At 58.2% G+C, this 52,174-nt stretch carries 56 protein-coding genes (1 of these 56 only partly in view); 24 read left to right on the forward strand and 32 right to left on the reverse strand.

The window, feature by feature from the left end; all coding sequences use genetic code 11:
- Together ACP2AU_RS07180 and efpL are read left to right on the forward strand one after the other, a co-directional pair.
- Nucleotides 1–324 carry the 3' portion of an acyl-CoA thioesterase gene (locus ACP2AU_RS07180; protein WP_426375425.1) on the forward strand. Its footprint begins 174 nt before the window's first position, so only the last 324 of its 498 coding nucleotides appear in the window; its start codon lies beyond the left edge, outside the window; it ends in the stop codon at nucleotides 322–324.
- A gap of 95 nt (nucleotides 325–419) precedes the next feature.
- The gene (efpL, locus tag ACP2AU_RS07185; protein WP_426375426.1) at nucleotides 420–986 is read left to right on the forward strand and encodes an elongation factor P-like protein EfpL; all 567 of its coding nucleotides are present in this window, start codon (nucleotides 420–422) and stop codon (nucleotides 984–986) included.
- 15 nt (nucleotides 987–1,001) lie between these two features.
- Here the strand turns inward: efpL and ACP2AU_RS07190 are convergent, their stop codons facing one another.
- The 4 genes from ACP2AU_RS07190 to ACP2AU_RS07205 form a co-directional block, all read right to left on the reverse strand.
- A complete protein-coding gene (locus ACP2AU_RS07190; RefSeq protein ID WP_426375427.1) occupies nucleotides 1,002–1,697 on the reverse strand; it encodes a pseudouridine synthase in 696 nt (231 codons plus the stop codon).
- 59 nt (nucleotides 1,698–1,756) lie between these two features.
- On the reverse strand, nucleotides 1,757–3,667 hold the full coding sequence (locus ACP2AU_RS07195) for a hypothetical protein (RefSeq protein ID WP_426375428.1): 1,911 nt from the start codon (nucleotides 3,665–3,667) through the stop codon (nucleotides 1,757–1,759).
- Nucleotides 3,668–3,795: 128 nt separating this feature from the next.
- Nucleotides 3,796–4,575 (reverse strand): spermidine synthase, encoded by a 780-nt coding sequence (locus ACP2AU_RS07200; protein ID WP_426375429.1) that lies wholly within the window; start codon nucleotides 4,573–4,575, stop codon nucleotides 3,796–3,798.
- Complete coding sequence (locus ACP2AU_RS07205) at nucleotides 4,575–5,234, reverse strand: lytic transglycosylase domain-containing protein (protein ID WP_426375430.1); 660 nt, start codon at nucleotides 5,232–5,234, stop codon at nucleotides 4,575–4,577. The genes ACP2AU_RS07200 and ACP2AU_RS07205 overlap by 1 nt, the downstream gene beginning before the upstream one ends.
- A 250-nt stretch (nucleotides 5,235–5,484) precedes the next feature.
- Here ACP2AU_RS07205 and ACP2AU_RS07210 point away from each other — a divergent pair, with 250 nt between their 5' ends.
- Together ACP2AU_RS07210 and ACP2AU_RS07215 are read left to right on the forward strand one after the other, a co-directional pair.
- Nucleotides 5,485–5,724 carry a TIGR02647 family protein gene (locus ACP2AU_RS07210; RefSeq protein ID WP_426375431.1) on the forward strand — a complete coding sequence of 80 codons (240 nt, stop codon included), beginning with the start codon at nucleotides 5,485–5,487 and terminating at the stop codon, nucleotides 5,722–5,724.
- 92 nt (nucleotides 5,725–5,816) lie between these two features.
- Nucleotides 5,817–6,713, forward strand: a complete 897-nt coding sequence (locus ACP2AU_RS07215; protein WP_426375432.1) for a DMT family transporter — start codon at nucleotides 5,817–5,819, stop codon at nucleotides 6,711–6,713.
- 2 nt (nucleotides 6,714–6,715) lie between these two features.
- On the opposite strand, the gene ACP2AU_RS07220 is transcribed toward ACP2AU_RS07215, so the two are convergent.
- The 4 genes from ACP2AU_RS07220 to ACP2AU_RS07235 all read right to left on the reverse strand — a co-directional run bounded on the left by ACP2AU_RS07220 (nucleotide 6,716) and on the right by ACP2AU_RS07235 (nucleotide 9,847).
- Nucleotides 6,716–6,892 carry a DUF1328 domain-containing protein gene (locus ACP2AU_RS07220; RefSeq protein ID WP_426375433.1) on the reverse strand — a complete coding sequence of 59 codons (177 nt, stop codon included), beginning with the start codon at nucleotides 6,890–6,892 and terminating at the stop codon, nucleotides 6,716–6,718.
- Nucleotides 6,893–6,938: 46 nt separating this feature from the next.
- Nucleotides 6,939–7,604, reverse strand: coding sequence for a hypothetical protein (locus ACP2AU_RS07225; RefSeq protein ID WP_426375434.1), 666 nt, complete (start codon nucleotides 7,602–7,604; stop codon nucleotides 6,939–6,941).
- Between the two features lie 352 nt (nucleotides 7,605–7,956).
- Nucleotides 7,957–8,757: a DUF1338 domain-containing protein gene (locus tag ACP2AU_RS07230; protein WP_426375435.1), complete on the reverse strand. Its 801-nt coding sequence runs from the start codon at nucleotides 8,755–8,757 to the stop codon at nucleotides 7,957–7,959.
- On the reverse strand, nucleotides 8,747–9,847 hold the full coding sequence (locus ACP2AU_RS07235) for an arginine N-succinyltransferase (protein ID WP_426375436.1): 1,101 nt from the start codon (nucleotides 9,845–9,847) through the stop codon (nucleotides 8,747–8,749). Before ACP2AU_RS07235 ends, ACP2AU_RS07230 begins: the two co-directional genes overlap by 11 nt.
- A gap of 115 nt (nucleotides 9,848–9,962) precedes the next feature.
- Here ACP2AU_RS07235 and ACP2AU_RS07240 point away from each other — a divergent pair, with 115 nt between their 5' ends.
- Complete coding sequence (locus tag ACP2AU_RS07240) at nucleotides 9,963–10,391, forward strand: Lrp/AsnC family transcriptional regulator (protein ID WP_426375437.1); 429 nt, start codon at nucleotides 9,963–9,965, stop codon at nucleotides 10,389–10,391.
- Between the two features lie 347 nt (nucleotides 10,392–10,738).
- Entirely contained in the window at nucleotides 10,739–12,421 is a 1,683-nt protein-coding gene (locus tag ACP2AU_RS07245) for an AMP-binding protein (protein ID WP_426375438.1), read from the forward strand.
- An 86-nt stretch (nucleotides 12,422–12,507) separates the two neighbouring features.
- On the opposite strand, the gene ACP2AU_RS07250 is transcribed toward ACP2AU_RS07245, so the two are convergent.
- On the reverse strand, nucleotides 12,508–12,702 hold the full coding sequence (locus ACP2AU_RS07250) for a hypothetical protein (RefSeq protein WP_426375439.1): 195 nt from the start codon (nucleotides 12,700–12,702) through the stop codon (nucleotides 12,508–12,510).
- 128 nt (nucleotides 12,703–12,830) lie between these two features.
- Here ACP2AU_RS07250 and ACP2AU_RS07255 point away from each other — a divergent pair, with 128 nt between their 5' ends.
- The gene (locus ACP2AU_RS07255; RefSeq protein WP_426375440.1) at nucleotides 12,831–13,730 is read left to right on the forward strand and encodes a LysR family transcriptional regulator; all 900 of its coding nucleotides are present in this window, start codon (nucleotides 12,831–12,833) and stop codon (nucleotides 13,728–13,730) included.
- A gap of 213 nt (nucleotides 13,731–13,943) precedes the next feature.
- Nucleotides 13,944–14,771, forward strand: a complete 828-nt coding sequence (locus ACP2AU_RS07260; protein ID WP_426375441.1) for a DUF2059 domain-containing protein — start codon at nucleotides 13,944–13,946, stop codon at nucleotides 14,769–14,771.
- Between the two features lie 59 nt (nucleotides 14,772–14,830).
- Here the strand turns inward: ACP2AU_RS07260 and ACP2AU_RS07265 are convergent, their stop codons facing one another.
- The gene (locus tag ACP2AU_RS07265; RefSeq protein ID WP_426375442.1) at nucleotides 14,831–15,109 is read right to left on the reverse strand and encodes a peptidylprolyl isomerase; all 279 of its coding nucleotides are present in this window, start codon (nucleotides 15,107–15,109) and stop codon (nucleotides 14,831–14,833) included.
- A gap of 180 nt (nucleotides 15,110–15,289) precedes the next feature.
- Here ACP2AU_RS07265 and ACP2AU_RS07270 point away from each other — a divergent pair, with 180 nt between their 5' ends.
- From ACP2AU_RS07270 to ACP2AU_RS07285, 4 genes are all read left to right on the forward strand, one after another.
- Nucleotides 15,290–16,876, forward strand: coding sequence for an ABC-F family ATPase (locus ACP2AU_RS07270; RefSeq protein WP_426375443.1), 1,587 nt, complete (start codon nucleotides 15,290–15,292; stop codon nucleotides 16,874–16,876).
- A gap of 259 nt (nucleotides 16,877–17,135) precedes the next feature.
- Nucleotides 17,136–17,696, forward strand: a complete 561-nt coding sequence (locus ACP2AU_RS07275; protein WP_426375444.1) for a DUF1415 domain-containing protein — start codon at nucleotides 17,136–17,138, stop codon at nucleotides 17,694–17,696.
- 4 nt (nucleotides 17,697–17,700) lie between these two features.
- Nucleotides 17,701–18,432 (forward strand): spermidine synthase, encoded by a 732-nt coding sequence (locus ACP2AU_RS07280; protein ID WP_426375445.1) that lies wholly within the window; start codon nucleotides 17,701–17,703, stop codon nucleotides 18,430–18,432.
- Nucleotides 18,433–18,447: 15 nt separating this feature from the next.
- Entirely contained in the window at nucleotides 18,448–19,350 is a 903-nt protein-coding gene (locus ACP2AU_RS07285; RefSeq protein WP_426375446.1) for an NAD-dependent protein deacetylase, read from the forward strand.
- A gap of 7 nt (nucleotides 19,351–19,357) precedes the next feature.
- Here the strand turns inward: ACP2AU_RS07285 and ACP2AU_RS07290 are convergent, their stop codons facing one another.
- Together ACP2AU_RS07290 and ACP2AU_RS07295 are read right to left on the reverse strand one after the other, a co-directional pair.
- Nucleotides 19,358–20,770: a sodium-dependent transporter gene (locus tag ACP2AU_RS07290; protein WP_426375447.1), complete on the reverse strand. Its 1,413-nt coding sequence runs from the start codon at nucleotides 20,768–20,770 to the stop codon at nucleotides 19,358–19,360.
- Nucleotides 20,771–20,860: 90 nt separating this feature from the next.
- Nucleotides 20,861–21,958: a Leu/Phe/Val dehydrogenase gene (locus tag ACP2AU_RS07295; protein WP_426375448.1), complete on the reverse strand. Its 1,098-nt coding sequence runs from the start codon at nucleotides 21,956–21,958 to the stop codon at nucleotides 20,861–20,863.
- A 303-nt stretch (nucleotides 21,959–22,261) separates the two neighbouring features.
- On the opposite strand from ACP2AU_RS07295, the gene ACP2AU_RS07300 reads away from it, so the two are divergent.
- From ACP2AU_RS07300 to ACP2AU_RS07315, 4 genes are all read left to right on the forward strand, one after another.
- Complete coding sequence (locus ACP2AU_RS07300) at nucleotides 22,262–23,008, forward strand: AzlC family ABC transporter permease (protein WP_426375449.1); 747 nt, start codon at nucleotides 22,262–22,264, stop codon at nucleotides 23,006–23,008.
- Entirely contained in the window at nucleotides 22,998–23,309 is a 312-nt protein-coding gene (locus ACP2AU_RS07305; protein ID WP_426375450.1) for an AzlD family protein, read from the forward strand. Before ACP2AU_RS07300 ends, ACP2AU_RS07305 begins: the two co-directional genes overlap by 11 nt.
- An 85-nt stretch (nucleotides 23,310–23,394) precedes the next feature.
- The gene (locus ACP2AU_RS07310) at nucleotides 23,395–24,702 is read left to right on the forward strand and encodes a hypothetical protein (protein WP_426375451.1); all 1,308 of its coding nucleotides are present in this window, start codon (nucleotides 23,395–23,397) and stop codon (nucleotides 24,700–24,702) included.
- A gap of 194 nt (nucleotides 24,703–24,896) precedes the next feature.
- Complete coding sequence (locus ACP2AU_RS07315) at nucleotides 24,897–25,112, forward strand: dodecin (RefSeq protein ID WP_426375452.1); 216 nt, start codon at nucleotides 24,897–24,899, stop codon at nucleotides 25,110–25,112.
- 6 nt (nucleotides 25,113–25,118) lie between these two features.
- Here the strand turns inward: ACP2AU_RS07315 and ACP2AU_RS07320 are convergent, their stop codons facing one another.
- From ACP2AU_RS07320 to ACP2AU_RS07330, 3 genes are read right to left on the reverse strand one after another with little or no spacing between them, the layout of a single operon-like run.
- Nucleotides 25,119–25,781, reverse strand: a complete 663-nt coding sequence (locus ACP2AU_RS07320; protein ID WP_426375454.1) for a hypothetical protein — start codon at nucleotides 25,779–25,781, stop codon at nucleotides 25,119–25,121.
- A gap of 47 nt (nucleotides 25,782–25,828) precedes the next feature.
- Nucleotides 25,829–26,995, reverse strand: coding sequence for a GNAT family N-acetyltransferase (locus ACP2AU_RS07325; protein ID WP_426375455.1), 1,167 nt, complete (start codon nucleotides 26,993–26,995; stop codon nucleotides 25,829–25,831).
- A gap of 58 nt (nucleotides 26,996–27,053) precedes the next feature.
- Nucleotides 27,054–27,413 carry a hypothetical protein gene (locus ACP2AU_RS07330; protein WP_426375456.1) on the reverse strand — a complete coding sequence of 120 codons (360 nt, stop codon included), beginning with the start codon at nucleotides 27,411–27,413 and terminating at the stop codon, nucleotides 27,054–27,056.
- Between the two features lie 167 nt (nucleotides 27,414–27,580).
- On the opposite strand from ACP2AU_RS07330, the gene ACP2AU_RS07335 reads away from it, so the two are divergent.
- Nucleotides 27,581–28,267, forward strand: coding sequence for a response regulator transcription factor (locus tag ACP2AU_RS07335; protein WP_426375457.1), 687 nt, complete (start codon nucleotides 27,581–27,583; stop codon nucleotides 28,265–28,267).
- The gene (locus ACP2AU_RS07340) at nucleotides 28,264–29,583 is read left to right on the forward strand and encodes a sensor histidine kinase (protein WP_426375458.1); all 1,320 of its coding nucleotides are present in this window, start codon (nucleotides 28,264–28,266) and stop codon (nucleotides 29,581–29,583) included. The genes ACP2AU_RS07335 and ACP2AU_RS07340 overlap by 4 nt, the downstream gene beginning before the upstream one ends.
- Here ACP2AU_RS07340 and ACP2AU_RS07345 read toward each other — a convergent pair.
- Nucleotides 29,560–29,766, reverse strand: coding sequence for a hypothetical protein (locus ACP2AU_RS07345; protein ID WP_426375459.1), 207 nt, complete (start codon nucleotides 29,764–29,766; stop codon nucleotides 29,560–29,562). The genes ACP2AU_RS07340 and ACP2AU_RS07345 overlap by 24 nt on opposite strands.
- Nucleotides 29,767–29,776: 10 nt before the next feature.
- On the opposite strand from ACP2AU_RS07345, the gene ACP2AU_RS07350 reads away from it, so the two are divergent.
- The 4 genes from ACP2AU_RS07350 to ACP2AU_RS07365 all read left to right on the forward strand — a co-directional run bounded on the left by ACP2AU_RS07350 (nucleotide 29,777) and on the right by ACP2AU_RS07365 (nucleotide 32,681).
- The gene (locus ACP2AU_RS07350) at nucleotides 29,777–30,382 is read left to right on the forward strand and encodes a YigZ family protein (protein WP_426375460.1); all 606 of its coding nucleotides are present in this window, start codon (nucleotides 29,777–29,779) and stop codon (nucleotides 30,380–30,382) included.
- Between the two features lie 71 nt (nucleotides 30,383–30,453).
- Nucleotides 30,454–30,981 (forward strand): DUF4136 domain-containing protein, encoded by a 528-nt coding sequence (locus ACP2AU_RS07355; protein ID WP_426375461.1) that lies wholly within the window; start codon nucleotides 30,454–30,456, stop codon nucleotides 30,979–30,981.
- Nucleotides 30,982–31,001: 20 nt separating this feature from the next.
- Nucleotides 31,002–31,361, forward strand: coding sequence for a translation initiation factor Sui1 (locus ACP2AU_RS07360; RefSeq protein ID WP_426375462.1), 360 nt, complete (start codon nucleotides 31,002–31,004; stop codon nucleotides 31,359–31,361).
- 66 nt (nucleotides 31,362–31,427) lie between these two features.
- Nucleotides 31,428–32,681: a D-amino acid dehydrogenase gene (locus tag ACP2AU_RS07365; RefSeq protein ID WP_426375463.1), complete on the forward strand. Its 1,254-nt coding sequence runs from the start codon at nucleotides 31,428–31,430 to the stop codon at nucleotides 32,679–32,681.
- Between the two features lie 78 nt (nucleotides 32,682–32,759).
- Here the strand turns inward: ACP2AU_RS07365 and ACP2AU_RS07370 are convergent, their stop codons facing one another.
- From ACP2AU_RS07370 to ACP2AU_RS07435, 14 genes are all read right to left on the reverse strand, one after another.
- Nucleotides 32,760–34,406, reverse strand: coding sequence for a fatty acid--CoA ligase (locus ACP2AU_RS07370; protein WP_426375464.1), 1,647 nt, complete (start codon nucleotides 34,404–34,406; stop codon nucleotides 32,760–32,762).
- Nucleotides 34,407–34,502: 96 nt separating this feature from the next.
- Nucleotides 34,503–34,913 (reverse strand): monovalent cation/H(+) antiporter subunit G, encoded by a 411-nt coding sequence (mnhG, locus tag ACP2AU_RS07375; protein WP_426375465.1) that lies wholly within the window; start codon nucleotides 34,911–34,913, stop codon nucleotides 34,503–34,505.
- Complete coding sequence (locus ACP2AU_RS07380) at nucleotides 34,906–35,178, reverse strand: monovalent cation/H+ antiporter complex subunit F (protein WP_426375466.1); 273 nt, start codon at nucleotides 35,176–35,178, stop codon at nucleotides 34,906–34,908. The genes mnhG and ACP2AU_RS07380 overlap by 8 nt, the downstream gene beginning before the upstream one ends.
- A gap of 10 nt (nucleotides 35,179–35,188) precedes the next feature.
- Nucleotides 35,189–35,662, reverse strand: a complete 474-nt coding sequence (locus tag ACP2AU_RS07385) for a Na+/H+ antiporter subunit E (protein WP_426375467.1) — start codon at nucleotides 35,660–35,662, stop codon at nucleotides 35,189–35,191.
- Nucleotides 35,659–37,173, reverse strand: coding sequence for a Na+/H+ antiporter subunit D (locus tag ACP2AU_RS07390; RefSeq protein WP_426375468.1), 1,515 nt, complete (start codon nucleotides 37,171–37,173; stop codon nucleotides 35,659–35,661). The genes ACP2AU_RS07385 and ACP2AU_RS07390 overlap by 4 nt, the downstream gene beginning before the upstream one ends.
- A complete protein-coding gene (locus ACP2AU_RS07395; protein WP_426375469.1) occupies nucleotides 37,170–37,517 on the reverse strand; it encodes a Na+/H+ antiporter subunit C in 348 nt (115 codons plus the stop codon). Before ACP2AU_RS07395 ends, ACP2AU_RS07390 begins: the two co-directional genes overlap by 4 nt.
- A 34-nt stretch (nucleotides 37,518–37,551) precedes the next feature.
- The gene (locus ACP2AU_RS07400) at nucleotides 37,552–37,977 is read right to left on the reverse strand and encodes a Na+/H+ antiporter subunit B (RefSeq protein WP_426375470.1); all 426 of its coding nucleotides are present in this window, start codon (nucleotides 37,975–37,977) and stop codon (nucleotides 37,552–37,554) included.
- Nucleotides 37,974–40,283, reverse strand: coding sequence for a putative monovalent cation/H+ antiporter subunit A (locus ACP2AU_RS07405; protein ID WP_426375471.1), 2,310 nt, complete (start codon nucleotides 40,281–40,283; stop codon nucleotides 37,974–37,976). The genes ACP2AU_RS07400 and ACP2AU_RS07405 overlap by 4 nt, the downstream gene beginning before the upstream one ends.
- A 121-nt stretch (nucleotides 40,284–40,404) precedes the next feature.
- The gene (locus tag ACP2AU_RS07410) at nucleotides 40,405–40,737 is read right to left on the reverse strand and encodes a Na+/H+ antiporter subunit G (protein WP_426375472.1); all 333 of its coding nucleotides are present in this window, start codon (nucleotides 40,735–40,737) and stop codon (nucleotides 40,405–40,407) included.
- A gap of 15 nt (nucleotides 40,738–40,752) precedes the next feature.
- Entirely contained in the window at nucleotides 40,753–41,022 is a 270-nt protein-coding gene (locus tag ACP2AU_RS07415) for a K+/H+ antiporter subunit F (RefSeq protein ID WP_426375473.1), read from the reverse strand.
- Nucleotides 41,019–41,507 carry a Na+/H+ antiporter subunit E gene (locus ACP2AU_RS07420; RefSeq protein WP_426375474.1) on the reverse strand — a complete coding sequence of 163 codons (489 nt, stop codon included), beginning with the start codon at nucleotides 41,505–41,507 and terminating at the stop codon, nucleotides 41,019–41,021. The genes ACP2AU_RS07415 and ACP2AU_RS07420 overlap by 4 nt, the downstream gene beginning before the upstream one ends.
- Complete coding sequence (locus tag ACP2AU_RS07425) at nucleotides 41,507–43,024, reverse strand: monovalent cation/H+ antiporter subunit D (protein WP_426375475.1); 1,518 nt, start codon at nucleotides 43,022–43,024, stop codon at nucleotides 41,507–41,509. The genes ACP2AU_RS07420 and ACP2AU_RS07425 overlap by 1 nt, the downstream gene beginning before the upstream one ends.
- Entirely contained in the window at nucleotides 43,021–43,389 is a 369-nt protein-coding gene (locus ACP2AU_RS07430; protein ID WP_426375476.1) for a Na+/H+ antiporter subunit C, read from the reverse strand. The genes ACP2AU_RS07425 and ACP2AU_RS07430 overlap by 4 nt, the downstream gene beginning before the upstream one ends.
- Nucleotides 43,389–46,190, reverse strand: a complete 2,802-nt coding sequence (locus ACP2AU_RS07435; RefSeq protein WP_426375477.1) for a monovalent cation/H+ antiporter subunit A — start codon at nucleotides 46,188–46,190, stop codon at nucleotides 43,389–43,391. The genes ACP2AU_RS07430 and ACP2AU_RS07435 overlap by 1 nt, the downstream gene beginning before the upstream one ends.
- A gap of 351 nt (nucleotides 46,191–46,541) precedes the next feature.
- Between ACP2AU_RS07435 and ACP2AU_RS07440 the strand changes: the two genes are divergently transcribed.
- A complete protein-coding gene (locus ACP2AU_RS07440) occupies nucleotides 46,542–48,596 on the forward strand; it encodes an FAD-dependent oxidoreductase (RefSeq protein WP_426375478.1) in 2,055 nt (684 codons plus the stop codon).
- Between the two features lie 44 nt (nucleotides 48,597–48,640).
- On the opposite strand, the gene ACP2AU_RS07445 is transcribed toward ACP2AU_RS07440, so the two are convergent.
- Together ACP2AU_RS07445 and ACP2AU_RS07450 are read right to left on the reverse strand one after the other, a co-directional pair.
- Nucleotides 48,641–48,805 carry a hypothetical protein gene (locus ACP2AU_RS07445; protein ID WP_426375479.1) on the reverse strand — a complete coding sequence of 55 codons (165 nt, stop codon included), beginning with the start codon at nucleotides 48,803–48,805 and terminating at the stop codon, nucleotides 48,641–48,643.
- A 139-nt stretch (nucleotides 48,806–48,944) separates the two neighbouring features.
- Nucleotides 48,945–49,934 carry a GlxA family transcriptional regulator gene (locus tag ACP2AU_RS07450; RefSeq protein ID WP_426375480.1) on the reverse strand — a complete coding sequence of 330 codons (990 nt, stop codon included), beginning with the start codon at nucleotides 49,932–49,934 and terminating at the stop codon, nucleotides 48,945–48,947.
- Nucleotides 49,935–50,224: 290 nt separating this feature from the next.
- Here ACP2AU_RS07450 and ACP2AU_RS07455 point away from each other — a divergent pair, with 290 nt between their 5' ends.
- Complete coding sequence (locus ACP2AU_RS07455) at nucleotides 50,225–52,027, forward strand: acyl-CoA dehydrogenase (protein WP_426375481.1); 1,803 nt, start codon at nucleotides 50,225–50,227, stop codon at nucleotides 52,025–52,027.
- Nucleotides 52,028–52,174: the final 147 nt, after the last annotated feature.

The following is a 52,174-nucleotide window of genomic DNA, read 5'->3' on the forward strand; positions in this document are numbered from 1 at the left end:
ACCGCTGCCGTGGACTCAATTCATTTCCGGGCACCGGCGAAAGGGAACGATACGCTGTTGTTCAATCTGTCCCTGAACCGAAGCTGGGGCTCATCCATGGAAATTGGCGCCAAAGTGGAGGCGGAAAACAGCTACACCGGAGAAACCCGCCATATCCTCTCGGCGTTTTTCACGTTTGTTGCGCTGGATGAGCATGGAAAGCCTGTGGATGTGCCGCCTGTGAGCCCGGAAACGGAGGATCAGAAACGCCGTTACACCAAAGCTCAGATTCGCCGTGAAGGACGTTTGCGCACCCGGGATGAGTTGTCTCAAGCCGGTGGCTAAGAGCTATCGCATCTTGGCGTTCGTCATGGTATATCACCACCCTTGATACCGAGGCGCTCATCAGGGGCTCCCTAACTTTTCTGGAATTGGATGTCATGCCTAAAGCGAGTGAAATCAAAAAGAACCAGGCGGTTGAGTATGAGGGCCGCGCTTATTTTGTGAAAGACATTGAACGTTCCGTGCCCCAGGGGCGTGCAGGCGGTAGCCTGTACCGGATGCGGATGTACGATGTGGTCACTAACCAGAAGCTCGACGAGACTTTCAAAGACTCGGATATGCTCAATCTGGCGGACCTGATTCGCCGCCCGGCCATATTCTCTTACGCCGACGGCGAAGAGTACGTGTTCATGGATTCGGAAGACTTCACCCAGTACATGCTTAACCGCAGCACTATCGAAGACGAGTTGCTGTTTATTACCGAAGACACCGAGGGTGTGATGGTGATTCTGGTGAGTGACAGCCCGGTGGCCATCGACCTGCCGCCGACGGTGGAGCTCACCATCGAAGAGACCGATCCGTCCATTAAAGGCGGCTCGGCGACAGCGAGAACCAAACCCGCACGCCTTACCACGGGCCTGATAGTTCAGGTGCCGGAGCATATCTCCACAGGGGATCGCATCCGGGTCAACGTTGAAGAACGCAAATTCCTGAGTCGCGCCTGACCGGTCGTCAGGAGGTCAGCCGACTGAGCTGACCTCTTCCGGCCTGAGATGCCTATAGCATCCCGGTTCCAGGGTGGGGTCGAGCTTCAGGCACCCCATGCTCTCCCGGTGCAGTGAGGTCACACAATTGCCCACGGCATGAAACATCCGTTTAACCTGATGGTAGCGCCCTTCATAGATGGTGATTCTCGCCTCGTGTGTTCCCAGAATGTCCAGTTCAGCAGGGGATGTGCTCAATTGCTCGAAGGCAAACCAGATCCCTTCCTGAAATCGCTGCCGAACCTCCGGTGTAATCGGCAGCGCCGTGGTCACTTTGTAGGTTTTCGGAATTTTTGTGCCGGGTAATGTCAGCTGGCGCGACCACCGACCGTCACTGCTTAAAATCAGCAGGCCCGTGGTGGCACGATCCAGCCTGCCACCGATGTGCAGATGGGGGCGCAGGGAGGCAGGAAGCAGCTCCAGTACCGTGGGGTGCTGGTTGTCCACCGTTGCGCTCAGATAGCCGGCAGGCTTGTGCAGCATGAGGTAATAGGCGGGGGCTGCCTGCTGGACGATGGTGCTGCCGACACAGACCTGCTGGAAGCGTGAAACCTCCCGGCTGCCATCGTGGCAGGTTGTGCCATCCACCTGAACCTCGCCGGCTGCCAGCAGGTGTCTCGCGTGCCGGCGACTAACTCCGTTCTGATTACTGAGAATGCGTGAGAGTTTCATAACCTGCGCCACAAAAAAAGGAGCTCCGAAGAGCTCCCGTTATAACGTGTTCAGAGCGATCAGTCTGCGGTGTCGCCTTCCCAGCGGGCGATTTTCTCGCGGTCCTGGTCGTTAATGACATCCGCTTCCAGTGATGCCCGCTGTTCCGGTGCAACCAGCCCCTGGGCCGCCATGTCGCCGGTTCTCCGGGCTTCCTGTTCCTGGCGGATGTAATCCAGCCGCTGTTCACGGTCCGCCTGCTTCTCGCTCTTGATTTCGTCATCCCGGCGACGGAACTGGTCTTCCAGATCGCCGACAACACTGTTGATGAAACCATCGCACGGTGACAGAGAGAGCAGATAGCGAGGTTGTTCAAGGTTGTGCTGGCCGGATACGGCAAAGGTTGAGCTGACGGCTTCGGTGGCCAGTGCAAAATAGGTGGCGTCAAAGCTGAACACATCCTGCTCGCTGGATGCGCTGTGACGATCGGCACCACGGTAGTGAGTGGCCCGCATAACCGTGCCTTCGCAGTGCAGATCAAAGATATTGGATTTAAAGAATATCTCAGCCCAGAACAGGTGACAGATTCTCGCCAGGGTACGGCCGAAGCCCAGTAGCAGAAGGCTGCTGAGGATCAGTGCTGCCGTGGTTCCCGCCGGGATAAAGAGCAGGGTGAACGCTTGTTCCATGCCCATCTGTGAGGCGCGAATCTGGTCCATCATGGCGACATGGTCCATGATCCGGTCTGCGCCGAACCACAACATCAACGCGCCAGCCAGTAGCAATACCTGGGCGAGGACTGTGCCACCGGCGCGTGCCCAGCGCAGAGAGGCGGGCTCTGCTTTTTCTTCAACAACCGGCTGAATTTCGGCCAGCAGGTCGCCGTTGAACTGTTCGTTCTCCCGATTGGCGTCACCGGTGTCGTTTTTGTCGAGATACACCCGGTTAGGCAGCTCCTGCTGGCGCTTTTGCATCAACACCAGGTCGCGCAGGGTGGTGAAAATCTGCCGGGGATGCAGGTCGAACCGCCAGCTGTTGTTCATTTCCGAGCTGCTGGTCGCGATGGATACCAACCGGATACGGGCCTTGATCAGCACAACGGCGATGGCGGCAGTTGCCAGGGCGCAGATAAGGGTCAGAGTCAGCAAGGTGCCGGTCTGGAATACGGGTTCCAGCAGCGGCATCAGGTTGGCCAGGTCCTGGCGTGCGCCCGGGCGCATTTCACTCCAGAGCCCGATCCAGCCCTGCGCAATCAGAATGGGCAGGGCGATTGAACCGATGATGACCAGCGCGAGACCCTTGCTGGTGGTATTGCCGAGCACAGTCATGTTTTGTCGGGACAGGGGGTTGCCGAGCTTGACCCAGAGCAGGCCAAGATAAACCAGAAGCGTGGCCTGCAGGATCAGAGAGATGACGGTGCTGCCAACTTCCGCGCCCTCGGTGCCCGAGAACACCATGATGACCACCAGGCTGGCAACCAGGAACGCCGCAATGGCCACAAAGCTTTTGGTCAGTTTCATGGCCAGATTCTGGGCCATGTTCCGGATTGGCCAGGGCGTAACAATCAGGTTCGGGAAAACAGAGTGTACCGCCCGCGCAAACCAGCCTACCGGCTCTACAAACGTTGGGTTGCTTTTACTCATCAACATATTGTGGAGCGTTTTTGAATCGTACAGTGTCGGCTCGCGCTCATTGACGGCTTCGCGCGCCACGTTGCGGGCCAGGGAGGCCGGTGCCGCACGACCGACGAAAAACCGCATCACCTGGAACAGGCCACCGCCGAGGGCTTTGAGGCCTCCGATCACAAACAGACCGCCAATAAAGAGATTGAGCCAGGCCCGGGCTTTATCCGAGCCAAGTAGCGGTTGTATCTGAAGCAACAGATAGACCCCGATTGCCAGCACCAGAAGGCCCCGAATGGAGCGAATCAGGCCTTCGAACCGGAACGGGTTCCGGATGTTGAGTTTTTGAGCTCCGTACTCAAATGCCATGCCTTGTTCCTTTACATGAGTCAGCGGTGAGGTTGAAGGGGGGAGAGTTTAGCTTGAAAACTATGAATGTTTACCGGCGACGACATAAAAAAATGTAAAACGCGGTAAGATTTTCAGTCGGTGCCGGTTCAGGCGTCGGCGAGTGGTGACAGCGCCCGCACCCTTTTCATAATGGCTGGCCATCCCACAGGCAGTTGTTCTTCCAGTTTCCTGAAGGTGGCCGTAGGTATCTCCCAGGGATCAAACGCACGGTTACAGCCGTAGATCACCCAGTTGTTGGTCTTGCTCTTGAATGCCAGCAGGCACGGAAACTGGCGTCTCAGCTCGTGAAACAGCATTCCTTCCGGCTCCGGCATTCGGTGGTAATTCAGAACAAGCCAGCCGCCGGGGGCCAGGGCGCTGGCGCAGGCCTTGATGAACTGGCGCTGGGATTGGAGTGGAGACATACGGTCAGCACTGTATAGATCGGTCAGGATCATGGAGGTGCTGCCTTCGGGCACGGTCTCGATGGCGAGCCGGGCGTCAGCAATGGTGACGTTCAGGCGAGGATCGTCAGGAAAGGCAAACCATTCCCGGGCAATGTCGTGCACCTTGCTGCGCAGTTCCACAACGTGAATGTGCGCGCCCGGGAACAGCCGGTGCAACCCCTGAGCAACCACGCCGGAGCCAAGGCCGAGAACGGTAATATGATCTGGCCGGGAGAATGCCGCAGGCAGCAACATGGCCCGACTGTATTCATGGACGGGGATGTGCGGGGCGCGGCGAAGTATCTTGCTTTGCTCAAAGACCGAATCGAAACTCAGAACCCGGTGTTTGCGATCGTCTATGACCAGGATGTTGCCATAGCGATCATTGGCCACATGAACGATATCGCCCTTGATTTCAGGCCGTTTGATGATGGTGCCCATCAGTTGGCCGCGTAACGCTGGTGCAGGATGCCGACCCGTTGGACATAGGCTTTGGTTTCGGCGTAGGGCGGAATGCCTTTGTAGCGCCCGACAGCGCCCGGGCCTGCGTTATAGGCGGCCGTTGCCATTCTCACATCACCGTTGAAGCGTTTGATCATCCTGGCCAGATAGTCGACACCGCCACGGATATTCTGTGTTGCTTCCAGCGGGTTATCCACGCCGAGTTCCCGTGCGGTGCCGGGCATGAGTTGCATCAGTCCCTGGGCACCAACGGGCGAGACCGCTTTGGGGTTGAACGCAGATTCGGCATGGATGACGGCCCGCACCAGTGCCGGATCGACATCGAATTCCGCAGCGGCTGTCCGGATTTCTCTTTCGAAGGGGGTGAGGAACAACGGTGTGTTATACCAGTCGACACTGGATTCCGGGTCACAGGCGTAGCAATGGAACCGTATCACATCGAATGCGGCGTTCCCGGGGCGTTGGCTGCTGTAGGCCACGACACCGTGTTCGTCGGTGTAGCGATACACGGTCTCGTTTTTGCTCGATGCCCGGGGCTGGGCCTTACTTTTTACATTGGTGAACTCCACCCGGCCATCCGGATGCACGATGCGTTGAATGCTGTCCGCGTGAGCGCTGGTGGCTTGTGTCAGCGCCATCAACAAGCCCGCAAAGAAAATCCCTGGCCATTTGTCAAAACAGTGGTTACGCATTGCTCGCCTGATCGATAAACATTCCACCGCCAAATGTACCGGTATTGCGGTTTTGAATGTACCGGTATTTGTAGGAATTTGGTGGCGCGATGATACGGAATGTTGAGGCATTCACAAGTTGCCTTGACTTAACCCCTCGTGCAGTCACCAATCTGTGGGCTACACTAGCAGCAACATCACCATTCAGGAGTCTTTCATGCCGTTCTCTCCCGATCACCTTGCTGAACTGAATCTGTTGCTGCAATTCCCCTCGACTTCCACGCAGGAGGGCATCAAGGTTCACGCGCATTCTGCTGCACCAGAAACGGTGAAGGCCGCCGAAGCTCTGTTTGCCCGGGGGATGACCAGCCAGCCGGATGGCGGTTACCTGACGCCGATGGGATGCGAAGCCGTTGAGCTTACCCAGAAATTGCAGGCGATGCTCGCCGCCAACTGAACTGCCTGCCTGTAGCGCTATGGCTGTACCTGTCCCCGGCCGTTCTGGCCGGGTATAGTCTTGGCACGTTCGACCAGCCTTCGCCGGGATCTATGCCGCCTATCTACTATTCTTTTTTCGTACCTGCACTGTTTGTCTGGCTTTGGAGCACAGGGTTCATTGGTGCCAAATACGGGCTGCCGTATTCGGAGCCCTTTACGCTCCTGTTGCTGCGTATGTTACTGACTCTGGTTCCGCTGGCTGTGCTGGCCGTAGTTATGAAGTCCCGCTGGCCGGGTTGGCGCGGCGCGGGACACCTGGCGATTACCGGGTTGCTGGTGCAGGGAACCTATCTGGGCGGGGTGTTCTATGCCATCGATCAAGGCATGCCTTCGGGCCTGGTCTCACTGATTGTTGGTCTGCAACCGCTGGTAACGGCGCTTGCAGCCGTTCTGATTCTGCGGGAGTCGGTTACTGGCAGGCAGTGGCTGGGGCTGGTCATGGGGCTGGCCGGGGTGGCGTTGGTGCTGGCGGAAAAGCTGGGCAGCGGTGCCAATGGCGGTAGTTTTTCGCCGGTCACTATTCTCTGGGCAGGCTTGTCGTTGATCGGAATTTCCCTCGGTACGGTCTATCAGAAGCGCTTCGGAACCGGAGTGGACCTGATATCTGGCACCATGATTCAGTACACGGCGGCTGCGGCGCTCTTCGCGATTGGTGCCTTCACGCTGGAAACCCGGGACATCGAATGGACGCTGCAATTCAGTCTGGCCCTGGGTTGGCTGGTGTTCGGGCTGTCGGTGAGCGCCATTCTGATTCTGATGTGGCTTATTCGTCGTGGCGCAGCTTCCCAGGTGGCCAGCCTGTTTTATCTGGTGCCACCGGTAACGGCATTGGAAGCCTTTATTCTGTTCAATGAGCGATTGGGGCCCCTGGCCATTGCCGGGGGCGTGGTGGCGGTAGCCGGCGTGGCCCTCGTGGTTACCGGAGCGCCACGACCGTTAAATCGCTGATGCTACACCTTTGGCCCCTTACCGCGCAGGGCATTAAAGACCAGCGACACCACCAGAAGCACCAGGAAGATGAAAAACAGTATCTTCGCGAAGCTGGCTGCCGTTCCTGCGATCCCGCCAAAGCCCAGAATTCCTGCGATTACTGCAATAACGAGACAAACAATAGCCCAATAGAGCATTTCCTGTCCTCCATTCAAGGGTTGCCCCTTAACTGTAGTACAGGGCTTAGCCGGCGCGACCAAACATACGTTCAAGGAAACCCAGTTCCCTGACATCGGGCACGGGCAGCTCATCCACCTGCTCCATGGCCTGGCGCCAGAAAGCCTCCGGCGTGTCCAGGTGCTCCACGGTCTTGCGTTCTTCCGGGCTGTAATGATTGTGCTCCCCGGTCATGCCGGCCTCGGTCAGGGACTCTGTCCACAGGTAGATCGCCGAGCGGATGGTTCGCAGCAGGCGGCAGTAAACTTCACGGCTGAGATTGATCGCCAATTCCGCCTTCAAGTTGATTTTCTTTTGCACATGGGCCATGTCGTCTTCGTCCAGTAACGCCCGATGACCACTGCCCTTCTTGCAGTTCAGGCACACCTGCTCCAGGGACTTGATACCTTCCGAAAGGTCCAGATGGCCATATTCCGCGGTCTGGCGCTCATCCACCGGCGCTGGAATCCAGCCGTACTGGGGAGATTTCGCAACAATGTGACCGGGCAGGTCCCGTCGATAGGGCGGGGCCTTGTCCTTGTCGGTGTAGCCATCAAATTCTTCCCGCAACCAGGCCGCCATTTTCCGGTGGCGTAGCATGGTGGCGAGAGTAATGGCCGAGGGTACGATGTCCGTTAGCAGGTCGCTGGCGTCCTGGGTACGTTCCTGAAGATGATCCACGGATGTTGACATGGTCTGCGCTCCATTCGGGCCGGTTTATAGGCCCTGGTCTTTTTGTTGTTGTGTAGTTCTCCCATGCCGGTATCGGGAGTAACCTGTGGTTAAAAAGTAGTCAGTCCTGGGTGTTCGCACTGTTGTAAAAAAGTTATGCCTTTGTAACGACAGGTAAGCATGAGTATGGACGCCTTATGAACAAAGACGGACAGGATCTGAGTGACATGCGACGGGCTATGGTCCGGTGCCTCCGATGAACAGGTGCTGGAGGCCATGGAGCGGGCAATTCGTTTCTGAGCATCTGCGCTTTGATGCGTACGAATTGTCCCGCTGCAGAGTGAGGAAGGCTGGCCCTGAAGCCTTCCCTGGTTTAACTATGGGTGCTCTCGAAAATCCGATTGGCGGAGGCGGCAACAAAACCGCTATAGAGTTTGCCGTTGGCCATTGGGTAGCGCTTGGCAAATTCGTAAAAGCAGCTCGGAATGACTGCGTCCTGGTCGCTAAAGTGCGCGGTAACACGGTCGGCCATAGTGGACGACTGTTCCAGGCAGTCCTGCGGTGAACCTTTCACTTCTCCACCACTGGCATTCACGGGAAAACCCTGTTCTTTCAGCAGCGTGTTGATGTCTGGTACCGAGTGAATCGTGTTCAGGTGGTTTATGCTCACGGTAAAGTGGTTGGCGTGATAGCCCCAGGCCGCCAGCCAGCCTGCGTATTCACTTTCCTCAAGCAATTGTCGATAGGTTGAGTAATCCAGATTCCAATGTCGGCCTGAGTAGAGAAAGTCATCAGCCTGCACCACTTGCGGGTCGATCTGGTCTACCAGACCCTGCACCACCGCTTGTAGCTGGTCTGAGCATTTTTCGACCAGCAGTTCGGAGATAAACACTTTTGGCACCTCCGGGTCCGGATGCTGGTAATGCCGGGCGTAGAGCTTCTTGGCGTCAAAATGGTATTCGCCACCGGGTTGGTAACCTAAAGCCAGGAAATGCGCAGCCAGGGCGTCCAGACCCACCGGCGCCAGGTTGAAGGTTCTCAGGGCGATATGATCATTGACGATGGCGGTGTTCTCGCGCTCGGCCAGCAGGGTATGAATGCGGTCCGCCGAGGGTGTTACCGCCCGGTAGTCTTCCCAGAGCGCGCGAAACAGGGTGTCGACGTCAGAGTGCATAGTGAACCTCCGCAGAATCTGTGACATGGATTGAGGCCGCCGGAATGCCTTGCTGGCCCAGGGGCAGGGTTCGTACCGATGCGCCCACACTGAGGCCCAGCGCATCGGCTTGCCTGGTTGAAAGCTCGATCCGGCCGCTGGCCAGGGCGTGAGTGTCTGTATTCACAACCATCGCGCGAAAGTCCTCGAGCCCGGTATTCGTCACAAGGACCGGGTGGCCTGTGTCCGTAAGGGGTTGGTTTCCGGTTGTGCTGATCTCTGCCGACATCAGCGCAGCTTCCCGGACACTGCTGATGTTGTCCGTAAGGCATTCAACGGTGGGGCCGGCATCGAACAGATCCACCATTCCCCGATGGCGGAACCCCTCTGCCTTGAGCATGGCCAGCGCGGGCCTGGTGTCCGGATGCACCTGACCGATGACAGCCCGGGCCGGATTGCTCATCAAATGAGTGTAGAGCGGTAATGAAGGCATCAGATCCTCGACGAAGTCCGGTGAACCGGTGCCTGCCAGTTGTGTGACCTGGCTGAATTCCAGATCAATAAAGTGATCCCGCAGCCAGTCCCAGAAGGGCGACTGGCCGTGTTCATCGGCCACACCCCGCATCTGGGCAATGGCCAGGTTCGGAAAGCGGTCCAGATGTTGGGCGATAAAGGCGAAGCGGACTTTGGAGAGTAACTTGCCGGCATTGGCGCGGCGAAAAGCCGGGCGCAGATACAGTGAACAGAACTCCGTACAGTTCCGGTAGTGCGCGCAGCGGGTGAGCGTGCCCACGGAGCGCCGGAGCCCCAGCTCTCTGGAGTGGTGAGTGAGGGTGCTGTGGCGAAAATGGTAAAGCGGTTGCGACCGGCCGGTTCCAGAGGTAATGCCGGTTGTACCCATGATCTGCCCGGAAGTCTCCTCTTCAAGCACAAACAGGTAGCGTTGTTCGCTGTGGTCGACGGCCTGTGAGCGGAAGCTGCGAATTGAGCCCTCAATCTTTCGGGATAGCCGGTCTTTGTCCGGCATCAGGGAAGTAAACCCCGGGCCGGATTCGCAGGCTATCTCGTACAGGTCGTTCAGGTCGTCATGACCAACCGGGCGAATCATCATGGCGGCACCTCCGCATTGTTTTTAGCCAGTATGAGGGCGATGGCCGCCGGTTTGCAGTGTCATAACGAGCGAAGTGATCTAGTCTTTTATCAAAATGATTATCGGAGGGGGCAAAATGGCGGAAACTCGAGACCAACGGTTGCTTGCTTTGCTCAGACAGGATGCCCGCATGAGTGTCACCGAGCTGGCCAAAGCTCTGCACGTGTCACGGTCTACTGTCCAGAACCGGATTGCCCGGTTGGAAGCCAGTGGCGTGATTAGGGGCTATTCCGTGGTTTTGGGGTCTGATTATCTGGAGGGGCAGGTGGCCGCTCATGTGTCGATAAAGGTGAAACAAAAACTGACATCGCGCACGAATAGTGAACTTGAGCGCATAAGCCACGTGGTGCAATTGTTTGCGGTAAGCGGTGAATACGACCTGATTGCCGTCGTTCAGGCCCGAACCCTCGAAGAGCTCAGTAACGCACTGGACACCATCGGCAATCTTGAAGGGGTGGAGCGCACCAATTCCGCCGTGGTTCTGGAGACCCGCTTCCGGCGATAGGCCGGCCGGATTCAGGAGCCGAGCATACCCGCCCAGGCTGTGTAGAAGAACGCCCCGGAGCCGAAAAGAATCAGTGCCCAGGCCGGGAGGAGCAGAACAGAGCGAGCGGGTGATTTCATGGTTATCTCCTGAAACAGAGTAGACGAGAAAGTACGCCGTACCTTTCAATCTAGACCAGAGTTGACGGATGTCACGTTGATTTTTGGGATGAGGTTTCAGCTTCGAGCTGAATGGCCAATGGCCACGGTGGTTCCTGCTATTGAGAGGTGCGAAAACTCGTCTACTATGAAGAAGATAAAAAAAGCAGGTTCCAGACAAACCGAAGACAACAATAACAGGGACGCACCATGGCCGTAGACAACAACAAACAGACCTCACTGCATTGCCTTTACTACTGGGCAGAACAGACTCCCGATAATGTGTATCTGACGCAGCCCTACCCGGATGGGCGGGTTGAGGATATCACCTGGGCAGAGGCCGCTGACCAGGTATCGCGAATGGCGGCTTACCTGAGCAGCCTGCATTTGCCAGAGCAAAGCAATCTCGGGATTCTGGGCCGGAACAGTGCCCACTGGATTCTGGCGGACCTTGCTATCTGGGCGGCCGGTCATGTGAGTGTGCCGCTGTACCCCACGTTGAACGGAGAAACTGCGGCCTATATTCTCGATCACAGCGAGGCCCGGCTGCTGTTTCTTGGCAAACTTGACGGTGTGGCGGATGGCTGGGCTGACATTAAAGATCATATTCCTGCCGATCTGCCGATTGTGTCGTTGCCGCTTTCGCCCCGTGATGATACGCCCGCGTGGCAAGACATTATCGCCGAACACTCGCCGGCCAGGCCTCGCCTGCCCGCGCCGGAAGACCTGGCCACCATTGTCTACACCTCCGGCAGCACCGGCCGGCCGAAAGGGGTTATGCACAGTTTTCAGACCATGATCTCGGTTGCCGACGGCTTGCAGCAATTATTCCCGGTGTCGTCTGGCGAGCGAATGCTGTCTTATCTGCCGTTGGCTCATGTGGCCGAGCGCGCCGCCGTCGAAACGCAGTCCCTGTACTACGGTTTCCACCTCTATTTCGCCAATGCGCTGGAGACCTTTCAGGAGGACTTGCAGCGTGCTCGCCCGACGCTGTTTTTCTCGGTGCCAAGGCTGTGGATGAAATTTTACCTGGGCGTAAACGCGAAACTGCCCCCGAAAAAGCAGAAGCTTCTGTTTAATGTTCCGATTCTGGGCTCGCTGGTGAAGAGAAAGGTACTCAGGCAACTGGGGCTCGATCACTGTCGGGCGGCGCTGACCGGCGCTGCGCCTCTCTCTTCAGAAATCATTGGCTGGTATCGCAACCTTGGATTGGAGTTGCTTGAGGTTTATGGGATGTCGGAGAACTTCGGCTACTCACACGCCAACCGCCCCGGCCAGGCGAAAGTGGGTACTGTCGGCATGGCCAATCCGGGGGTTGAGCACCGGATCGGGGAGGGCGGTGAGGTACAGGTTAAAAGCCCGGGGCAGATGCTCGGATACTACAAAAATGAGGAAAAGACCCGGGAAGACCTGACCGATGACGGTTTTCTGAAAACGGGGGATATGGGTGAAATCGATCGTGACGGCTGCCTGCGGATAACGGGCCGGGTAAAGGATCTGTTCAAAACGTCAAAAGGCAAGTACGTGGTCCCTGTGCCCATCGAGAGCCGGTTCAATCACCCCAAGGCCGAAGTCGTGTGTGTTGCCGGTGCCAACCAGCCGCAGCCGTGCCTGATGGTTCTGCTGGCTGAAGAGGCTCGTGATGAACTGGACCGGGGCGGCGATCGCAGCGAACTGGAGCGGGAGCTGGCCAGCGAGTTGGACGCGGTCAATGCGGGCTGCGAGCCCCATGAGAAGGTTGCTTTTGTTGTGGTTGTGCGCGAGCCCTGGACCATGGAAAACGGTATGCTGACACCCACCATGAAGATCAAGCGCAACGTGATTGAGGATTTCTATAACCGCAAGATGGATGAGTGGTTTGATCAGAAACGCAAGGTGATCTGGGAATTCTGAGAATTTTCCGACCAGGCAAGCAAAAGCGCCGGCATGAAACCATGCCGGCGCTTTTTTTGTGCTATTCCAGATCAGTACCGGGTTGCTTAGTGGCCGCCCTGAACCTGGGGTAAATCCTGTGCCACAGCGGCCGCTTTACGATTAAAAATCCGCACTTTACGGCTGATAAACTGCATCGTCTGCTTTGCAGCAGCACGGGTATACTGGCGCCTGACCTCAGTACTGTTGTGGAGGATACTGGACGGCAGCGGGTTAACGGTTGCGATATGTCTCTGAGTCATAGCGCCTTCCTCCTTACATCGGGTGGATTGTTAGCGATCTATCTTTAATTTACACACAATTCTAAGGGTTCTTTTTTGCAGCTTAAATACGTTAAAATCCGTACTCATGTTGCAAATATGCAGTGATTATGGACTGGGATTATCTTCGATATATAAGGGCACTTGCAATAGGTGGAACGCTTGCAAAGGCCGGTGAAATTTTGGGTGTGCACCAAACGACTGTTTTAAGGCGACTTGACCAGATGGAAGAGTCACTGGGTGTGCAATTTTTCGAGCGGAACCAGAGTGGTTTGCAGCTGACCCCGGTCGGTGAAATGGCCTTTCGGGAGGCCGAGAGGCTGGCCACCGACATGGAAAATCTTGAGCGAAAGCTGATTGGCGATGATTCCGCGCCGGTCGGTAAGGTTCGGGTGGCTGCCGAAGATGCGATGATGAATGAACTGTTGAGCCCGATTCTGGCGGAGATGGTTCGGACGTATCCTGATATAGAGCTGGAGGTGCTGACCGACAACGATGTGGCTAACCTGAGTCATCGGGAAGCCGATCTCACGCTTCGGGCGGAAAACAAACCCCAGGCTACGTTGGAGGGCGAGTACATCGCGTCTATGGAATCGGCAGTCTACGGTGCCGCTGGCTACTGCCGCCGGCACCGGAACATGGATATCGAGAATCAGCCGGAAGACTGCACCTGGATTGTGCCGGATGAATCCTTCAGCCATCTGGCTACCGGGCGCTGGTATCGCAAGCAGTTGAAGAACGCGACGTCGCTGATTCGCTGTAACAGCCTGCAATCGATGCACGCTCTGGCCAAGTCCGGGGCGGGCCTGGCGGTTTTACCCTGTTATCTGGGCGATGCTGCCAAAGAGTTGCGCAGGTTATCAGACCCTCTGGAAGGCGAGAGCATCGACCTCTGGCTGCACGTGAACCAGGATACCCAGCAGATGGCCCGGGTGAGAATCGTGATGGAGCTTCTGGTCGAGCGTTTGCAGGCGCTCGAATCCGTGATCGAGATATCGGGCTCGCTGTAGCCAGTTCGGCGACTGAGCAGAACGGCCAGCACTGGAATTCGGCCTCACACGCCTGCAGCTGATTGTGGTACCGGAATGTCACACAGGTTGTCTGGATTCGCAGGCGGGTTCGGATTCCTACCAAACTGTCATCTCCTGGCTCCAGGGATTGCTTGCTGACTGCCAGAGGCCCGTGGCATAAGAGAGTCATAGCAACATCAGGATGATAGGTAAATGAAGCGATTGGCCCTGATTAAACCTGTTTTAGTCGCCGTGATGCTCGGCACCGGCGTTTCCCAGGCGGCGCCGGACGCCGCCAGTGTGCTTGCAGCTTCGCCAATTGATGACATCGTTGAACGTTACCCGGCCATGTTGAGCCAGGGCATTCGCGAGGGGCTCAAGAAACGTGGTCAGGTGCCGCCGATGGTGGCCGATACGGTAGGTTACGTGGTGAGCAGCAGTTTCAGTGCCGACCGTATTGAGCAACAGATCGTTACCGATCTGAAAGCCCAGCTGTCCGGGCAACAGCTGCAAGCCGTGAGTGAGTGGTACCAGACCCCGGTTGCCAAGAAAATATCGCAAGCCGAAATTGCCGCCTCAGCCCCTGAAGTGTGGGCGAAGATTCAGAGTCAGGCGCCGGAACTCAATCGCCAATACAAGGGGACCCGAAAGGCGGAAATGTTTGCGCGGTATGACCGGGCCGCCCGGGCAACCGAGAGTGCTGTAGATACGACGATTGCCGTTCAATTGGGGCTGGCGAGTGCGATGTCGGCGTTCAGCGGAGAGTCGGTGCATTATGACCAGCTTGAGCGCCGTATTGAAAGCCAGCGAGGCGTGTTGCGTGGCGTTGTGGGGCAGCAGGTCTACGACAGTTACCTGTATACCTACGACAACATCAGCGTCCAGGAAATGGGGTTGTATCTGGACTTTCTGGAAAGTGAGTCAGGAAAACGATTTTCCCGGGTGGTGACCAACAGCATCCAGCAAGCAATCATGGCGCCGGTTGAGAGTATTGGCCGTCAGATCTCGCGGTTTATGGCTCCGCCGGCAGGGTCTGAATAGGAACGCATGACTGGCCGGCCTTTCGGGGACCCCGAACGCCGGCCAGTCCTCTCAAGGGATCAGCTGCGGCTGGTCACTTCCAGCAGGTGGTAGCCAAACTGGGTCTTGATCGGGCCAATCACGGTGTTCAGTTCGCTGCTGAACACGGCCTTGTCGAACTCAGGTACCATCTGGCCGGGGCCGAAAGAACCCAGATCGCCGCCGTTGCGGCCAGACGGGCAGGAAGAATGCTGCTTGGCGACTTCGGCGAAATCCTGGCCGCCTTCGATCGCTTTCTTCAATTCTTCACATTTCGCTTCACTCTCTACCAGAATGTGGCGTGCGGTTGCTTGTGCCATGATTCGTTTCCTGTCGTTGGTTGAATGGAACTCAACCCGGAATGCTGCCCTCAGTGGCCGCCTGAGGCAAGTGCTTTTTGTTGGTGTTTCTGCGGCCTCACAGTCTCTGGTGCAAACCTGTACAATGCCGGCTTTCTTTTCGTCGGCGCTTGCCGGCCCTCACTTCGACAGGTTTGTTTCTTGATTTCCACGGCCAATCTCACCATGCAGTTCGGGGCGCGCCCCCTGTTTGAAAACGTCTCCGCCAAGTTCGGCAACGGCAACCGGTACGGTTTGATCGGTGCCAACGGTTGCGGCAAATCCACGCTGATGAAGATTCTCGGCGCCGATCTGGAACCCTCCTCGGGCCAGGTCATGCTCGAGCCGGGTACCCGTCTGGGTAAACTGCGCCAGGATCAGTTCGCCTACGAGGATTGTTCGGTGATCGATACCGTGATCATGGGGCACGAGGAACTGTGGGGCGTTAAAAAAGAGCGCGACCGGATCTATTCGCTGCCGGAAATGAGTGAAGAAGACGGCATGGCCGTCGCAGACCTGGAAGTGCAGTTTGCGGAAATGGATGGCTACACGGCTGAATCGCGTGCCGGCGAGTTGTTGCTGGGTCTGGACATCCCCCTGGAACAGCACAATGGCCCGATGAGTGCTCTCGCCCCGGGCTGGAAACTGCGGGTATTGCTGGCTCAGGCGCTTTTCTCCGATCCTGATGTGTTGCTGCTGGACGAGCCCACCAACCATCTGGACATTAACACCATCCGCTGGCTGGAAAGTATCCTGGTGGCGCGCAACAGCACCATGATCATCATCTCCCACGACCGTCACTTCCTGAACAGCGTGTGCACTCACATGGCGGACCTGGATTATGGCGAATTGCGCCTGTTCCCGGGCAACTACGATGAATACATGACCGCGGCGACCCAGGCCCGGGAACGGATGCTGGCGGATAATGCCAAGAAGAAGGCCCAGATTGCCGAATTGCAGCAGTTTGTCAGCCGGTTCTCGGCCAATGCCTCGAAGGCCAAGCAGGCAACTTCCCGTGCCCGACAGATCGACAAGATCCAGCTGGAAGAGGTGAAGCCCTCAAGCCGGGTAAGCCCGTTTATCCGGTTCGAGCAGGGCAAGAAACTGCATCGCCAGGCCGTCACCCTGAAAGGCCTGACCAAGGGCTTTGGTGAGCAACCCTTGTTCGACAACCTGGATTTGCAGATTGAGGCGGGGGAGCGCGTGGCCATTATTGGCCCCAACGGCATTGGTAAGACCACGCTTCTGCAATGCCTGGCGGGCGCCTATGAGCCGGATGCCGGCGAAGTGAAATGGACCGACAGTGCCGAGCTGGGGTACTTCGCTCAGGACCACACCGCCGATTTTGCCCGTGAGGATACCCTCACCGACTGGATGGCCCAGTGGACTGCGGGGGGCGAGCAGTTGGTGCGCGGTACGTTGGGGCGGATGTTGTTCTCCGGCGATGAAATTGGCAAATCAGTCCGGGTGCTCTCGGGCGGAGAGCAGGGCCGGATGCTGTTTGGTAAGCTGATTCTGCAGAAGCCGAATGTCATGTTGCTGGATGAGCCCACGAACCACCTTGATATGGAGTCCATCGAGGCGCTGAACCTGGCGCTGGAGAACTATCCGGGTACACTGATTTTCGTTAGCCATGATCGGGAGTTTGTTTCTTCGCTGGCTACGCGAATTATTGAGCTTAAGGCTGATGGGGTGACTGATTTCAGTGGCTCTTATGATGATTACCTTCGGAGCCAGGGTTACCTCTGAGGCGTGGGTGCAGGCGGTCATGTGGGGCTGGCTTCCCAAAACACGCTCCTTGCGGCACATCCATGTGACGCTTGGGCTCCGCCCCTCTGCGCTTATTGCTCCTGCGTCGCGCAGAGGGTCCTGGGCAGGCCGTCCATGGCCTGCCCGTGAAGAGCTTTTCGCTCTTCACCCCTGGCTCCGCACAGTTTTGGAAAGCCAGCCCCACACGCCCGCTCCAACCTGTGAGCGAGGCTCAAATAAAAGAACGGATACGGAAAAGATGGGCGAGACTGAAGTAATTAGTGCTACCCGGAAATGGGTGGAAGACGTTGTCGTGGGCTATAACCTTTGTCCGTTCGCCAAACGCGAACTGGTCCGGAACCGGGTTCGTTTTGTTGTGTCGGAAGCCGAAACGGAAGACGAGCTGCTGCAGGCATTGCACTCGGAACTTCAGCGCTTGGAAGACGAGCCGGAGATTGAAACCACCCTGTTGATTCACCCGGGTGTTTTGCAGGATTTCGGGCCCTACAATGAATTTCTGGATGCGGCCGACGGTTTGTTGGTGTATCTGGAGTTGGAAGGGGTGTACCAGATTGCCAGTTTTCATCCGGATTACCAGTTTGAGGGCACCGGGCCGGATGCGGCGGAGAATTACACGAATCGGTCACCGTTTCCCATGCTACATCTGTTAAGGGAAGCGAGCCTGGAAGCCGCGATTGACAGTTATCCGGATGTGGATGGTATTCCCCGGAGAAATATTGAACTGATGAACAAACTGGGTTCGGAGAAAATGCGCGGTATTCTGCGCTCCTGCCTGGCTGAATCCACTGGCAAGGTTTGAACAGATGGGACTGCTTTTCGAACAGATTGACAGCCAGCCGTCGGTGATCGGTGAGATCACTCTGCGCAGGCGGCGGATACCGGCCATTGGCGACCGGGATATCTATGAGGTGAAGCTGGGCGAGGAGTTCCTGATGTCCAGTATGTTCGTGGATGCCGAAGTGGCACTCTCGGACATCGGGTTGAGGGAAACCGAAGGCGAGAACCTCCGTGTGGTTGTCGGTGGTCTGGGCCTGGGTTACACCGCCGTAGCAGCGCTTAAGCACGAGCGGGTTGCCGAGCTACTTGTGGTTGAGTATCTGCAACCGGTTATCGGCTGGCACCAGCAGGAGCGGGTGCCTCTGGGGAAAGACCTGAACGCTGATCCCAGAAATCGTTATATTCACGGCAGCTTCTTCGACCTTGCGATTGCCGATCCCGAGGTTGGCGGTTTCGATCCGGAGCAGCCCGGCAAGGCATTCGATGCCATTCTCCTGGATATCGACCACTCACCCCGGGCGCTTCTGCACAATTCCAGCGCCAGTTTTTATACGGCCAGCAACCTGCGCAAGATGGCCCGGCAACTGAAGCCCCGGGGCGTGTTCGCCATGTGGTCGAACGAGGGCGAGGACAGCGAGTTCATGGCGGTTCTGAACGAGGTGTTCATCGATGTGGCTTGCCATGTCGTATCCTTCTTTAATCCATTTCAGAACAGGGAATCGTTCAACACCGTGTATGTGGCCCGCAAGCCGGGCTGATAAGCCGGAGTCCGTATGCCTGTAACCACGCACCGCAGTCGACCTTTCAGCTCCAGCCAGCGTCTGCCGGAGCCGGATCAGCCGCCGGTGCTGCATACGCCGGGCGAGGCCGGGGCGTTGCTGGCGGAGTTTATTCACCGTTATCCCCGATTGATGATTCTGACCGGGGCCGGGGTCAGTACCGATTCGGGCATACCGGATTATCGGGATGGCGAGGGCGCGTGGAAACGCAAGCAGCCGGTTCAGCACAAAGCCTTCATGGAGGATTTCCATACCCGCCAGCGCTACTGGGGCCGCAGCCTGATTGGCTGGCCAGTCATGCGCAACGCCTCGCCTAATCCCTCCCACCACTTTATCGCCGATCTGGAACGGCTTAACCACAGCAACCTGGTGGTTACCCAGAATGTCGACCGGCTGCACCAGAGAGCGGGCACCCGGGCCGTGACGGATCTGCACGGGCGTGCCGATGAGGTGGTGTGCATGAGCTGTGGTTACCGGTGTCAGCGTGATGAGGTACACGACCGCTGTGCAGACCTGAACCCGGGGTTCCGGCAATATACCGCCGACACGGCACCGGACGGCGATGCCGATCTGGATGTGGATTTCGAGGATTTCCGCCTGGTGGACTGCCCGAAGTGCCTCGGGATTCTGAAACCGGATGTGGTGTTCTTTGGGGACTTTGTTCCGAAGGAGCGGGTGTATTCGGCTCTGGATACCCTGAAAGCCAGCGACGGCCTTCTGGTGATTGGTTCGTCGCTGATGGTTTATTCCGGTTTTCGCTTCTGCCGCTATGCTCGGGAATGGCAGAAACCCATCGCCACCCTCAATCTTGGGCGTACCCGCGCCGAGGATCTGGCAGACCTGAAACTGAATGCGGGCATCGGGGAGACCCTGAAGGTCTCCCTCGATCAGTTGTAAACGCCGTTTACGCCAGGTTGTAGATGAACACCACGCCCACCGCAATGGGGGTGATAAAGCGAACGGTGACAAACCAGAGATTGAACATACCGGGCGACAGTGCCAGTTCCTTCTCCATCGCCTGTTTCGACATGACCCAGCCCGCCATCACGGCGACCAGCAGCCCGCCCAGTGGCAACAGAATGTTAGCGGTAAAGAAGTCGAGCAGGTCGAAAATGGTTTTGCCTTCCAGCATGGGAATGAAGCCCAGCGGCGCAAAATCCGCCCACAGATTCAAGGACAGAATCGAGGTAATGCCCAGCGCCCAGCACACGCCGCCGGCACCCAGGGTGCTGACGGTGCGGTTCATGCCTTTTTGTTCCTCCAGCCACTCGACGATAGGCTCCAGCAGGGAAATACCGGAGGTCCAGGCGGCGAAGATCAGCAGCACAAAAAACAGCGTGCCAAACAGCGAGCCCATGGGCATCTGGCCAAAGGCCAGCGGCAGAGTCTGGAAAATCAGGCCAGGGCCGGCGCCCGGCTCAAGACCGTTGGCGAACACGATCGGGAAGATGGCCAGCCCGGCCAGCAGGGCGACGCCCGTATCGATGACCGAGACGGTAACGGAGGTTTTGGCGATGGAGATGTTTTTGGGCAGGTACGAACCATAGGCCATCATCACCGCCATACCCAGGCTCAGAGTGAAGAACGCGTGGCCCAGGGCCACCAGAATGCCGGAGGTGGTGAGCTGGGAGAAGTCTGGCTGAAACAGGAAGGCCGCTGCCTGCCCAAAGTGGCCGGTGGTCATGGCGTAGCCCACCACTATCAGTAACAGCACGAAGAGTGCGGGCATCAGGATACTGACCGCTCGCTCAAGACCCGAGCGCACACCTTTTGCCACCACCAGCATGACCAGAGCCATAAACACGGTATGCCACAGGAGCAGAGTGCCGGGGCTGCTAAGCAGGCCCGAGAAAATCGCGCCTACGGCATCCGCGGTCTGGCCGGAGAGCTGGCCGCTGGCCGTGGTGCCCACGTAGGAAATGGCCCAGCCACCGATCACCGAATAGAACGACAGGATCAGAAAGCCGGCCAGAATGCCGACGGCACCGACCAGTTTCCAGGCCGGGTTCAGACCATCCCGCCGGGCGATGGCCTTGATGCTGTTAACCGGGCTGCGGCCACCCCGACGACCGATCATCACCTCGGCCATCATGATGGGGATACCGATAATGGCAATGCACAGCAGGTACACCAACACAAAGGCACCGCCACCGTTTTCGCCGGTAACATAGGGAAATTTCCAGATATTCCCCAGGCCCACGGCGGAACCGGTGGCGGCAAGAATAAACGCCAGCCGTGATGACCAGAGCCCGCGCTGGGCGTTGGAGCCCTCAAGACTGCCTTTGCTGGCAGCAGAACCGGATGGTGAGACAGACATGGTTTTCTCCCGGAGGTCTTGTTGTTGTTTCAGGGGTTAAAAAGAGAGCCGCAGAAACTGCGGCTCCCAAGGGGAAGCACTGGCGTCAGGTTAACCAGTGCGGGACAACCGTTCAGGCGCCAGCGAGGCACCTGTGGTGTGTTTTTTGAAACGCTCCTCGGCCAGTTCGTTGGCAATCTCGCCGGTGGGAAGGCCCGTGCGGTCGGAGCGGGTGAATATCTCGGCCAGGGTATCGCCGATGGTGTCAACGTGGGCACGAATGGTGTCGGGGCTGCCTCCTGTGCGCTCGTAGAACACATCAATGATCCCCCCGGCATTGATGGCAAAATCCGGTGCGTAAAGGATGTTCCGTTGCTTGAGCAGGGCGTCGTGCTCGGGGCGGTCCAGCAGATTATTGGCAGCCCCCGCCACAATGCCGGCCTTGATGCCGGGGATGCTGCGATCGTTCAACACCGCGCCCATGGCGCAGGGGGCGACCACGTCGACCGGCAGGGAGAGAATATCCCCGGCATTGGCGGCCCGGGCGCCAAGCTCCTCAATGGCCCGTTGCAGGTTGTCTTCGTGAATATCGGACACCCAGAGTTCCGCGCCGGCTTCCTTCAGGTGCCGGGCCAGCCGGAACCCGACATTGCCAACGCCCTGAATGGCGACTTTCAGCCCGGTAAGGTCATGGCTGCCAAATTTATGCCTGACCGCCGCTTTCAGGCCGATAAACGTGCCGTAAGCGGTTACCGGAGAGGGGTCACCGGTACTGGGTTGCCCGTCAAAGCCGGTTCGGTAGGCAACGCCTGCCACGTGCCGGGTATGGTGCCCCATGATTTTCAGGTCCGGCACGCTGGTGCCGGAATCTTCGGCCGCAATGTACTGGCCGCCGAGGCCCTCCAGATGCCTGCCCATGGCTTCCAGCAGGGCCTGGCTTTTCTGTTGGCGTGGGTCGCCGATAATGACAGATTTGCCCCCGCCCAGGTCGAGATTGGCCAGTGCCGATTTGTAGGTCATGCCTTTCGACAGGCGCAGGACATCACGCACGGCTTCTTCGTCGTTGGCGTAGGGAAACATGCGGCAACCGCCCAGGGCGGGGCCCCGTGACGTATTGTGGATCGCGACAATGGCCTTGAGGCCGGTCTCGGCATCGCAGAAAAATGAAAGGTGCTCGTGATTGTCGAACTCTGGATGGCTGAACAGCATGTTGAAATCCTCTTCCGTACCGCCGGATCCCGGCTGCAGGGTCAGTCTTGTTGTTGTCCGTCTGGCTTGTGGCCAGGGCGTCGATCTCAGGTGTCGGTCCCGAGGATTGGTCGGGCGCCCTTTTGGGGCTGACGGGTTTCAAGCTAATTCAAGTTTACGTAAACGTCAATAATGTACTGCGGGCGTGTCATCGATATTGTGGATGAACGCATCTAACTGGCTGAGCTCCGGTGAGAAAAAAAAACAGGGGTGTTGTGGTTTTTACTGATACGCGTTTTTCACCAACAGGCTTAGCTTCTACAGATGTCTGTCGCCTCCTATTCATATCAGTTCCAGCTGCGGAAAGTTCGATCCGAGTTTTTCCGCCTGCTTCCCATCTCTTTATTTGTGGTGGCGTTCGGTGCTGCCTTTGGTCTGGCCGCCATTCAGGCGGGGCTGACACCACTGGAGTCCATTCTGATGAGCACCACGGTGTTCGCCGGTGCCTCGCAATTTGCGGTGATGGATCTCTGGGGTGCCGAGGTGTCGGTGCTACCGTTGATGGCCGTCGTGTTCGCGATCAATTCCAGACATCTGCTGATGGGCGCATCGCTGTACCCCATGCTCAAGGATGTCCCTCCCGGACAACGCTACGGCCTGTTGTTGTTGCTGACGGATGCCAACTGGGCGGTCTCTGCCCAGGACTACCAGAATGGCCGCCGTAACCTCGAAGTCATTGTCGGGGGAGGGCTCGTGCTGTGGTTGGCCTGGATTGTGGGTACCTCACTGGGCGTTTACTTCGGTGGTTTGCTGGCCAATCCCAAGGCTCTCGGGCTGGATATGGTGCTGGGCTGCTTCCTTCTGGCCATGGCGCTGGGTGGCAACAAGTCCCCGCGGGTGCTGGTCGCCTGGTTTGTGGCCGGAGTGGCTTCTCTTGCGGCATGGAAGTGGTTGCCGCCCAATATGCACGTGGTGGTTGGTGCGATGGCCGGCGGTGCGGTCGGCCTCTTCTGGTTAGAGACGAACAATACACCCGCTGAGCCGGACGAGGAGGTAAACGGTGACGATTGAGACCTCACCGGCCGGGGTACTGGCGTTAATCGCGATCATGACCGTGGTCACCTTACTGACCCGTTTTGGCGGCGTGTATGTCATGTCGTTCGTGCGGATTAACCCGCGGGTGGAGAGCTTTATCAATACCATGGCCAGCTCGGTTTTGATCGCCATCATCGTACCCATGGCAGTGGGTGGCGACCCGGGCGCGCTGGCGGCACTGGTGGCTACGGCGGTTGCCATGCTGGTGCTGCACAAGCCGCTTCCCGCTATCGCAATTGGCCTGTTGGCCGCCGCAATGGTTCGTTATTTGTTCTGACCTCTCCGGCAATGATCTTTAAAAACTGCTCAAGTTTTCGGCAATGGTGCCGTCAAGTGACCCAGTGTCACTGAGGTACCGAACCATGATTTCATCCAGCCAGATTTCCCTGTTCCAGGACAGCAGCCGCCAGGTATCGTCCTTCGACAGTTCCCAGTTGAGAATACGCCAGTCTGCGGCTCCCGCAGCGCAAGGGCAGAACAATCGGGGCACCGAGTTGTCGTTGTTCCGGCAGGCGGCCTATGGCTATACAAGCCAGGAGCAGCTGGCGTTTTCCAGCACCAGTGAGGTGACCGGAGACAACAAGACGGCCACCTTCAGCAGTTCGGAACTGATTGAAAAGTCGTCAGAGCTGTTCCTGATGGGGCAACAAGCTCTGACGGTCAGCCGTGCTGCCCTCGGGGGTGAAGCCGCAGCGGAGTCGCCGGAAAGCCTTTCGGTTTCTGCCGGTCGCTATATGTTTTACTCCGAAAGCGAAACCCGGAGTTTCGCCTCCACCGGCAGTATTACGCTTGATAGTGGCGAAACCATCGACTTTACGCTGTCGCTCCGCCAGTCCCAGTCGCGCAGCTATGAATATTCCGAGCTGGTGCAGATTCAGGAACGCCCCCTGACCGATCCCCTGGTGATCAACTTCGGTGCCTCTACCGCACGGCTGACCGACACCCTGTTTGAATTCGACATGACGGGCAACGGCGAGACGGCCCAGTTCGCCTCTCTGGGGACGGGCAGCGGATATCTGGTTTTTGACCGCAACGGCAACGGTAAAGTGGACGATGGCAGCGAATTGTTCGGGCCGGCGAGCGGGTCGGGTTTCAGTGAGTTGGCGGCGTTTGATGACGACGGTAACCGTTGGATAGATGCCAACGACGAGATTTTCGAGTCTCTATCCGTGTGGGTGCAGACGGCGGATGGCGGCCAGGATTTGCGCTCGCTGGCAGACGTTGGCGTGCAGGCTCTGTACGTTGACAGCGTGGATGATCGCTTCACCCTCACCAATCCGCAGGGCGTGCCGTTGGGCCAGATCAAGGCTTCGGGCATTTATCTGACCACCGATGGCGAGGTTCGCACTCTGGAAGAGCTGGATCTGGCGGAGCAGAACACCGGGTCGGCCCCGGCGGTGGAAACCGCGCTTGGTGTTCGCAATGATGAGTCAGAGATGAGTGGCGCTGTCTCGGCGCGAATTGCGGCAATTCAAAACGCGCTGGAGAAACTGAACGAAATTCGCGAGAAACAGCAGGCATTTATCGAGGCTTCGAAGGAGCAGGGCGAGGAGACGTCTCCCCTGGATGGCTATCTGAAGATCATCGACAAGCTGCGGCTGGAGTTGCTGGGTAGCCAGGATGAGAAGAAGCAGGCGGCCAGTCGGTATCTGGAATTCGCCAAGCTTTGAATATGAGACCGAAGCAGTGCCAGCTCTGGGTTGGGGTGGCCTCCCAAAAATCTCGGAGGCCGCAGAATGCTACCGGCAAGACGATACTTCTTTTGACGGCCGATGGATGACGTTGGTTAAAGCGCGGTAGTTTGCCCAAGCTCGTACTGGCTTCTAGGCTGAAGGTATCAATTTTCTGAAAAAAGGAGACCGTCATGTCTGATCACCATGTCTACAAAAAAGTGGAGATCGTCGGCTCATCAAAGACGAGCATTGAAGATGCCATTCAGAACGCGCTGGATGAGTGCGGGAAAAGCGTTCGCAATATGGAGTGGTTCGAGGTAACGGAAACCCGTGGCCACATTGTCGACGGAAAGGTTGGCCATTATCAGGTGGGCCTGAAGATTGGTTTCCGGATTGCCGGCAGCTAAGCAAGCTTAGCCGCTTCTGATAGTGCGATGCCGGATGGCTGTGACGAGGTGATTCAGCAGCTCCCGCGCCTCGCCCTCATGCAGGCTGTGGAACTTGTCGTGCAGCACCCGGCGGTCGTGGTCGGAAGCACCGTGTCGGACTTCTTTAACAAGGTCCAGGTACTGGCACGCAGCCAGGTGCGCTTTGATTTCCACATCGATCAGCCGGGTCAGTAACTCTTCGGTTGTTTCGTGGCAGAAGGGGCGATGCTGGTTCAGATGACTGCGGGCCTCAAGGGCCGCGTTTCTGGCCTCTAGGCGCAAGTCAGATGCGGCCTCTCCGGTTTCTACGGTCCGCAGAAACTGCCCCAGGCGTTCATGCAGGTGCCAGATGGTGGGCCAGATCTTGCGATAAGCTGCCAGCTCCGTGCGGTAGCGGGCCTGATCCAGCGAACCCGTGCCGGCCGGTGGGTGTTGCTCCGCGCGGTTGAAATGGCTGACCCGGATCTCATCCATTTCCCGCCAAAGCGCGTCTGATCTCTCTTTCAGCCTGCTGAGTTGCTCTTGGACATTGCGCCGGGCGCGAGCAGCGTAGATAAGCGCAAGCAACGCCAGCACAGCAGCACCGAGCGCCAACAGCAGTGATGGCGACAGTGTGGCGAGTAGGTTTTCTGGCAGGCCGGTATCCATGCTGGTTTGCCCGATTTCATTCCTGTCGTGGCCCTTCAGTATAGAAGCTATTGGCTGTTTTGCTGCTTGAACGGCAGCAGAGTGTTGGCTTCGGCAAAGTAGGCCTGTACCTGTTCTGCCTCTTCCCGGGTGAACTGGGCAATGGCATCGCGGAACCCCGGGTGTTGGACGCTGTGCCAGGAGTGGGTGATGACTGGCTCGAATCCCCGAACGAGTTTGTGCTCTCCCTGAGCACCGGCGTCGAAGTGGCTGAGCCCCAGAGCCAGTGCCAGTTCGATACCCTGGTAGTAACACGTCTCGAAATGCAGGTGGCTGTATTCTTCCAGGCAACCCCAGTAACGGCCATACAGGGTGGTTTGCCCTGCCAGGAAGAGCGCCCCGGCAATCATCTCGCCCTGTTTGACGGCCATGATCAGGTGCATATGCTCCGGTAACCGTTCACGCAACTGCTCGAAGAATGCCTTGTTCAGATAGGCCCGTTGGCCCCGTTTCAGATAGGTGGCCTGGTAAAACACGTAGAAGGCAGACAGCACATGATCGGGAATATCCCGGCCCTGAAAACGGGTAAAGGTGATGCCCTGTTCCGCCACCTGTCGGCGCTCTTTGCGGATAGACTTGCGCTTGCGGGAGTTCAGAGCCGCCAGGTAATCCTCGAAGCTGCGATACTGATGGCTGTGCCAGTGGAACTGGCAGCCAATGCGGTGCAGTTGCTCCTGGTGCTCCAGCAATCGCTGATCCTGTGCATCCGGAAACAGTAAGTGCCAGGAGTGCGCGCCCAGCTGATGTGTCAGGGTGTCCAGCAGGTCGTGGAGGCGTTCGGGGGCAAGTTGCTGGCGCACGTCGTTATCCAGCAACAGTCTGGGCCCGGCCGAGGGCGTAAAAGGAATGGCCATGAGCAGTTTCGGGTAGTACGGCAGATTGTAGCGCTGGTAGGCCTCGGCCCAGGCCCAGTCAAACACGTATTCGCCCATGGAGTGGGTTTTCAGATACGCCGGGGCCAGGCCGACAATGCGGTCACCGCGCTTGAAAACGAGATGGTTGGGGGTCCAGCCCGTCTCGGCACGCGTGCAGCCGCTGTCTTCCAGGGCCTGGAAAAATTCGTAGCGAAGAAACGGGTTGGAGACGCCGGCCAGTCTTTGCCAGTCCCGTTCCGGAATCTCGGCAATTCGGGGGCGGGTCTCCAGCGTAAGGTCATTCAGGGCGTTTTCTGACATGAATAGGTTCGGGTTATGGATGTTGACCTTCTACCATACGCCAGAAAACGCCGTTTGATCACTTCTTGCTTTTGCCTGCGGTGCCGCTGCAGCGCTGTTCCATGGTCTTTTGCCACCGTTTCATCCGCTGTTCGTGCCTTGCCTGGCGTTCCTGGTGCATCTCGCTCCAGATCTGACGCTGCTCTTCACTGAGTTGCAGGCGGTCAGCCATCTCAGCCCGTTGCTGGGCCATCTCCGCCTGGCGTGCCTGGCGATCAAAGGGGCCCTGACCGCTGCGGTAATTCTCGCACAGTTCCTGCTTGTCCCATTTTCCGTTTTCGTGGTGCATTCCATATTTACCCGCCAGAGCTGCGGGGCTGGCGGCAAGCAGGCTGGCCATCATTACGCCGGCGGCCATCAGGGTGGTGTGTGGTTTCATTGGTGCTATCTCCTGTTTTTTCACATTGGACGTGAAACATAGTACGCCCGGGCAGCGTCAGATGGTGTCAGGCCGGTGTAAAGGTTGGGTAAAGGCAGAGAGCGCTGACGCCGGCATAAAGCCGGGTCATGCTAGACTTTGCCGGAGCGTCAGGCAGAGAGGACAGGATGCAGAACCGGGTATTGTTGGTTGAGGATGATGACGAGTTGCGGGCGTTGCTGGCCCGTTATCTGACAGGACAGGGATTCACCGTTCGCGAGGCGGCCACGGGTCGGGACGGACTGGCACTTGCTCTGGGGCAAGGTTGTGACATTGTGGTGCTCGATATCATGCTGCCGGACATTAATGGCCTTGATGTCCTGCGGGAGCTCCGGGCCGAGACGCACTTGCCGGTTATTCTGCTGACCGCCCGCGGCGACGAGACTGATCGCATTGTCGGGTTTGAGGTAGGAGCCGACGATTATATTCCCAAGCCCTGTAATCCGAGAGAGCTGGTGGCCAGGCTGCAGGCGTTGCTGCGGCGCATTGCCTGGGACCAGAAAGCCGAATTGAATGCCAGTCGGGTGTATGGCGATTTACGGTTGGAGCCCGGGCAACGCCGGATATACCAGAACGAAGTCCCTCTGGACCTGACCGGTACAGAATATGAGGTACTCCAGGTGTTGCTGGCCCATGCTGGCGGTGTCGTGCGTAAGACCGACCTGATGCAGTGGGCATTGGGGCGGCGCCTGGAAGCCTACGACCGCACTCTGGATATGCACATCAGTAACCTGCGTAAAAAGCTCGGCAATGATGACCCGCCCCGGATAGAAACCGTGCGCGGACTGGGATACAGCTACCGGACACCCGTATGATGACACGATTCAGGTTCCCGTTGTTCTGGCGAATTTTCTTGTCGATCTGGCTTGCTATGGCGTTGACCGTGCTGGCCGGCCATCTGGCCAGCCGCTATCTGCTGGATCGTGAGCGCCAGGCAATCGAGCGCCAGGTGGGCTTGCAGGAGCTCGGGCAGGAAGCCCTGGGCATCCGGGCTCGGCAGGGCCGGGCCGAGGCCTGGCGGTTTCTCCGTGCCGAAGGAGAACGGATGGACCTGCACCTGGTCCTGATTGCTCAGGAACAGGGCCATCATCGATTGCCCCGGGGTATACGGGAGCGGATGCAGTCGGGCTGGTACCCCCACAAACCGGCGGTGATTGAGCTTGAAGAAGGCTACAGGCTGGTTGCCTGGCCGCGTATGGGCAGCGACGGCTGGCTGGACCCGAGCGTATTCCGGGTTGTTGAACTCGGGCTGGCCTTCCTGTTGATTACCCTGGCCTGCTGGTGGATCGCACGAATGGTTGCCCGTCCGCTGAAGCACATGGAAGGAACTGCCCGGGCCATTGCCGCGGGTGACACCCATCTGCGGGTGTCTGCGGCTATTGCCGGTCGCCGCGACGAAGTGGGCCAGCTTGCGATGGCATTCAACGGGATGACCGATCGGCTTTGCCAGTTGCTGGACCGGCAGAATCAGCTGTTACGGGATATCTCCCATGATTTGCGCACGCCGCTGGCGCGACAGCGGGTGGCCATTGAACTGGCTGCGGACAGCGGCGCCGATGAGGGTCTGGTGTCCAGTATCCTGCGCCAGAACGAGCGGCTGGACACCATGACCGGTCAAATCCTCACGCTGTATCGGGTTTCCGAGAGTGGCGGCGATATGGCGCGGGCACCGGTCAAGCCGATGGTACTGGTGAATCGTGTGCTTCAGGATGCGGCGGACTATGCTGAACACCAGCGGGTCGACTGCAAACTGGTGGCATCGGACGCGAGCAGAGAGGTGTCTGTACTGGGTGATGGCAGCCTGCTACAGCGTGCTGTTGATAATATATTGCAGAACGCCCTCGACCACACGCCACCGGGAAAGTCGGTTCAGTTGTCATTGACGACCTCTGGCGATCGAATCCGGCTGGCCATCGCAGACGAAGGGCCGGGCGCGCCTGAAGACCTGCTGCAACCGATGTTCGAGCCGTTCTTTCGGGCCGATAAGTCCCGGGGAGGCAATGGCTGGGGGCTGGGGCTCGCCATTGCCCGTGATATTATACTGGCTCACGATGGGCAGATCAGTGCTCACAACCGGGATACCGGAGGGCTGGAGGTTATCCTCGAGCTACCGGTGTTTGTCGACGGTTGAAGAGTCGACGTCCTGACGTTGGCGCGGCGCTTTACTGATGCCCGGTTTCAGCTTGCTGGCTGCAGAAAAATCAATACCTTCCTGCAGCTCGTCTTCATCAAACCGGATGCCGCAAGCAGCCTTGCGAAGCCGCGCCGGAGCGGCAGTGCCGGGCTGCTGATGTTCGTTGTCTTCGGTTGTCATAGGATCGCTCATGAGTAAGGATTACCCGATTCCCGCAGGATACCTCGAGCGGGAAACGGAAGTGAAGAAAAGCCGGTTCATTGCCCGGATATACCCGGTCAGTGATCGCGACGAGGTACGTGCCTGCGTTGAGCAGGCGCATCGTGATTTTCCGGATGCCCGCCACGTGTGCTGGGGGTATCAAATCGGCCGCCCGGGCTCGGCAGCAGAAGCCGCCATGAATGACGACGGGGAGCCGTCCGGTACCGCAGGCAAGCCCATTCTTGGTGTTATCCAGCACAAGGATATGGGCGATGTACTGGTGATTGTCATCCGCTATTTCGGCGGTATCAAGCTGGGTGCCGGGGGGCTGGTGCGCGCCTACGCCGGCGCAGCCGAGAGCGTTCTCTCTGCGGTCGGCCGCGTGGTGCAGCAGGCCCGGGTCCGGGCCACCGTTGAGCTTGGCTTTGCCGATGAACAACCGCTGAGACACTGGTCCGAGGGTCATGAAGGTTGTCTCGAATCTGTTTCTTACAGCAGTCATGTGACGGCCAGGGTTTCCTTGCCCGTAGCGAACCAGGAGGCGTTCTCGGCATTTTGTGACGCCCACCAGCTGGATTACCGTTTCGAAACCTGATCAACGGCGCCAAGCTGTCATCGATTCACGGGCGTATACTGGAGATAAACAGGGATTACGGAGTGGCATCTATGCGTATTCTGATGGCAGTGGTGGTGTCTTTCATGATGGCCGGCTGTGCCAGCAATGTGGTGACGGATTACAACTCTTCGACCGTGTTCGGCAATTTCAGCAGCTGGGCCTTCGCCGCGAAACAGCCTGATTCCGGAGTAACCTCCCTGGACGATGCCCGGGTGCGGGACGCTGTTGAGCGGGAGCTGAATCGAAAAGCCATGAGACAGGTGGGCCAGAGCGAGGCAGACGTGCTGATCAGCTGGCAGATCGTTGCAGAGGAACGGCTGGAACAGGTGGGTGTGGGCCTGGGGTTCGGCTTTGGCCGTGGCAACTTCGGCTGGGGCGTCTCGGCGCCACCACCGGTGCGTGAGGTGACCGAGGGCAAGCTGGTTCTCAGGATGGTCGATTCCGCCACCGATGAAGTTGTCTGGCAGGCCGCCAGCCGCCGTTACCTGAACGAAAACCAGTCTCCGGAAACCCGTCGCCAGCTGATTGACGAGGTTGTCTCGGAAATGTTTTCGCAATACCCTCCCGGCCTGAATTGATTGAACGATAGGGCGTATTCATGGGGATGAACAAGCGCAAAGGTGGCCTGGTATTCTCTACCGACCAGGGCCGGATGTGCCCGGGTTGTCGGAACCCGTCAGACCAATGCACCTGCAAAGCGGAGCAGCTACCGGCAGGTGACGGTATTGTGCGTGTGAGCCGTGAAACCAAAGGCCGCAAGGGCAAGGGCGTGACGCTGGTGACCGGCATTCCGCTGGGGGCCAGCGAGCTGAAAGCCTATGCCAAGCAACTGAAAGCCAAATGCGGCACTGGCGGCACCGTGAAAGACGGCGTGGTGGAAATTCAGGGCGACCAGCGTGACCTTCTGGTGCCATTGCTGGAACAAAAAGGCTGGACCGTCAAACGCTCGGGCGGTTGAGGCATCCTTTCGAAATAACTGTTGGGCGGACCGTCCGGTCGTGCCGGTATCACAGGGGAGTCTGGAATGCATATCGCGGTACTTGGAGCAGGGGTGGTAGGTATCACCACGGCGTGGTATTTGCAGCAACAGGGGCACCAGGTAACCGTTGTCGATCGTCAGAACCAGTCGGCTCTCGAAACCAGTTATGCTAACGGCGGCCAGATATCCGTGTCCCATGCGGAGCCCTGGGCCAACCCATCGGCGCCCCTGAAAGTTGCCAAATGGTTATTTCAGCCGGAGGCGCCACTGCTCTTCCGGCCCCGCCTCGACCCTTACCAATGGCGCTGGGTATTGTCATTTCTTGGCCAGTGTACGTCCGCGCGGGCGGCGCATAACATCCGCCAGATGGTGAATCTAGGCACTTATAGCCGCACTTGCCTGCAGACCCTCAGGGATGACTTGGGCCTGGAGTACGACCAGTTGGCCAGGGGAATACTGCATTTCTATACCAATCCGGCGGAATTCGATGCTGCCATGGAGCCTGCGCGAATTATGCGCGATCTCGGCTGTGACCGACAGGTTATCGATGCGGAGCGTGCTGTGGCACTGGAGCCTGCGCTTGCACCGGTGCGCCACCGTATTGCCGGAGCCACCTACACCGCAGATGATGAAAGTGGTGATGCCCGCAAGTTCACCCAGGTATTGGCGGATAAATGCAAAGCGGCCGGCGTAGTGTTCGAATATGGCACGGAAATCCTGGATTTTGACCGCGCCGGTGATCGTATTATGGGCGTACGCACCTTGAAAGACGGCAAGCATGGCACGCTGCGGGCAGACAGCTATGTGTTGAGCCTGGGTAGTTTCAGTGCCGTGCTTGCCCGTCGCCTGGGCCTGTTCCTCAATATCTATCCGGCGAAAGGGTATTCCATCACCGTTCCCGTGAAGAACGACGAGGCGGCGTTCAAGGTCAGTCTCACCGACGATGAATACAAACTGGTGTATTCGCGTCTGGGCGATCGGATGCGGGTGGCGGGCACGGCCGAGCTCAACGGCTATGGCCGTGATCTGAGCTTTACCCGTTGCCGGGCCATTGTGCGCCGTGCGGCGGAAGTGATGCCAGAGGCGGGGTACTGGGATCAGGCCGAGTTCTGGACCGGGTTGCGGCCGTCCACGCCATCCAACGTGCCCTATATTGGCAAGAGCCATTTCAGCAATCTTTACCTGAACACCGGGCACGGTACTCTGGGGTGGACCCACTCCTGTGGATCTGCCGCCGCCCTGGCCGACTTTGTGGCCGGCAAGCAACCCGAGGTGGATTTCACTTTCTCGGGCCTCTGACCGGCCACTCTTCACGGCTTCGGCAGATTCCGAGGCGCCGGCAGCGGGATGCCCGAAGCCGGCGTGTTTCGACCAGGATTAATCCTGCAACTGATCCCGGATCAGTTTCTTGTTGATTTTACCCACGCTGGTTTTCGGAATGTCCTCCACGAAGCGCATTTGCTCCGGAATCGCCCACTTGTTGATGTCGCCATTGTCGACGAACTGTTGCAGGTGCTGCTTGATGTCCTGCTCTGAAATATCCTCGCCGGGCTTGAGGGTGACCAGTGCGAACGGGCGCTCACCCCATTTCTCGTCCGGAATGCCGACCACCGCGGCGCCGGCGACCGCCGGATGCTGACTGATCATGTTCTCAAGGTCGAGAGAGGACAGCCATTCGCCCCCGGTCTTGATCACATCCTTGATGCGGTCTTTGATGGTCAGGGTGTTATCCGCTTCCATGGAGGCCACATCGCCGGTATGCAGCCACTGGCCCTGCCACAGCTCCTCGCCTTTGTCCGGCTGTTTGAAGTAACTCTGGGTCAGCCAGGGTGCCCGGGCCACCACTTCGCCTTTGGCCTCGCCGTCATGCGGCAGCGGTTTGCCATCGGGGTCGACGATCTCCAGCTCGGCCATGGGCACGGCCACCCCTGTTTTTACCCGGATCGCGGTTTGCTGTTCGGGCGGTAATTCCATGTCTTCGGGGTTCAGGTGGGTCAGGCTCAGCAGCGGACAGGTTTCCGACATCCCATAGCCGGTGAACATCTTGATACCCAGTTTGCTGCCGGCATCGCACAGACCTTTGGTCAGGGCACTGCCGCCAATCAGCACGTGCCAGTTGCTCAGGTCTGCGGTTTTGATGGACTCGGTGGCCATCATCATTTGCATGATGGTGGGCACGCAGTGAGAGAAACTGACGTTGTGCTCTTTGATCAGGTCGACCAGAAGCTCTGGCTCATAACGCCCGGGATACACTTGCTTGATGCCCATCATCGTGGCGGCGTAGGGCACGCCCCAGGCATGGACATGGAACATGGGGGTAACGGGCATATACACCGAGGAGGATCGCAGCAACGGCATTTCGTCGAAGTGGGAAATGCTGCCGGCCATGGAGAGGGTATGCAGAACCAGCTGACGATGGCTGAAGAACACCCCCTTGGGGTTACCAGTAGTGCCGGTGGTGTAGAACGTGGTGGCAACACTGTTTTCGTCGAAGTCCGGGAAGTCAAAATGGTCAGCGGAGGCGGCCAGCAGAGACTCATACTCGCCGTGGGTGTCCAGAGAGGTTTCCCCCGGTTGGTCTCTGTCGGTTACCTGAATCCAGGTTTTAACCGTTTCGATGTCGCCTTTTACGCTCTCGATAATCGGCAGGAAATCATCATGCACCAGTACCGCATCGTCCTCGGCGTGGTTCATGGTATAGACAATCTGCTCGGGAGACAGGCGCACGTTGACCGTGTGCAAAACCGCGCCAATCATGGGGATGGCGAAGAAGCACTCCAGGTAGCGCGGGGTGTCCCAGTCCATGACGGCGACAGTATCGCCGGGCTTGATGCCTGCATCGGTCAGGGCATTGGCGAGGCGATGGATGCGCTCGACCAGGTCCTCATAGGTGTACCGGCTGCGGTTGGCGTAAACGATTTCCTGCTTCGGGTTATACCGGGGCCCGGACATCAGCAAGCGCTTGATCAGAAGCGGGTACGGGTAAGCATTGTCAGCGGGTTTGAGAATTCGGGTTTGTGCCATGTTGTTGTCCTCTTCCTCTGCTTGTAATTGTTATGGTCGTCAGACTAGACGTTCATCATCAACTATACTGAACTTCCTGGTCCTTCCAATACCAAGCTATTGCTTTGGCGTGGTTTTTTCTGGTTTTAAGCGGGCCTCTTCCGCCGCCCGTGGCAGCCCACTGGAAAGCTTGTGGGTGATGGGGTCGTATCGCTCACGCAATTCGTCTTTCAGGGTGCCGCTCCAAAGCCTGGTGCCGGTGAAATAACCGGCTCTGCCGATAACATGGGCGGCAATCGGGGCTGTCAGCAGAATGAAAATAACAATGGCAATGGCGCGGGCCACCACCGTGCTGTCGCCAAAATGGAAAGCCACGCCGCCCATAGTCAGCATGGCTCCGAGCGCCCCGGCTTTGGTACTGGCATGCATTCGGGTAGGCAGGTCTGGCAGCCTTAAAATGCCGACAGCCGCGAGCACCATAAACGAGGCGCCCGCCAGCAGCAGAATCGAAACGATGATGTCAGTCATGGTTCACACCTCCTCTCTCGACAAACCGTGCGAAACCGATGGCGGCCAGAAACGCGGTCAGGGCCACCACAATGGCAACGTCCAGAAAACTGGCAACCCCGGTGTCGATGGCGTGTACGCCCACGTAACCGACCACAACCGAGGCGATCAGCTCCAGTGCGACCACCCGGTCAGGCAGGGACGGGCCGCGGGTCAGACGAATGAAGGCGAACAGCAGTGCCAGCGACAGCATCAGGTAAACGATATTGATCACAATATTGAGCATGGCATGCCTCCTAGCGCATCACCTTGAGAATCCGGCGTTCCAGTTCCCTCAGGCCTTGCCGGAGTTGCTCCTCGTCGTGCAGGAACATGGCATGGATAAACAGTACCTTCCGGTCGTCTGATACATCCAGGCTCAGGGTCCCGGGAGTCAGCGAGATAACGCTGCTGACAAACAGGATTTCCATGTCGGTGCGGGCAGTCAGAGGGAATGCAATCACGCCGGGCTTCATGTGCCAGACCGGGGTGGCAATGTCATAGGCAACCCTGAGGTTTGATTTGACCAGTTCCTTGAGGAAGTAGGCCAGAAAGCCGACGAAACGGGTAATTTTCCGGGAATAACCTTTCAGCGCGGGCACCTGCTTCTGCAGGACCATGAGCGCCAGATAGCCAAAGAGCAGACCGGCGAGCAGGTTCATCGCGGTGATGCTGCCGGTGAGCGTGACCCAGGCCAGGGCCAGCAGCAGGTTCCAGAACAGGCCGATCATTTGCTTTGCTCCCCGAGTACCGCCTCAATGTAGAGGTGCGGGTTCATCAGTTGCTGTGCAGCGGTTTCTGCCAACGCGTACACGGGCTGGCCATAGAGCCCGATGAGCAGGGTGCAGACGGCCAGGCCGAACACCGGCAGGTAATAGGCCCATTCGTGCCGGGCCCGGATGCTACCGTTGAGTCTGCGCTGGTCAGTAACGTGCTCCGGAAGCTTTTTCCAGAACACTTCCGCCCAGATTTTGATCATTGAGTAGAGGGTCAGCAGGCCCACCAGCAATGCGATTGCGGCGACGACGTATTCGCTGGATTCGAGGGTTGCGCGCACCACAACAAATTTGGCGAAAAAGCCCGAAAGCGGAGGAATTCCGGCCAGCGACAAGGCAGGAATCAGAAACAGCAGCGCCAGATAGGGGCGCTGGCGATAAACACCACCGAGATCCTTCAACTCATAGCTCCCGAGCAGGCGGTAGGTGATGCCGCTGACCAGGAACAGGTTCGTCTTCACGATGATGTGATGCATGATGTAAAACACGCCGCCGATCAGGGCCAGTGGCGTGAACAGGGCCAACCCGAGCAGCATATAGCCGATCTGGCTGACAATGTGGAACGACAGGATTCGGCGAAACTCGAACTGCGCGGCCGCCCCGAGCACCCCGGTCAGCATGGTCAGCGCCGCGGCCCACAGGAGAATGTTGTGGGTGTAGTCGACATCCTGGGTAAATATAAGCGTGAACACCCGGTACAGGGCATAGACCCCGACTTTGGTCAGTAGTCCCGCAAACAGCGCTGAAACCGCCACCTGGGGGGTGTGATAAGACGCTGGAAGCCAGAAAAACAGCGGAAAGGCCGCAGCCTTGATGCCAAAAGACACCATGAACATGACCGACACCACCGTTACCATGCCGGGATCGTCCACCTGGCTTACTTTCTGGGCGATGTCGGCCATATTGAGCGTGCCGACCATGCCATAGAGCAGGCCGACCGCTGACAGGAACAGCGCGGAGGAAAACAGGTTGAGGGTGACATATTTGATGGCCCCCTCCATCTGGGCGCGCTCGCCGCCTAGCGTGAGCAGGGCGAAGGACGCCAGCAACATAACCTCAAACCAGACAAACAGGTTGAAGATGTCGCCGGTCAGGAATGCCCCTGCCACACCGGCAAGCAGCAAGTGCATCAATGGGTAATAGCCGAATTTCTGGTGACCGTCAGGCGTGGAGGCCAGGGAGTAGAGTGCAATGGCCAGGCCGATGATACCGGTCAGCAGAATCATGATGGCCCCGAGAACGTCGGATACCAGCACAATACTGAAGGGCGCTGGCCAGCTGCCCATTTCCACCACCAGAAACCCCTGTTCAACGGTTGAGTGCATTAACCAGATGCTGGTGGCCAGCAGCAAGGCAGTCGCGACGACAGCCACGATGCGCTGAAGTCGGATAGAGCGCCAGAGTGCCAGGGAGAGGGCACCGGCAGTCAGCGGTATCAGAATCGGGAGCACAACTTCCAGGTTCAAGTGTCCGTATCCTTCATTTTGTCCAGATCATCGGTACCGACCACCTCATAGGCGCGGCGTATCAGCACCACGGCAAACGCCAGGACACTGAAAGCAATCACGATGGCTGTCAGTATCAGGGCCTGGGGCAGTGGGTCTGCGACCACCCCGGTGATTTGGTCGGCGCCATCAGCGATCAGCGGTGGTGCGCCCCGGGTTAAACCCGCCACCACGAAAATCAGCAGATTGGCCGCGTTACTGAGGATGATCAGGCCGATGACAATTTTGACGATCGAGCGCCGGAGCATCATGTAGATACTGGCGGCGAACAGAACGCCGATCACAAGGGCCATCAGGCTTTCCATAACGCCCCCTTTTCAGTGACAACGGTTGTGGCTGTCATTCCTCGGACTCCATCAGGCCGATAACAAATGTCATCAGGGTACCCAGCACGGCCAGGTACACGCCGATGTCGAAGACCAGCACAGTCGACAATTTCAGGTAGCCATCGCCAGGCAAAGGAAGTTGCCACCAGAATGCCGTGAGCATGGGCTGGCCGGTCAGCAGTGCGGGCAGGGTTGAAGCCAGGCCAAAAAGCAGGCCGGCGGCCAGAATGTCTCGGGGTTGCACGCGCAGCAGCTTTTGCGTTGATTCCGCACCAAAAGAAAACGCATGAAGTACGAAGGCACTGGCAGCAACCAGCCCGCCAATAAATCCGCCGCCTGGTTCGTCATGCCCGCGCAAGAGCAGGAAAATAGAGAACATCAGTTGCAAAGGCATGATCGCCAGAGCGGCAGTGTGCAGGATCAGGGTGTTGGATTTCATGGTTTGTACTGGTCCTCCGCCCGAAGCTTGATCATTGAGTAAACACCGATGGCCGCCAGTCCAAGAACGAATATCTCCCCCAGGGTATCCAGCTGTCGGAAGTCCACCAGGATGACGTTGACGATGTTTTTACCGAAGGCGAGCCCGTAACTGTTTTCAATGTAATAGCTCGAGATGCTGTCGAAATACTGAATGTCCAGTGCTGCCAGCATAATCAGTGTCATCACGGCGCCGGCGAAGACCGCCACGGATAGGTCGCGGTACCGCTCCCAGGTCGACGACAGCTTGGCGAACGGAGGCAGCCGGAAAAGCACCAGCACCAGCAGTATCACCGTGAGCGTCTCGACCAGAAGTTGCGTGATACCCAGGTCGGGTGCGCTGAAGTGGATAAAGGTCAGTGCGACACCAAACCCGAGAACCCCGACCGAGGCAACTGAACCCAGTCTCGACCGGGTGACACAGGCGAAGACCGTCGAGGCGACGATTAGCAGTGCAATCCCCCACTCGTAAAAATAGCTGTCGCTGAAATCCAGTGTGAGCTGGAGGCCATGTCGGCTCAGCAGGGTGTAGCCGGCCAGCCCAAAGGTAACCAGAACCAGGACAAGCAGATAAATACCAAGCACGCCGTTCTGCAACAGCCGCGTCTGCCAGCCAGCGACCTGGGTGATGCCCAGCATGAACCGGAAATAGCCGGCCTCCGGGCCAATACGGCTGCCGGCGGTATTGATGGCGCTTAACGTCGGCCGGAGCCGGTGCCAGTTGGCGACCAGGAGCGAACCGGCCAGCAGGCTGATCCCTGACAGTATCAGGGGCACATTGATGCCGTGCCATAGCGCCAGGGCAGTATCCACGGGGCCGCCAGACACCGAGGAAATGGCGGCATCAAGCACCCAGCTGGCGGGCAGGGAGGGGATAAGGCCAAAGCCCAGCGCCAGCATTGCCAGTACCGCGGGGCCGATCAGCATCGCTCCCGGCGCTTCGTGAGGCTGTTTGGGCGTTCGGATTTCCGGGCCGAAAAACGGTTTGATCAAAACCAGGCCCGCCACCGCTACCACCAGAATGGCAGAGAGCACCGTCGTCACCAATAACAGGGGTTGCCACATCGGCGCGTGCAACAGTGACTCGAGTAGGAGTTCTTTGGCCACAAAACCGAACAGAGGCGGAAGCCCCGCCAACGAGAGCGCCGCTAACCCGGTGATCAGCGCCGTCTTCGGCATCGGGTTACGGAGCCCGCCCATCTTGGTAATGTCTTTGGTCCCGGTTTCATGGTCCAGCGCGCCGGCCAGCATGAACAGTGCGCCCTTGTACAACGAATGTGCCACAAGGAAGCAAATAAAGGCGGTAATCGCCAGCTCTGTTCCAACGCCGATGAGCATGGTGAGCGTGCCAAGGGCCATCACGGTGGAGTAGGCCAGAATCTTTTTGATGCCGGTGCTGCTGAAGGCCAGATAGGCCCCCGTGAGCATGGTGGCCGCCCCGAACGCCAGTAGCGACCCGCTCCATAACGTGTCCTCGCCCATGGATGAATTCAATCGGGCCAGCAGATACACGCCTGCTTTCACCATGGTGGCCGAATGCAGGAAGGCGGAGACCGGGGTTGGTGCCGCCATGGCGTTGGGCAGCCAGAAGTGGAATGGTACCTGTGCGGACTTGGTGAAGGCCCCGATCAGAATACAAACGGCGGCCGCCGTGTAGTACGGGTGCTCATAAATAAGCAGGTTTGAGGCAAGCACTCCGGAGAACGAATGGCTTCCGGTGATGAACATCAGAAGGATCAGGCCGGCCATCAGCACGAGACCACCGCCTGCCGTGACAAACAGCCCTTGCAGCGCACATTTTCTCGCTTCGGCATCTTCGTGGTTGAAACCAATCAGCATATAGGAAGTAATGCTGGTCAATTCCCAGAACACGAAGAAGGTAATCAGGTTGTCGGCCAGAACCAGCCCGAGCATGGACGCCATGAAACAGAGCATGATGACGTAGAAGCGAACCAGGTCCTTATGGCCTTTGAGATAGGCGCCGGCGTAGATCAGTATGAAGGTGCCGATGCCGGTAATCAGAAGCGCGAAGACGAGGGACAGGCCATCAATCAGAAAGTCGAGCGTTATCCCCAGGCCCGGCATCCAGGGATTTTCGATCAGTAGCGAGCCCTGTTCACGAACGGCAGGCACGAGGCTGATAAAAAACACCAGCAGACTCGCCGGCAACAAAGCCAGCACCCAACCAATGTAATGGCCTGCCATACGATGCAGCGCCGGCACAGCGAATGCCAGCAGAAAACCGGAAAGCACAGCCAGTAACATCATGGACGGTGGCTCCTCTTAGGCCTGACAAGAAATTATTTAAAAATGGTTGATGTTGCTAGCCTTTTGTTTAATTACGTATCGTTTGACCAAAAGGCTCATACAGCCTCTGATTTTCAAGCGGTTATTGATCCCAGGTTTGGCCACGAGTGGTTTTCGTGGTTTTTACTTCCAGATGCATGGCGGCCTTTGCCAGAAAGTTGGCACTGATCGGCGCGGTCATGAAGAGGAACGCTGTGATCAGAATTTCCTCTACGCCGACCCCCTGGCCCAGGGTGCTGAAGTAGATTACCGAACTGATGACAATAGCGCCTACGCCCACCGTGGTGGCTTTGGTCGGCCCATGCAGGCGGGTATAGAAATCGGGCAGGCGGGCCAGGCCAATGGCGCCGACCAGAGTAAAAATTCCACCGATAATCAACATGATGGAAATAGCATATTCCGCGAAGGTGCTCATAGGGTGCGCTCCGGTTTATTCAATGACGCTGCCGCGTTTGAGGTATTTCGCCATGGCGACCGTGCCGACAAAGCCCATCACCGCAATCAGCAGGGCAGATTCAAGATACATTCGGGTTTTCAGTGTAATCCCCAGCAGAATGATCAGTGCAATGGCATTGATGTAGAGGGTATCGAGCGCCAGTATCCGGTCTGGCGCATCCGGCCCCTTAATCAGGCGATAGACGTTTAGCAGGGCGGCCAGCGTGACCATGGCGATGGTGATGTACAGTGCATTGAGCATCATTGGAACATCTCCAGCAAAGGCTTTTCATAGCGGGCCCGGATGGTGTCGATGACTTCTTGTTCGTCCTCGGCATCCAGGGCGTGGATCAGAAGCAGCTTGTTGTCGTCACTGACATCCGCGCTTACCGTACCGGGTGTCAGGGAAATGGTGCTGGCCAGAATGCTTATGCCCAGCGGGTTCTCCAGTTCCAGGGTATAACAGATGAACATCGGGCGCGGTTCTCGGGGGCTCAGGATCAGCCTTGCGACATCCACGCTGGCAATCACAATATCCCAGAGTACCCGCAGCAGGTAGGCGGGGGCGCGCCAGCCTTTGAGGAAGGCGGGCGGGTCAGGCCAGAAGCCCTGGGTCATCAGCGGAATCACCCAGGCCAGAATCAGGCCCAGAACCAGGCTGCCACCGCTGATGCCATCACTCAAAAACTGCCACATGACAAACAGGGTCAGGCTCAGCCAGGGTTGGGGGAACCTAAGACGATCAAGCATCAGTTATCCTCCCCGACCATCGGAAACTGCAAGATCTCGATGTAGGCGTCGTTGTTGTGGAGCTGTTCTGCCGTAGCATCGGTGTAGCGTGTAATGGGCCCGGCCAGCACCACCATGACCACCGCCAGTGCGGTCAGAGCGCCGGCTGCCACGGAAATCCGGCCATTGAGCGGATCTGGCTTTTCCAGATGGCCGTCGACGGTCCGCCAGAAGACAATGCTACCGGCGCGGCTATAGGCAATCACGGTAAGGAAGCTGCCGGTCAGCAGGACCGACCACAGCCACGCCATATCACGGCCAGACTCGACCGACTGAAGAATCAGCACCTTGCCGAAAAAGCCGCTCAGGGGCGGAAGGCCTGCCGCGGCCACCGCACCCACCAGGAACAAAATGCTCAGCAAGGTCCGGTTATACATTTTCGGCGCGGTAATGATCCGGTCACCGGCACTGCCGCGCTGATTGGCGATCAGTTCTGACACAAGGAACAGGCCGCCGACCGTCCAGGTGGTGCTCAGCATATAGAACAGGGCGGCAGACAGGCCGGCCTCCGAGCCCAGAGAAATAGGAGCCAGCAGGGTGCCCACAGAGATAATCACCTGCCACGCCACCAGGGTTTTCAGGGTGCCAGAGCCCAGCGCCCCGATGACCCCCATGGCAAGGGTGGCCAGGGCGATCGGGAACAGCCAGTCCATGCCCAGGTTGGCCAATTCGCCGGCATCGTCGCCGAACACCAGCGGATAGACCCGCAGGATGGCGTAGATGCCGACTTTGGTCATCACCGCGAACAGGGCCGCAACGGGCGCGGTCGCTTTGGAGTAGGCCCGTGGCAACCAGAAGCACAAGGGCAGAATGGCGGCTTTCAGGCCGAACACCACCAGCAGCATCATGCCGCCCGCCTTGACGATGTTAACGCCTTCTCCGGACACTTCGGGGATTTTAACCGCCAGGTCTGCCATGTTCAGCGTGCCGGTGACACTGTAAATCATGCCCACGCTGATCAGGAAAATGGCAGAGCCAATCAGATTAAGCACCACATAGTGCAGACCAGGCACCGTTCTGATGGTGCCGCCGCCATGCATCAGCAGGCCATAGGAGGCAATAAGCAGCACCTCGAACGCAACAAACAGGTTGAACAGATCACCCGTGAGGAACGCAATGTTCAGCCCCATGAGCTGGAACAGGAACAAAGCATGGAACTGCCGGTTACCTTCATCTGCACCACCAATGGCATAGAGATGGCAGAACAGAGCCAGCACCGCTGTCATGACCAGCATCAGGGCCGCCAGTCGGTCGAGCACCATGACAATGCCGAACGGGGGTTGCCAGTTCCCGAAAGCGTAAATGCGGTAACTGCCATCGTCAGCCAGCACCAGAAGTACAATGGCTGAAATCAGGATCAATACCGTGGTCGCCAGTGCCAGGGTCCGGCGCAGTGTAATGGGGGCATAGCCCATAAGGGCTTGCAGAATGCCGCCAATCAGAGGAATCAGAATCGGAGCGGTAAGCCAATGGTTCATTTACCGTTTACCTCCACTTCTTCCTCCGGGGCCGGCGATTTGTAGGGTTGCTTTCCATCCACATGGTCATCTTCATTATCCGCGAGATTCCGCAGGGACATCACCACCACAAAGGCGGTCATGGCAAAGCCGATGACGATGGCGGTCAGAACCAGTGCCTGGGGTAGTGGGTCGGCGTAACTTTCGGCACTGCCGAGAATGGGTTGCTCCCCGGTCGACAACCGGCCGGTTGAGAACAGGAAGAGGTTGACGCCATAAGACAGCAACGTGAGACCGACCACCACGGGAAACGTGCGCGCCCGCAGCAACAGATATACCCCGGATGCGGTCAGGGCACCAATAACCAATGCGAACACGAGTTCCATTACGCGCCCTCCTTTTTACTCTTGATCGCCGAGTGGGGAGATATCCGGCCAATACTGACCAGTGCCAGCAGGGTTGCTCCGATGACCGTCAAATAGACGCCGAGATCAAACACCAGCGCCGAGGCTACCTCGAACTTGCCAACCACCGGCCATGTGATGTAGCCGAAGGTTGACGTCAGGAACGGATAACCGAAGGCCAGGCTCCCGGCGCCTGCTACAAAGGCGAACAGCAGTCCGAGCCCGATGACATTGTGGTAGCGGAACGGCACCCGGTCCTGGGTCCAGTCCATGCCACTGGCAATGTACTGGAGGATCAGTGCGATCGACGTGATCAGGCCGGCAATGAAACCACCACCGGGAAGATTATGGCCACGCAGGAAAATGAAGGCCGAAATCATCAGCGACAGCGGCAGCAGCGGCCGGGCTATCAGGCGCAGCATCAGCGGGTGCGTATCCCGGGACCAGGCATGGCCCTCGCCATCGCTGGGCGGCGGCGTTAAGGGGGTGTTCTTCAGCAAGGCATAGATGCCCAGCGCAGCAATGGCCAGAACCGTGATCTCACCGAGGGTATCGAAGCCCCGGAAGTCCACCAGAATGACATTGACCACGTTAGTACCGCCACCGCCGGATTTGCTGTTTGCCAGGAAGAACTCGGAAATGGAACTGAATGGCTGGGTCAGCATCGCCAGCGTCACCAGAGTCATGCCGATGCCGGCAATGCCGGCAATGGTGACATCCCGCAGACGACGTCTGAGCGGCGTCTCCACCGGCGTCCAGGCCGGCATATAGAACAGCGCCAGCATCAACAGAACAATAGTGACCACTTCCACGGAGAGCTGGGTCATGGCCAGGTCTGGTGCCGAGAAACGGGCAAAGGCGAGAGCCACAATCAGCCCAACAACGCTGAGCAGCACCAGAGCATAGAATCGTTGCCGGTGCATGGCGGCGGTGGCCAGGGCACACAGCACCAAAACACCTGCGGCAATGGCCGTTGGCCAGTCTAACGGGCTCAAACCCTGTTCGCCGACGAAAATACCGAGATCCAGCAGCGGCATCGCGGCGACCGCCAGCACACTGACGACCAGCAACATGGCGTATCGCTGAAGCGAGCCATTTTCGATCCGTGTCGTGAAGCGATTCGCCAGATCAACCACGCGCAGGACAACAGATTCGAAAACGGCTTTTTCATCAATTTCCTTGAAGCGGGCATGGAAGTCGAAGAACTTCTGGCGCTGGCTGTACATGATCAGCCCACCGATGAACGCGGCAAAACTCATCATCAGTGGCAGGTTGAATCCGTGAATGACGGCAAGCTGATAGTCCGGCACCGCGCCGCCGAGCGTGGCGCTGGCTGCCGCGTTCAGCAGTGGGCCCACGGAAATCGCCGGGAATATGCCGACCATGATGCAGGCAAAGACCAGAATCTCGACCGGTATCTTCATGTACCGGGGCGGTTCATGGGGCGGGTAAATAGGCAGATTGACCGGCTTACCGTTAAAAAAGACATCGTGGATAAAGCGGGCCGAGTAGGCAACCGCAAAAATACCGGCGAGGGTGGCAACGATGGGTGGCAGCCACGCCCAGATGCCCGGCAGGTTCAGCTCCAGGGATTCGGCAAAGAACATTTCCTTGCTGAGGAACCCGTTCAGCAGTGGCACCCCCGCCATGGAGGAGGCCGCAACCATGGCCAGTGTGGCGGTGTGAGGCATATAGCGCCAGAGTCCGTTTATCCGCCGCATATCGCGGGTGCCGGTTTCATGATCAATGATGCCGGCCGCCATGAACAGGGAGGCCTTGAAAATCGCGTGATTGATCACGTGGAAGACGGCTGCTACCGCCGCCAGTTCCGTACCCATGCCGAACAGCAGGGTGATCAGCCCGAGGTGACTGACGGTTGAATGCGCCAATAGCCCTTTCAGGTCATGTTTGAACATGGCCACGTAAGCGCCAATCAGCAAGGTAGCCATACCGGTAAAGCTGACCATATAAAACCACTGTTCGGTACCGGCCAGGGCTGGATAGAGGCGGGCCATCAGGAAAATGCCGGCTTTTACCATGGTCGCCGAGTGCAGGTAAGCTGAAACCGGTGTCGGGGCCTGCATGGCGTGGGGCAGCCAGAAATGGAACGGGAACTGAGCCGATTTGGTGAAGGCGCCCAGCAGAATCAATGTGAGCGCAATCGGATACATGGCGTGCGCCTTGATCTGGTCCCCGGCCGCCAACACGTCATCCAGCTCAAAACTCCCGACGATGTTTCCAAGCATCAGAATGCCCGCGAGCAGGGCCAGCCCGCCGCCGCCCGTGATGGCCAGCGCCATCCGGGCGCCCCGCCGTGCATCTTGCTTGTGGTTCCAGAAACTGATCAGCAGGAACGAGGTAAGGCTGGTCAACTCCCAGAAAATCATCATCAACAGCAGGTTACTGGACAGCACAATACCCAGCATGGAGCCTTTGAAACACAGCAGGAGGGCGTAGAATTTGCCGATATTCTCTGCCGGCTTCAGATAGTAGCGGGCATAGAGAATGATCAGAATGCCGATAACCAGAATCAGTAATGCAAATAGCAGCGACAGGCCGTCAAGGCGAAAACTGAACGAGATGCCGATGGCCGGCAGCCATTGCCAGCTGTTCAATACGGTACCGCCGTCTGCGAGGGTTTCCCAGTGGGGGAACAACGCTGCGAGGGCAATAATGGCCGGGACAGAAGAAGCAATCGCAATCGCTGTTCGCCCTCCCAGAGCGAACAGCGGGGCGATGATAGCCCCTAAAAAAGGCAGAAATACAACCAGCGGTAGCGACATCGCAACCTCGTTATTGGTTTTCTTTTACATGAATACTGAAGGCGTGTTTGCCTGAGTCTAGCCTCCGGCCGGGCACCCTGCACGGCGTGTATCGTGACGGAACCTGCATCAGAGGAAGTGAATCAGCGGGAAACGGGTGGGTCCGGAAAATACGGAAGACGGCCCCGATGCCGCGCAATATCGGCGGTAACGGGCGGGCGGATAATTCTAATGCAGCCGTAGGACCTTTCGGTCATGGTTGCTCCGTCAGCAGAACTTGAAATGCGATAATACGTGGCCCGTCTGTGAGGTCAAGTAAACATACGATTGATCAAGTGTATACTCCCGATAAAAATCTGAAGAGAGTAAGCCATGACCAATACCTATCCGAACCTGTTAAAACCGCTCGATCTCGGGTTCACCGAGCTCAAAAACCGGGTGCTGATGGGGTCGATGCACACCGGCCTTGAAGACCGATTCTGGAATATCCACAAGTTTGCCAGGTATTTCGCAGAACGCGCAGAGGGTGGCGTCGGGCTCATGGTTACCGGTGGTTTTTCACCCAACCTGGTCGGTCAGCTGGCTCCGCTGTCCTCCACCATGAACAACCGCGCTACCGCTTTGTTGCACCGTCATGTCACCGGTGCCGTGCACGAGGCAGGCGGGAAGATCTGCCTGCAGTTGCTGCACGCCGGGCGCTATGGCTATCAGCCGCTGATTGTTTCGGCGTCGGCCACCAAGGCGCCGATCAGCCCGTTCAAAGCCAGGGCGTTGTCGACCCGGGGCGTAGAGCGGCAGATCAATGATTTCGTTAGCGCCGCCAAACTGGCCAGGTTTGCCGGATATGACGGCGTGGAGGTGATGGGCTCGGAAGGCTACTTCATCAACCAGTTCCTGTGCGAACGAACCAACAAGCGCACCGATAAATGGGGTGGGCCGTTTGAAAACCGTATGCGCCTGCCGGTAGAGATCGTCCGCCGGATGCGCGAGGCCGTGGGCCCTGACTTCATCATTATTTACCGGTTATCCATGCTGGATCTGGTGGAGGGCGGCCAGACCTGGGACCAGGTTGTCACCCTGGGTAAAGCCATCGAGCAAGCCGGAGCCACCATCATCAATACCGGAATTGGCTGGCACGAGGCCCGGGTGCCCACCATCGTCACCTCGGTGCCCCGTGGCGGTTTTGCCGATGTGACCGCCAAATTCTATGGTGAAGTGAACATTCCGGTCTGCACCACCAACCGGATCAACACCCCTGAGAAAGGCGAAGAAATCCTGGCCGCTGGCAAGGCCGACATGGTCTCCATGGCCCGGCCTTTACTGGCAGACAGCGAGTTTGTGCGCAAGGCCGAGCAGGGCCGCGGTGATGAAATCAACACCTGCATTGCCTGTAACCAGGCCTGCCTGGACCACGTATTCCAGGCCAAGCGCGCCTCCTGCCTGGTGAATCCCCGCGCCTGTCATGAGACCGAACTGGTGCTCACCGTGGCACCGGTGGTTCGCCGTGTTGCCGTTGTCGGTGCCGGGCCGGCCGGGCTTGCGGCGGCGACAACAGCGGCCAGGCGAGGCCACAAAGTGACGCTGTTTGAAGCCGACGACAAGATTGGCGGCCAGTTCAATTACGCCAAGCGCATACCGGGCAAGGAAGAATTCTACGAGACTCTGCGTTATTACCAGCGCCAGATTGAATTGCTGGAAATCGATCTGAAACTGGGCACCCGCGTGCAGGCGGCGGAGTTGATCGAGCAGGCCTTCGACGATGTCATCGTGGCCACCGGAGTAAAGCCACGGACACCGGCTATTGAGGGCATCGATCATCCCAAGGTGCTGGGCTATCTCGATGTCCTTCGCCACAACAAAACAGTGGGCAAGAACGTGGCCGTGATTGGGGCAGGGGGGATTGGCTTCGACGTCAGCGAATTCCTGACCCACAACTTCGACAAACAGCCGGAGGGAGAGCAGGTCAGCGTGGCTGACTGGCAGGCCGAGTGGGGCGTTAACCCCGAATTCGAAGGCCCCGGTGGTCTGGCTGAACGGGCGCCGGCGGAAACACCCCGGAAAATCTACCTGATGCAGCGTAAAACCGGGAAAGTCGGCGGAGGCCTGGGTAAAACTTCAGGTTGGGTGCATCGGAGCAGCCTCAAGCACCGGGATGTCGAAATGCTCAAAGGCTGCAGCTACGAGCGAATCGATGACCAGGGCCTGCACATCAGCGTGCGCGACAAGGACGGCAACACCGTTGAGAGCCGTGTGCTGGACGTCGACAACGTGATCCTTTGCGCGGGGCAGGAGTCTTATCGGGAGCTGTTTGATCAGCTGGAAGCGGCGGGAACCAGTGCCCACCTGATCGGCGGCGCCGACCTGGCAGAAGAGCTGGACGCCAAGCGTGCTATCCGGCAGGGGACCGAAGTAGCTGCTGCTATCTGACGATGGTGCTCTGCAAGTTCCGGTGGCCGCCGTGTTCGAGGCGGCTACCGGGCCAACTTCAAAGCATTGAATATGGCTTCGGCTTCGGCCTGTAAAACCTGACAATGCAGACTGTTGCCCTGCTGCAGGGCGTGCTCAACCTGCCTGAGTTTCATGTCATACAACCGGCTGAGAATATCCGCCTGGTTCTTTTTGATTGCTGTGTTCATGTCAACCTCCCCCAAACGGGATGGCTCTGTCAGAAATATTTACGTAACACGGCAAAAAACTGCCTACTGTCTCGTTTCGATGCATAACACGGGCCACAACCCTAGCCCAAATCTCTGCCGATTCCCAGCCTCAGGCCGACTAACTGAACTTTGCGCGATAGGCACCGGGCGACAGGCCGGTATGGCGGCGAAACAATCGGCTGAATGAGCTGACATCCTCGTAGCCCACGGCCCGGGTCACCGATTCAAGCCCCGCCGCTGTGGATTCCAGCTGGCGGCGAGCCTCCTCGACCCGCAACAACTGCAGATAAGTGGAGGGAGAGTCTCCGGTTGCCTGGCGGAACCGACGCAACAGCGAGCGCTCGGACAAACCGGCAAGTGCGGACAGTTCCGGTAGCGATACCGGTTTCCGGAAATGTTTTTCCAGCCAATCCTGCAGCTTGTGAATCGCCTGGTCCGAGTGGTACCGCTTGGCCTGCAGCACACTGTAAGGCGCCTGGCTGGTGCGCCCGGCATCAATCACAAAGGCTTTCGCCAATTCCCGGGCCACCTGGGCTCCCGCTAACCGCTCTACCAGATACACCCCAAGGTCCCACCAGGCCATGCCGCCCCCGGCACAGGCCACCGGTCCATCGACCGTCACCAGCTTTTCAGGATGCAGATCGACCCGCGGAAACCGCCGCCTGAACGGATCGCCAAACCCCCAGTGGGTGGTCGCCTCCCTGCCATCAAGCAATCCCGCCGCCGCCAACAAAAACGCACCGGTACAATTACTGGCCACCCGAACATCGCCGGGGGGTGCATCCTGAAACTGTGAAAGCCACTGAATTAATGGTTTGTTGGTTTGCAGAATGTCATCAATAGGGGCACCAATGGTCGGAATAATCAGCAGGTCATCGGTACCTATTTCATCGATATCCTGCCAGGAGCCATCCGCCAGCAAGGTCACGCCATTAATGCATCGGCAGGGCTCACCGGTTTCGGTTAACAGCCGGGTTCTGAACCGGGCTGTTGGCTGTTCGCCATGGATTCGTGCCCAGGTCACCCCGGCCAGGCGAAACAGATCGATCATGCCGGTGATGGCACTGGCCAGCGCTCCGTTAAAGCCGATGATAGTGACGGTTTTCATTTATGCAGTGTCTGTGTTTTGGGTTGTGGCATCGGATGAACTGGCATGACGGCAATCTTCCTGTCAGGCCGCTGGCATGGGGACTCTCTTCCGGGAGTGTGCGCAGCAGGGAAGCTGCGCTCAAGCCCCCACGGATGGGTTCACGGCGTCTCCCGGAAGAGAGTCCCCTTGACAGTGGCCGTCTTGCAAATGCGAATCTTGGCGGATTTGGCCAATAATAAGTCAGAAATGACAATTCCAACAACCATAGCCGGTATGAGACGCTATGGCCAATCAACAGGAGACCAAGAATGACCGACACCCTGATCGACCGCCGCGACCTGGCGTTCCAGCTCTACGAAGTAATGAACACCGAAGCCCTCACCCAGCGCGAGCGCTTCAGCGAACACAGCAAAGAAACCTTCGACGCCGTCATCGAAACCGCCGATAAAATGGCGAAAGAAAAATTCGCCAACCACAACAGCGCCGCAGACAAAGACGAACCGAAATTCGTTAACGGCCAGGTTGATATGCTTCCGGAGGTTAAGCAGGCCTTCGACGCCTACGCCGAAGCCGGCTTCCTGGCTGGCCGCTACGACTATGACCTCGGCGGTATGCAACTGCCGGAATCGGTTATGGCCGCCTGCAACGGCTTCTTCACCGCCGCCAACCCCGGCACGGCCGGTTACCCATTTCTGACGACTGCGGCCGCCAACCTCATCCGTGTATTCGGCAACGACGAGCAGAAAAGCAAATTCCTGCCGAATATGCTCAGTGGCCGCTACAGCGGCACCATGGCCCTGACTGAGCCCCATGCCGGCTCCAGCCTGGCCGATATCCGCACCTCCGCCACGCCCACCGACGACGGCCATTACCTGATCAAGGGCGCCAAGATTTACATCTCCGGGGGCGAACAGAGCATCACCGAGAACATCGTCCACATGGTGCTGGCCAAGATCAAAGGCGCTCCGGCCGGTGTCAAAGGCATCTCCCTGTTCATCGTCCCGAAATTTCACGTGGACGAAAGCGGGAACCCGGGTGAACGCAACGGAGTCAGCCTGGCCGGCCTGATCCACAAACTCGGCTATCGCGGTACCACCAGCACCGCCCTGAGTTTCGGCGACGATGCCCCTTGCCACGGCTACCTGGTGGGCGAACCCCATCAGGGCCTGAAATATATGTTCCAGATGATGAACGAAGCCCGCATTGGCGTCGGCTTTGGTGCCGCCGTAATCGGCTACCGGGGCTATATGCACAGCCTGGATTACGCCAAAGACCGGCTACAGGGCCGCAAAACCAGCGAAAAGAACCCCGAGAGCCCGCAAATTCCCATTATCGAGCACGCCGATGTGCGCCGGATGTTGCTGGCCCAGAAGGCTTACAGCGAAGGCGGCCTGGCCCTGTGCCTGTACGGTGCCCGCCTGATGGACGACCAGCACACCCATCCGGATGAACAGAAACGGATGGAAGCCGGCAAACTGCTGGACCTGCTGACTCCGGTGATCAAGGCCTGGCCGTCGGAATACGGCCCGAAAGCCAACGACCTGGCCATTCAGGTATACGGTGGCGCAGGCTACACCCGCGAATACCCGGCCGAGCAATGCTGGCGCGACAACCGCCTGAATCCTATCCATGAAGGCACCAACGGCATCCAGGCCCTGGATTTGCTGGGCCGCAAAATCTGGCAGGACCAGAGCCACGGCCTGCAGCTGCTGATGCAGGAAATGCAGATTGATTTACAGGCGGCCACCACCGACCGCTGTCAGCAATGGGCGTTGTCGCTGAGCGAAACCCTGCAGCAGGCGGTAAAAGCGACCCAGAGCCTCGGCAAATCCCTGATGGGAGGCGACGTCGATAAAACACTGGCCAATGCCAGCTGCTACCTTCATCTGTTCGGCCACATCATCGTCGCCTGGATGTGGCTGCGCCAGGCCAATGCCGCGGCCAATGCGCTGGGCTCTGCCAACAGCGACAGTGAACGCAACTTCTATCAGGGCAAACTGCAGGCCGCCCAGTACTTCTTCCACTGGGAATTACCGACCGTGGCCCAGGACCTGGTTTTGCTGCGGAATCAGGATGATACGTGTTTGAACATGAAGGCTGATTGGTTCTGAGTTTGATGCTTTGGTTCTTGATGTAGCCTGCTGGTTTGGGAGCAGGCACGATCGGGGGGGGGGGGGGGGGGGGGGGGGGGGGGGGGGGGGGGGGGGGGGGGGGGGGGGGGGGGGGGGGGGGGGGGGGGGGGGGGGGGGGGGGGGGGG

The sequence above is a fragment of the Marinobacter sp. VGCF2001 genome (assembly GCF_049943275.1).
GTDB lineage: Bacteria > Pseudomonadota > Gammaproteobacteria > Pseudomonadales > Oleiphilaceae > Marinobacter.

Coding starts and splice junctions, on each gene's coding strand:
- ACP2AU_RS07255 (WP_426375440.1), top strand. CDS start 12,831: ATGGACTGGGATTATCTTCGATATATAAGGGCACTTGCAATAGGTGGA.
- ACP2AU_RS07400 (WP_426375470.1), bottom strand. CDS start 37,977: ATGAAATCCAACACCCTGATCCTGCACACTGCCGCTCTGGCGATCATG.
- ACP2AU_RS07235 (WP_426375436.1), bottom strand. CDS start 9,847: ATGATGATTCGCCCGGTTGGTCATGACGACCTGAACGACCTGTACGAG.
- ACP2AU_RS07280 (WP_426375445.1), top strand. CDS start 17,701: ATGGGACTGCTTTTCGAACAGATTGACAGCCAGCCGTCGGTGATCGGT.
- ACP2AU_RS07210 (WP_426375431.1), top strand. CDS start 5,485: ATGCCGTTCTCTCCCGATCACCTTGCTGAACTGAATCTGTTGCTGCAA.
- ACP2AU_RS07220 (WP_426375433.1), bottom strand. CDS start 6,892: ATGCTCTATTGGGCTATTGTTTGTCTCGTTATTGCAGTAATCGCAGGA.
- ACP2AU_RS07425 (WP_426375475.1), bottom strand. CDS start 43,024: ATGAACCATTGGCTTACCGCTCCGATTCTGATTCCTCTGATTGGCGGC.
- ACP2AU_RS07215 (WP_426375432.1), top strand. CDS start 5,817: ATGCCGCCTATCTACTATTCTTTTTTCGTACCTGCACTGTTTGTCTGG.
- ACP2AU_RS07285 (WP_426375446.1), top strand. CDS start 18,448: ATGCCTGTAACCACGCACCGCAGTCGACCTTTCAGCTCCAGCCAGCGT.
- ACP2AU_RS07275 (WP_426375444.1), top strand. CDS start 17,136: ATGGGCGAGACTGAAGTAATTAGTGCTACCCGGAAATGGGTGGAAGAC.
- ACP2AU_RS07240 (WP_426375437.1), top strand. CDS start 9,963: ATGGCGGAAACTCGAGACCAACGGTTGCTTGCTTTGCTCAGACAGGAT.
- ACP2AU_RS07370 (WP_426375464.1), bottom strand. CDS start 34,406: ATGGCACAAACCCGAATTCTCAAACCCGCTGACAATGCTTACCCGTAC.
- ACP2AU_RS07455 (WP_426375481.1), top strand. CDS start 50,225: ATGACCGACACCCTGATCGACCGCCGCGACCTGGCGTTCCAGCTCTAC.
- ACP2AU_RS07325 (WP_426375455.1), bottom strand. CDS start 26,995: ATGTCAGAAAACGCCCTGAATGACCTTACGCTGGAGACCCGCCCCCGA.
- ACP2AU_RS07405 (WP_426375471.1), bottom strand. CDS start 40,283: ATGATGTTACTGGCTGTGCTTTCCGGTTTTCTGCTGGCATTCGCTGTG.
- ACP2AU_RS07190 (WP_426375427.1), bottom strand. CDS start 1,697: ATGAAACTCTCACGCATTCTCAGTAATCAGAACGGAGTTAGTCGCCGG.
- ACP2AU_RS07300 (WP_426375449.1), top strand. CDS start 22,262: ATGTCTGTCGCCTCCTATTCATATCAGTTCCAGCTGCGGAAAGTTCGA.
- ACP2AU_RS07430 (WP_426375476.1), bottom strand. CDS start 43,389: ATGGAACTCGTGTTCGCATTGGTTATTGGTGCCCTGACCGCATCCGGG.
- ACP2AU_RS07290 (WP_426375447.1), bottom strand. CDS start 20,770: ATGTCTGTCTCACCATCCGGTTCTGCTGCCAGCAAAGGCAGTCTTGAG.
- ACP2AU_RS07315 (WP_426375452.1), top strand. CDS start 24,897: ATGTCTGATCACCATGTCTACAAAAAAGTGGAGATCGTCGGCTCATCA.
- ACP2AU_RS07335 (WP_426375457.1), top strand. CDS start 27,581: ATGCAGAACCGGGTATTGTTGGTTGAGGATGATGACGAGTTGCGGGCG.
- ACP2AU_RS07380 (WP_426375466.1), bottom strand. CDS start 35,178: ATGCTCAATATTGTGATCAATATCGTTTACCTGATGCTGTCGCTGGCA.
- ACP2AU_RS07230 (WP_426375435.1), bottom strand. CDS start 8,757: ATGCACTCTGACGTCGACACCCTGTTTCGCGCGCTCTGGGAAGACTAC.
- ACP2AU_RS07295 (WP_426375448.1), bottom strand. CDS start 21,958: ATGCTGTTCAGCCATCCAGAGTTCGACAATCACGAGCACCTTTCATTT.
- ACP2AU_RS07435 (WP_426375477.1), bottom strand. CDS start 46,190: ATGTCGCTACCGCTGGTTGTATTTCTGCCTTTTTTAGGGGCTATCATC.
- efpL (WP_426375426.1), top strand. CDS start 420: ATGCCTAAAGCGAGTGAAATCAAAAAGAACCAGGCGGTTGAGTATGAG.
- ACP2AU_RS07450 (WP_426375480.1), bottom strand. CDS start 49,934: ATGAAAACCGTCACTATCATCGGCTTTAACGGAGCGCTGGCCAGTGCC.
- mnhG (WP_426375465.1), bottom strand. CDS start 34,913: ATGACTGACATCATCGTTTCGATTCTGCTGCTGGCGGGCGCCTCGTTT.
- ACP2AU_RS07395 (WP_426375469.1), bottom strand. CDS start 37,517: ATGGAAAGCCTGATGGCCCTTGTGATCGGCGTTCTGTTCGCCGCCAGT.
- ACP2AU_RS07320 (WP_426375454.1), bottom strand. CDS start 25,781: ATGGATACCGGCCTGCCAGAAAACCTACTCGCCACACTGTCGCCATCA.
- ACP2AU_RS07365 (WP_426375463.1), top strand. CDS start 31,428: ATGCATATCGCGGTACTTGGAGCAGGGGTGGTAGGTATCACCACGGCG.
- ACP2AU_RS07345 (WP_426375459.1), bottom strand. CDS start 29,766: ATGACAACCGAAGACAACGAACATCAGCAGCCCGGCACTGCCGCTCCG.
- ACP2AU_RS07410 (WP_426375472.1), bottom strand. CDS start 40,737: ATGAGCACCTTCGCGGAATATGCTATTTCCATCATGTTGATTATCGGT.
- ACP2AU_RS07340 (WP_426375458.1), top strand. CDS start 28,264: ATGATGACACGATTCAGGTTCCCGTTGTTCTGGCGAATTTTCTTGTCG.
- ACP2AU_RS07330 (WP_426375456.1), bottom strand. CDS start 27,413: ATGAAACCACACACCACCCTGATGGCCGCCGGCGTAATGATGGCCAGC.
- ACP2AU_RS07200 (WP_426375429.1), bottom strand. CDS start 4,575: ATGGGCACCATCATCAAACGGCCTGAAATCAAGGGCGATATCGTTCAT.
- ACP2AU_RS07420 (WP_426375474.1), bottom strand. CDS start 41,507: ATGCTTGATCGTCTTAGGTTCCCCCAACCCTGGCTGAGCCTGACCCTG.
- ACP2AU_RS07205 (WP_426375430.1), bottom strand. CDS start 5,234: ATGGCGCTGACACAAGCCACCAGCGCTCACGCGGACAGCATTCAACGC.
- ACP2AU_RS07250 (WP_426375439.1), bottom strand. CDS start 12,702: ATGACTCAGAGACATATCGCAACCGTTAACCCGCTGCCGTCCAGTATC.
- ACP2AU_RS07440 (WP_426375478.1), top strand. CDS start 46,542: ATGACCAATACCTATCCGAACCTGTTAAAACCGCTCGATCTCGGGTTC.
- ACP2AU_RS07350 (WP_426375460.1), top strand. CDS start 29,777: ATGAGTAAGGATTACCCGATTCCCGCAGGATACCTCGAGCGGGAAACG.
- ACP2AU_RS07310 (WP_426375451.1), top strand. CDS start 23,395: ATGATTTCATCCAGCCAGATTTCCCTGTTCCAGGACAGCAGCCGCCAG.
- ACP2AU_RS07245 (WP_426375438.1), top strand. CDS start 10,739: ATGGCCGTAGACAACAACAAACAGACCTCACTGCATTGCCTTTACTAC.
- ACP2AU_RS07195 (WP_426375428.1), bottom strand. CDS start 3,667: ATGGCATTTGAGTACGGAGCTCAAAAACTCAACATCCGGAACCCGTTC.
- ACP2AU_RS07385 (WP_426375467.1), bottom strand. CDS start 35,662: ATGATCGGCCTGTTCTGGAACCTGCTGCTGGCCCTGGCCTGGGTCACG.
- ACP2AU_RS07355 (WP_426375461.1), top strand. CDS start 30,454: ATGCGTATTCTGATGGCAGTGGTGGTGTCTTTCATGATGGCCGGCTGT.
- ACP2AU_RS07265 (WP_426375442.1), bottom strand. CDS start 15,109: ATGGCACAAGCAACCGCACGCCACATTCTGGTAGAGAGTGAAGCGAAA.
- ACP2AU_RS07445 (WP_426375479.1), bottom strand. CDS start 48,805: ATGAACACAGCAATCAAAAAGAACCAGGCGGATATTCTCAGCCGGTTG.
- ACP2AU_RS07260 (WP_426375441.1), top strand. CDS start 13,944: ATGAAGCGATTGGCCCTGATTAAACCTGTTTTAGTCGCCGTGATGCTC.
- ACP2AU_RS07360 (WP_426375462.1), top strand. CDS start 31,002: ATGGGGATGAACAAGCGCAAAGGTGGCCTGGTATTCTCTACCGACCAG.
- ACP2AU_RS07415 (WP_426375473.1), bottom strand. CDS start 41,022: ATGATGCTCAATGCACTGTACATCACCATCGCCATGGTCACGCTGGCC.
- ACP2AU_RS07225 (WP_426375434.1), bottom strand. CDS start 7,604: ATGTCAACATCCGTGGATCATCTTCAGGAACGTACCCAGGACGCCAGC.